This window comes from Ramlibacter sp. P4_H7, assembly GCF_056400765.1.
Window position 1 is genome coordinate 164,334 of record NZ_JBFUKP010000001.1, and the last position, 56,640, is coordinate 220,973.

The 56,640-nt window shown below is 68.5% G+C and carries 48 protein-coding genes and 1 riboswitch (2 of these 49 running past the window's edge); of the genes, 15 read left to right on the forward strand and 33 right to left on the reverse strand.

Annotation, left to right across the window (positions count from 1 at the left end):
* Nucleotides 1-700: the 3' portion of a 23S rRNA (adenine(2030)-N(6))-methyltransferase RlmJ gene (locus AC1DSA_RS00860; RefSeq protein ID WP_477885090.1), read on the forward strand. The gene continues 212 nt to the left of window position 1, outside the view; the window shows 700 of its 912 coding nt (coding positions 213-912); its start codon lies beyond the left edge, outside the window; it ends in the stop codon at nt 698-700.
* 163 nt (nt 701-863) lie between these two features.
* Here AC1DSA_RS00860 and AC1DSA_RS00865 read toward each other — a convergent pair whose 3' ends face one another.
* On the reverse strand, nt 864-1,358 hold the full coding sequence (locus tag AC1DSA_RS00865) for a CAP domain-containing protein (RefSeq protein ID WP_477885092.1): 495 nt from the start codon (nt 1,356-1,358) through the stop codon (nt 864-866).
* Between the two features lie 241 nt (nt 1,359-1,599).
* Between AC1DSA_RS00865 and AC1DSA_RS00870 the strand changes: the two genes are divergently transcribed.
* Nucleotides 1,600-2,484, forward strand: a complete 885-nt coding sequence (locus tag AC1DSA_RS00870) for a fructosamine kinase family protein (protein WP_477885094.1) — start codon at nt 1,600-1,602, stop codon at nt 2,482-2,484.
* Between the two features lie 59 nt (nt 2,485-2,543).
* Nucleotides 2,544-3,137, forward strand: a complete 594-nt coding sequence (locus tag AC1DSA_RS00875) for an ATP-dependent Clp protease proteolytic subunit (RefSeq protein WP_477885944.1) — start codon at nt 2,544-2,546, stop codon at nt 3,135-3,137.
* A 200-nt stretch (nt 3,138-3,337) separates the two neighbouring features.
* On the opposite strand, the gene metF is transcribed toward AC1DSA_RS00875, so the two are convergent.
* The 3 genes from metF to ahcY all read right to left on the reverse strand — a co-directional run bounded on the left by metF (nt 3,338) and on the right by ahcY (nt 6,448).
* Nucleotides 3,338-4,165, reverse strand: a complete 828-nt coding sequence (gene metF, locus AC1DSA_RS00880) for a methylenetetrahydrofolate reductase [NAD(P)H] (protein WP_477885096.1) — start codon at nt 4,163-4,165, stop codon at nt 3,338-3,340.
* On the reverse strand, nt 4,162-4,905 hold the full coding sequence (locus AC1DSA_RS00885; RefSeq protein WP_477885098.1) for a TlyA family RNA methyltransferase: 744 nt from the start codon (nt 4,903-4,905) through the stop codon (nt 4,162-4,164). The genes metF and AC1DSA_RS00885 overlap by 4 nt, the downstream gene beginning before the upstream one ends.
* A 106-nt stretch (nt 4,906-5,011) precedes the next feature.
* On the reverse strand, nt 5,012-6,448 hold the full coding sequence (gene ahcY / locus AC1DSA_RS00890; protein ID WP_477885100.1) for an adenosylhomocysteinase: 1,437 nt from the start codon (nt 6,446-6,448) through the stop codon (nt 5,012-5,014).
* Nucleotides 6,449-6,513: 65 nt separating this feature from the next.
* Nucleotides 6,514-6,582: riboswitch (S-adenosyl-L-homocysteine riboswitch) on the reverse strand.
* 130 nt (nt 6,583-6,712) lie between these two features.
* Between ahcY and hsdR the strand changes: the two genes are divergently transcribed.
* From hsdR to AC1DSA_RS00910, 4 genes are all read left to right on the forward strand, one after another.
* A complete protein-coding gene (gene hsdR / locus AC1DSA_RS00895) occupies nt 6,713-9,154 on the forward strand; it encodes an EcoAI/FtnUII family type I restriction enzme subunit R (RefSeq protein ID WP_477885102.1) in 2,442 nt (813 codons plus the stop codon).
* 18 nt (nt 9,155-9,172) lie between these two features.
* A complete protein-coding gene (locus AC1DSA_RS00900; RefSeq protein ID WP_477885104.1) occupies nt 9,173-10,642 on the forward strand; it encodes a type I restriction-modification system subunit M in 1,470 nt (489 codons plus the stop codon).
* A complete protein-coding gene (locus AC1DSA_RS00905) occupies nt 10,639-12,393 on the forward strand; it encodes a restriction endonuclease subunit S (protein WP_477885106.1) in 1,755 nt (584 codons plus the stop codon). Before AC1DSA_RS00900 ends, AC1DSA_RS00905 begins: the two co-directional genes overlap by 4 nt.
* 331 nt (nt 12,394-12,724) lie before the next feature.
* Entirely contained in the window at nt 12,725-13,798 is a 1,074-nt protein-coding gene (locus tag AC1DSA_RS00910) for an ATP-dependent DNA ligase (protein ID WP_477885108.1), read from the forward strand.
* Here the strand turns inward: AC1DSA_RS00910 and AC1DSA_RS00915 are convergent.
* From AC1DSA_RS00915 to ligD, 12 genes are all read right to left on the reverse strand, one after another.
* Nucleotides 13,795-14,355 (reverse strand): DNA-3-methyladenine glycosylase I, encoded by a 561-nt coding sequence (locus AC1DSA_RS00915; RefSeq protein ID WP_477885110.1) that lies wholly within the window; start codon nt 14,353-14,355, stop codon nt 13,795-13,797. The two genes, AC1DSA_RS00910 and AC1DSA_RS00915, sit on opposite strands and share 4 nt — an antisense overlap.
* Before the next feature lie 85 nt (nt 14,356-14,440).
* On the reverse strand, nt 14,441-15,550 hold the full coding sequence (locus AC1DSA_RS00920) for an enolase C-terminal domain-like protein (protein ID WP_477885112.1): 1,110 nt from the start codon (nt 15,548-15,550) through the stop codon (nt 14,441-14,443).
* On the reverse strand, nt 15,547-16,518 hold the full coding sequence (locus AC1DSA_RS00925) for a tripartite tricarboxylate transporter substrate binding protein (protein WP_477885114.1): 972 nt from the start codon (nt 16,516-16,518) through the stop codon (nt 15,547-15,549). The genes AC1DSA_RS00920 and AC1DSA_RS00925 overlap by 4 nt, the downstream gene beginning before the upstream one ends.
* Nucleotides 16,519-16,541: 23 nt before the next feature.
* The gene (locus AC1DSA_RS00930) at nt 16,542-17,690 is read right to left on the reverse strand and encodes a mandelate racemase/muconate lactonizing enzyme family protein (RefSeq protein WP_477885116.1); all 1,149 of its coding nucleotides are present in this window, start codon (nt 17,688-17,690) and stop codon (nt 16,542-16,544) included.
* 53 nt (nt 17,691-17,743) lie between these two features.
* Complete coding sequence (locus tag AC1DSA_RS00935; RefSeq protein ID WP_477885118.1) at nt 17,744-18,886, reverse strand: mandelate racemase/muconate lactonizing enzyme family protein; 1,143 nt, start codon at nt 18,884-18,886, stop codon at nt 17,744-17,746.
* Between the two features lie 29 nt (nt 18,887-18,915).
* Nucleotides 18,916-19,872, reverse strand: coding sequence for an NAD(P)-dependent oxidoreductase (locus tag AC1DSA_RS00940; protein ID WP_477885120.1), 957 nt, complete (start codon nt 19,870-19,872; stop codon nt 18,916-18,918).
* Complete coding sequence (locus AC1DSA_RS00945; RefSeq protein WP_477885122.1) at nt 19,862-20,755, reverse strand: fumarylacetoacetate hydrolase family protein; 894 nt, start codon at nt 20,753-20,755, stop codon at nt 19,862-19,864. Before AC1DSA_RS00945 ends, AC1DSA_RS00940 begins: the two co-directional genes overlap by 11 nt.
* A 6-nt stretch (nt 20,756-20,761) precedes the next feature.
* On the reverse strand, nt 20,762-21,904 hold the full coding sequence (locus tag AC1DSA_RS00950) for a mandelate racemase/muconate lactonizing enzyme family protein (protein ID WP_477885124.1): 1,143 nt from the start codon (nt 21,902-21,904) through the stop codon (nt 20,762-20,764).
* Nucleotides 21,905-21,920: 16 nt separating this feature from the next.
* A complete protein-coding gene (locus AC1DSA_RS00955) occupies nt 21,921-22,913 on the reverse strand; it encodes a tripartite tricarboxylate transporter substrate binding protein (protein WP_477885126.1) in 993 nt (330 codons plus the stop codon).
* A gap of 117 nt (nt 22,914-23,030) precedes the next feature.
* Nucleotides 23,031-23,732 (reverse strand): GntR family transcriptional regulator, encoded by a 702-nt coding sequence (locus AC1DSA_RS00960; protein WP_477885128.1) that lies wholly within the window; start codon nt 23,730-23,732, stop codon nt 23,031-23,033.
* 110 nt (nt 23,733-23,842) lie between these two features.
* Entirely contained in the window at nt 23,843-24,637 is a 795-nt protein-coding gene (locus AC1DSA_RS00965) for a hypothetical protein (RefSeq protein WP_477885130.1), read from the reverse strand.
* Between the two features lie 114 nt (nt 24,638-24,751).
* Entirely contained in the window at nt 24,752-25,978 is a 1,227-nt protein-coding gene (gene ligD / locus AC1DSA_RS00970; protein ID WP_477885132.1) for a non-homologous end-joining DNA ligase, read from the reverse strand.
* Between the two features lie 120 nt (nt 25,979-26,098).
* Between ligD and AC1DSA_RS00975 the strand changes: the two genes are divergently transcribed.
* The 3 genes from AC1DSA_RS00975 (at nt 26,099) to AC1DSA_RS00985 (ending at nt 29,842) form a co-directional block, all read left to right on the forward strand.
* Nucleotides 26,099-27,739, forward strand: a complete 1,641-nt coding sequence (locus AC1DSA_RS00975; RefSeq protein WP_477885134.1) for a peptide chain release factor 3 — start codon at nt 26,099-26,101, stop codon at nt 27,737-27,739.
* Between the two features lie 61 nt (nt 27,740-27,800).
* The gene (locus AC1DSA_RS00980) at nt 27,801-29,039 is read left to right on the forward strand and encodes a S41 family peptidase (protein WP_477885136.1); all 1,239 of its coding nucleotides are present in this window, start codon (nt 27,801-27,803) and stop codon (nt 29,037-29,039) included.
* Nucleotides 29,040-29,053: 14 nt separating this feature from the next.
* Complete coding sequence (locus AC1DSA_RS00985; RefSeq protein ID WP_477885946.1) at nt 29,054-29,842, forward strand: HAD-IIB family hydrolase; 789 nt, start codon at nt 29,054-29,056, stop codon at nt 29,840-29,842.
* Between the two features lie 37 nt (nt 29,843-29,879).
* Here the strand turns inward: AC1DSA_RS00985 and AC1DSA_RS00990 are convergent, their stop codons facing one another.
* The 3 genes from AC1DSA_RS00990 to AC1DSA_RS01000 all read right to left on the reverse strand — a co-directional run bounded on the left by AC1DSA_RS00990 (nt 29,880) and on the right by AC1DSA_RS01000 (nt 32,317).
* Nucleotides 29,880-30,653, reverse strand: a complete 774-nt coding sequence (locus tag AC1DSA_RS00990; RefSeq protein WP_477885138.1) for a gamma-glutamyl-gamma-aminobutyrate hydrolase family protein — start codon at nt 30,651-30,653, stop codon at nt 29,880-29,882.
* A gap of 89 nt (nt 30,654-30,742) precedes the next feature.
* A complete protein-coding gene (locus AC1DSA_RS00995; protein WP_477885140.1) occupies nt 30,743-31,705 on the reverse strand; it encodes a tripartite tricarboxylate transporter substrate binding protein in 963 nt (320 codons plus the stop codon).
* Nucleotides 31,706-31,807: 102 nt separating this feature from the next.
* Nucleotides 31,808-32,317, reverse strand: a complete 510-nt coding sequence (locus AC1DSA_RS01000) for a hypothetical protein (protein WP_477885142.1) — start codon at nt 32,315-32,317, stop codon at nt 31,808-31,810.
* 333 nt (nt 32,318-32,650) lie between these two features.
* Here AC1DSA_RS01000 and AC1DSA_RS01005 point away from each other — a divergent pair, with 333 nt between their 5' ends.
* Nucleotides 32,651-33,217: a porin family protein gene (locus tag AC1DSA_RS01005; RefSeq protein ID WP_477885144.1), complete on the forward strand. Its 567-nt coding sequence runs from the start codon at nt 32,651-32,653 to the stop codon at nt 33,215-33,217.
* A 48-nt stretch (nt 33,218-33,265) separates the two neighbouring features.
* On the opposite strand, the gene uvrA is transcribed toward AC1DSA_RS01005, so the two are convergent.
* Nucleotides 33,266-39,220 carry an excinuclease ABC subunit UvrA gene (gene uvrA / locus AC1DSA_RS01010; RefSeq protein WP_477885948.1) on the reverse strand — a complete coding sequence of 1,985 codons (5,955 nt, stop codon included), beginning with the start codon at nt 39,218-39,220 and terminating at the stop codon, nt 33,266-33,268.
* A gap of 226 nt (nt 39,221-39,446) precedes the next feature.
* Here uvrA and AC1DSA_RS01015 point away from each other — a divergent pair, with 226 nt between their 5' ends.
* The gene (locus AC1DSA_RS01015) at nt 39,447-40,547 is read left to right on the forward strand and encodes an ABC transporter substrate-binding protein (protein ID WP_477885146.1); all 1,101 of its coding nucleotides are present in this window, start codon (nt 39,447-39,449) and stop codon (nt 40,545-40,547) included.
* A 16-nt stretch (nt 40,548-40,563) separates the two neighbouring features.
* Here AC1DSA_RS01015 and AC1DSA_RS01020 read toward each other — a convergent pair whose 3' ends face one another.
* The 3 genes from AC1DSA_RS01020 to AC1DSA_RS01030 all read right to left on the reverse strand — a co-directional run bounded on the left by AC1DSA_RS01020 (nt 40,564) and on the right by AC1DSA_RS01030 (nt 44,163).
* Entirely contained in the window at nt 40,564-42,186 is a 1,623-nt protein-coding gene (locus AC1DSA_RS01020) for a sensor histidine kinase (RefSeq protein ID WP_477885148.1), read from the reverse strand.
* 64 nt (nt 42,187-42,250) lie between these two features.
* Nucleotides 42,251-42,400, reverse strand: a complete 150-nt coding sequence (locus tag AC1DSA_RS01025) for a hypothetical protein (protein ID WP_477885150.1) — start codon at nt 42,398-42,400, stop codon at nt 42,251-42,253.
* Nucleotides 42,401-42,480: 80 nt separating this feature from the next.
* Entirely contained in the window at nt 42,481-44,163 is a 1,683-nt protein-coding gene (locus tag AC1DSA_RS01030; protein WP_477885152.1) for an MFS transporter, read from the reverse strand.
* A 371-nt stretch (nt 44,164-44,534) separates the two neighbouring features.
* Here AC1DSA_RS01030 and AC1DSA_RS01035 point away from each other — a divergent pair, with 371 nt between their 5' ends.
* Nucleotides 44,535-45,302, forward strand: coding sequence for a hypothetical protein (locus tag AC1DSA_RS01035; RefSeq protein ID WP_477885154.1), 768 nt, complete (start codon nt 44,535-44,537; stop codon nt 45,300-45,302).
* 46 nt (nt 45,303-45,348) lie between these two features.
* Here the strand turns inward: AC1DSA_RS01035 and AC1DSA_RS01040 are convergent, their stop codons facing one another.
* The 5 genes from AC1DSA_RS01040 to AC1DSA_RS01060 are packed head-to-tail and all read right to left on the reverse strand — an operon-like array spanning nt 45,349 to nt 48,648.
* Nucleotides 45,349-45,990, reverse strand: coding sequence for a 2-hydroxychromene-2-carboxylate isomerase (locus AC1DSA_RS01040; protein ID WP_477885156.1), 642 nt, complete (start codon nt 45,988-45,990; stop codon nt 45,349-45,351).
* The gene (locus AC1DSA_RS01045; protein WP_477885158.1) at nt 45,987-46,211 is read right to left on the reverse strand and encodes a DUF1289 domain-containing protein; all 225 of its coding nucleotides are present in this window, start codon (nt 46,209-46,211) and stop codon (nt 45,987-45,989) included. The genes AC1DSA_RS01040 and AC1DSA_RS01045 overlap by 4 nt, the downstream gene beginning before the upstream one ends.
* Nucleotides 46,212-46,269: 58 nt before the next feature.
* The gene (locus AC1DSA_RS01050) at nt 46,270-46,773 is read right to left on the reverse strand and encodes a YbaK/EbsC family protein (RefSeq protein WP_477885160.1); all 504 of its coding nucleotides are present in this window, start codon (nt 46,771-46,773) and stop codon (nt 46,270-46,272) included.
* Nucleotides 46,774-46,775: 2 nt separating this feature from the next.
* The gene (locus AC1DSA_RS01055) at nt 46,776-47,684 is read right to left on the reverse strand and encodes a hydroxymethylglutaryl-CoA lyase (protein ID WP_477885162.1); all 909 of its coding nucleotides are present in this window, start codon (nt 47,682-47,684) and stop codon (nt 46,776-46,778) included.
* Between the two features lie 43 nt (nt 47,685-47,727).
* Nucleotides 47,728-48,648 (reverse strand): 2-hydroxyacid dehydrogenase, encoded by a 921-nt coding sequence (locus AC1DSA_RS01060; protein ID WP_477885164.1) that lies wholly within the window; start codon nt 48,646-48,648, stop codon nt 47,728-47,730.
* A gap of 86 nt (nt 48,649-48,734) precedes the next feature.
* Between AC1DSA_RS01060 and AC1DSA_RS01065 the strand changes: the two genes are divergently transcribed.
* A complete protein-coding gene (locus tag AC1DSA_RS01065; protein ID WP_477885166.1) occupies nt 48,735-49,811 on the forward strand; it encodes an alpha/beta fold hydrolase in 1,077 nt (358 codons plus the stop codon).
* Nucleotides 49,812-49,962: 151 nt separating this feature from the next.
* Here the strand turns inward: AC1DSA_RS01065 and AC1DSA_RS01070 are convergent, their stop codons facing one another.
* Genes AC1DSA_RS01070 through AC1DSA_RS01090 form a run of 5 tightly spaced genes read right to left on the reverse strand, consistent with a single transcriptional unit; the run spans nt 49,963 to nt 56,183 of the window.
* Nucleotides 49,963-51,951: an acetyl/propionyl/methylcrotonyl-CoA carboxylase subunit alpha gene (locus tag AC1DSA_RS01070; RefSeq protein ID WP_477885168.1), complete on the reverse strand. Its 1,989-nt coding sequence runs from the start codon at nt 51,949-51,951 to the stop codon at nt 49,963-49,965.
* A gap of 20 nt (nt 51,952-51,971) precedes the next feature.
* A complete protein-coding gene (locus AC1DSA_RS01075; protein WP_477885170.1) occupies nt 51,972-52,613 on the reverse strand; it encodes a DUF4126 domain-containing protein in 642 nt (213 codons plus the stop codon).
* 1 nt (nt 52,614) lies between these two features.
* On the reverse strand, nt 52,615-53,400 hold the full coding sequence (locus AC1DSA_RS01080) for an enoyl-CoA hydratase/isomerase family protein (protein ID WP_477885172.1): 786 nt from the start codon (nt 53,398-53,400) through the stop codon (nt 52,615-52,617).
* Nucleotides 53,401-53,411: 11 nt separating this feature from the next.
* Complete coding sequence (locus AC1DSA_RS01085; protein ID WP_477885174.1) at nt 53,412-54,551, reverse strand: acyl-CoA dehydrogenase family protein; 1,140 nt, start codon at nt 54,549-54,551, stop codon at nt 53,412-53,414.
* A 9-nt stretch (nt 54,552-54,560) separates the two neighbouring features.
* Nucleotides 54,561-56,183: a carboxyl transferase domain-containing protein gene (locus tag AC1DSA_RS01090; protein ID WP_477885176.1), complete on the reverse strand. Its 1,623-nt coding sequence runs from the start codon at nt 56,181-56,183 to the stop codon at nt 54,561-54,563.
* Between the two features lie 173 nt (nt 56,184-56,356).
* Between AC1DSA_RS01090 and AC1DSA_RS01095 the strand changes: the two genes are divergently transcribed.
* Nucleotides 56,357-56,640, forward strand: the 5' end (the start) of a protein-coding gene (locus AC1DSA_RS01095; protein WP_477885178.1) for an AraC family transcriptional regulator. 742 nt of this gene lie beyond the right edge of the window; only the first 284 of its 1,026 coding nucleotides appear in the window; it begins with the start codon at nt 56,357-56,359; its stop codon lies off the right edge, out of view.

Consider the following 56,640-nt stretch of genomic DNA (forward strand, 5'->3'; position numbering starts at 1 on the left):
CCCCCTGGCCGCCGAACCGCCGCCCCTGGTCGCGGACTACCTGGACCTGGTGGCCAGCTTCAACCCCTCCGGCAAGGGCAAGAGCCGGATCTACCCCGGCTCGCCCTTCGTCACCCAGGCGCTGCTGCGGCAGGAGCCGCGCGACAAGCTGTGGCTGTTCGAGATCCATCCCACCGACAGCAAGTCGCTGGCCGGCCACGTCGAGCAGCTGGAGGACCAGCGCCAGGTGGCGATCAAGCGCGAGGACGGCTTCGAAGGCCTGCGCGCCTTGCTGCCACCGCCGTCGCGCCGCGGGCTGGTGCTGATCGACCCGAGCTACGAGATCAAGACCGACTACGGGCGCGTCGCCTCCACGATCCAGGAGTCGCTGCGGAAATTCTCCACCGGCACCTACATGGTCTGGTACCCGGTGATCCCGCGGCCGGAGGCGCACGAACTGCCGCGGCGCCTGAAGACGCTGGCCAACCAGGCCGGCAAGCCCTGGCTGCATGCCACGCTGAACATCGGCCAGTCGCCGGCGCGCGCCAAGACGCACACGCCGGGCGAGCCCGCGCCCCGACCGGGCCTCACGGCCAGCGGGGTGTTCCTGGTGAATCCGCCGCACACGCTGAAGGCGGCGCTGCAGGAGGCCCTGCCCGCCGTGCTCGAGGTGCTGGGGCGCGGACGCGGCCAGGCGCAGGCGGTCGAGTCCGGCGGCTGAACGCCGGCCGTGCCGCCTCCGCGCCAGTACTGGTACTCGAAGCCCACCTTGAAGGTGTTGTCCTTGGTTTAGCCACGTGCACATGCACGGGCAACCAGGTGCAAAGGCCGTGCCCTGCCGCCGGCGCGCGCCCGCACCATCGCGGCGCACGCGAACAGTGGCGCTACTTGCCGCGGCCCAGGACCATCGTCCAGTAGGTGCCCCACTGGCTGCCCGGCCGGCCCACGCAGGCGACGGCGACTTCGTTGAACTGCGGGTTCATCATGTTCTGGCAGTGCGAAGGACTGTCGACCCAGCCCTGCACCGCGCCCGCCACGTTGCGGTCGCCGCCGGCGAGGTTCTCGCCCACCATCCGGGACTTGTAGCGGCTGGCGGCCGCGCGCTCGCTCACCGTGCGTCCTTCCGGGCTGCGGTGGTCGAAGTAGTTGCGCCGCGCCATGTCGCGCGAATGGCTCGCCGCGGCGGCCTGTAGCGCGCCGTTCCAGCGCAGCGGCGGCGCCGGCGGCATGCTGCGCCAGCCGCAGCGCTGCCCGGCGGCGCGCGCCGCGTTGATTCGGCGCAAAGCCTCGTCCACCGGCACGCTGCACTGGGTGGGCTGGCCGGCGATGACGGCGACGGTCGCGGACAGGCCCAGGAGCAGGAGCAGCGCGCGCTTCACCAGCTCCCCGCTTCCTGCGCCAGGTGGCCGCAAGCGCGCAGTGGGAGGGCCAGTCCCACACAGGTGGATACGTCTCGGTTCATGGCCACCAGCCTGCCATGCTTCACGGCCGGGTTGTGTCCGCCGGAAACGCAGCGACGACGCCCTTCCCCAGCCGCCGGGCTGGCGCATCGCAAGCTGTCACAAAGCTGCGCAGTGGATACAGGCCCCGCGCGGCGCGCGCGCCACACAATCGAGCGTGATGGAACTCCTGGAATCCCCATCCGAGCTGGCGACGGCGTTCGGTCGCAGCTGGGAGCTGCGCGCCCTGGGCCACAGCACCTTCTGCGATACCTGGCAGGCCAGCCAAGGGCGGCTCAAGCTGTTCGTGAAGAGCACCGACCGCGCCGGCGCCGGCATGCTGCGCGCCGAAGCGGATGGCCTGCGCGCGCTCGCCGCCACCGGGACCATCCGCGTGCCCGCGGTGCACGCGCTCGAGGACCTGCCCGGCGGCGGCGCCTCGCTGGCGCTGGAGTGGCTGGACTTCGCCTGCCCTGATGCGAAGTTCGGCGCACGGTTCGGACGCGCGCTCGCCCGCCTGCACATGCAGCGCTGCCCGATGGAACCCGAGAGCTTCGGCTGGCGCAGCGACAACTTCATCGGCGCCACGCCCCAGCGCAACACGCCACTGCAGCCGGCCTGCCAGATGGGATGGCTCATGTTCTTCGAGCGGGCGCGCCTGTGCGCCATGCGCGAGCGGCTGCCGGCGTCGGCCACGGAACTGCGCGAGGCGGTCGATGCCGTGGTCGAGGCGCTGCCCGGCGTGTTCGCCGACGGCTACGTGCCGCAGCCGGCGCTGATCCACGGCGACCTGTGGCAGGGCAACTGGGACATGCTGGAGGACGGCAGCCCGGTGATCTTCGATCCTGCGGTGTCCTGCTCCGACCCGCAAGCCGAGATCGCGATGATGGAATTGTTCGGCAGTCCGCCGCGCGGCTTCCAGCAAGCCTATGTGCACGAGGGCGGCAGCTGGCCGTCGCCGCAGCGCATGCAGCTGTACCAGCTCTACCACCTGCTCAACCACGTGGTGCTGTTCGGCGGCAGCTACGCGCAGCAGGCGCTGCGGGTCGCGCGCGCACTGGGCTGACCCCGGCGCGGAGGAGGCCCTCCGGTTTGGGGCATGATCCTCCCATGCAAGGAGCCAGCATGGAGCACCCCGATCCCGAAACCCCGGCCGCAACGGCCGAACCCCGCAACGCCTTCCTGGAAGAGAAGGCCTTCAAGTCCCGAACGGTGCTGCTGTTCGGCGCGATCACAGACCAGTCCGCCAGCGACATCGCGCGGCGCCTGGTGGCCCTGGACGCGGACTCCGCGGCGCCCATCGACATGCTGGTGAGCTCGCCCGGCGGCCACCTCGAATCGGGCGACGCCATCCACGACATCATCCGGTTCATCACCGCGCCGGTGAACATGATCGGCACCGGATGGGTGGGCAGCGCCGCCACGCACCTGTACCTGTCGGTGCCCAAGGAGCGCCGCTTCTGCACGCCCAACACGCGCTTCCTGATCCACCAGCCGTCCGGTGGCGCCGGCGGCCCCGCCAGCGACATCGCGATTCACGCGCAGGAGATCATCAAGGCGCGCGAACGCATCGCCCGCACGATTTCGCGCGAGACCGGCCGGCCCCTGGACGGCGTGCTGGAAGACATCGAGCGCGACCGCTGGCTGTCGGCCGAGGAAGCGATCGAATACGGCCTGGTCGGCCGCATCATCAACCACAAGACCGACCTCAAGAGGTGATTCACTCAAAAAAGTCGCAAGCGACTTTTTTGAGTGCCCGATCAGTGTGAGAAGGCCCGGCAAAGCCGGATCCTCCTCACAAGCGGGACCGCGCTCCACGCTGTTGCACGCGGTCCACGGACGGCGAGCAGGCTGGCCGGTGAGCGGCGCAGCACCCGTAGGCTGGGGTGAGCGCGAAGCCGAACCCCAGCGTCCCGGGCTCAAGCGCGCAGCGCCTCGCACAGCGCCAGCGTCGCCGGGGCCTGGTTCATCGTGTAGAAGTGGATGCCGGGCGCCCCGCCCTGCACCAGGCGCCGGCACAGGTCGGCCACCACGTCTTGCCCGAACGCCTTGATGGACTTCGTGTCGTCGCCGAAGCTTTGCAGGCGCAGGCGGATCCAGCGCGGCACTTCGGCGCCGGACGCATCCGAAAAACGCAGCAGCTGGCTCGAGTTGGTGATCGGCATGACGCCGGGCACCACGGGCACGGTCACGCCCAGCTTGCGTGCCTCGTCCACGAATCGAAAGTACGAGTCGGCGTTGTAGAAATATTGCGTGATCGCCGAGTTCGCGCCCGCGCGCACCTTGTGCACGAAGGCGTCCAGGTCGGACTGCGGCGATTTCGCCTGCGGGTGCACCTCGGGATAGCAGGCCACCTCGATGTGGAAGGCATCGCCCGTCTCCGCGCGGATGAACTCCACCAGCTCGCTCGCGTACTGGAACTCGCCGCCCATGCCGTAGCCGCTGGGCAGGTCGCCGCGCAGCGCCACCAGGCGCTTGACGCCCATGGTGCGCAACTGCGCGAGCTGGTCGCGCACGCGCGCGCGGGTCGCGCCGATGCAGGAGAAATGGCAGGCCGCCTCCACGCCTTCGGCGAGGATCTCGCCCACGGTCGTGAAGGTGCCCGTGTGGGTGGAGCCGCCGGCCCCGTAGGTGACCGAGCAGAACTCGGGCTTCAGTGCATAGAGCTGCTGGCGCGCGGCGCGCAGCTTTTCGCTGCCTTCCGCCGTCTTGGGCGGGAAGAATTCCAGGCTGATGGGAAGCATCAATGGCCTCGGTGTTGTGCGTGGAGGAAGAATTCGCGGTTGCCGTCGCCGCCCGCGATCGGGCTGTCGAACCAGCCGGTGACGGCCAGTCCCAGGGACGCACAGCACTCGCGCAGCCGCTGCTCCACCAGCAGGTACAGCGCGGGGTCGCGCACGACGCCGCCCTTGCCGACCTGCCCCGGCTGCAGCTCGAACTGCGGCTTGGCGAGCATCAGCAGGTGGCCGCCCGCCTTGAGCAGCGGCGCCAGCGCAGGTAGCACCAGCGTGAGCGAGATGAAGGACAGGTCGCCCGTGACCAGGTCGAAGTCGCCGCCGACCTGGGCGCGCGTGAGCTCGCGCGCGTTGAGTTTCTCGATCGCCGTCACGCGCGGGTCGCTGCGCAGCCGCGGATGCAGCTGGCCATGGCCGACGTCCACGCCGGTCACCCGCGCCGCTCCGTGCTGAAGCAGGCAGTCGGTGAAGCCGCCGGTGGACTGGCCCACGTCGAGGCAGTTCCAGCCGGTCACGTCCAGTGCGGTCGCGCGCAGCGCGCCTTCCAGCTTGAGCCCGCCGCGCGAGACATAGCGCGATTCGGCCGTGTCCAGCAGTTCGAGCTGCGCCGCTTCCGGCAGCTCGTCGCCGTTCTTGGCCACGCGCTTCCAGGTGGCGCCGTCGAACCACTGCACGCCGGATGCAATCAGCCGCTGCGCCTGCGAGCGCGAGGCGGCGAGTCCGCGTTCGACGAGGAGCTGGTCGGCGCGCATGGTGTTTCTTCTCCCTCCCCCTCCGGGGGAGGGCCGGGGTGGGGGCACGACGGCCGTAGCGCCCCTCACCCCAGCCCTCTCCCCGGAGGGGAGAGGGAGGAAGACATCAATACCGGTACGTATCGGGCTTGTACGGCCCGTTCTTGTCCACGCCGATGTAGCCGGCTTGCGCGTCGGTCAGCTCGGTGAGCTGCGCTCCCAGCTTGGACAGCTGCAGGCGCGCGACCTTCTCGTCCAGGTGCTTGGGCAGCACGTACACCTGGCCGACCTCGTAGGCCTTGGGCTTGGTGAACAGCTCGATCTGCGCCAGCGTCTGGTTGGCGAACGAGGAGGACATCACGTAGCTGGGGTGGCCGGTGCCGCAGCCCAGGTTCACCAGGCGTCCCTTGGCCAGCAGGATGATGCGCTTGCCGTCCGCGAAGATCACGTGGTCGACCTGCGGCTTGATCTCTTCCCACTGGCACTTCTGCTCGATGGTGGCGACGTCGATCTCGTTGTCGAAGTGGCCGATGTTGCAGACGATCGCCTGGTCCTTCATCTTCGCCATGTGGGCGTAGGTGATGACGTCGCGGTTGCCGGTGGCGGTCACGAAGATGTCGGCCTTGTCGGCGGCGTAGTCCATCGTCACGACGCGGTAGCCTTCCATGGCGGCCTGCAGGGCGTTGATCGGGTCGATCTCGGTCACCCACACCTGCGCCGACAGCGCGCGCAGCGCCTGGGCGGAGCCCTTGCCCACGTCGCCGTAGCCGGCGACCAGGGCGACCTTGCCGGCGACCATCACGTCGGTGGCGCGCTTGATGCCGTCGACCAGCGACTCGCGGCAGCCGTACAGGTTGTCGAACTTGCTCTTGGTCACCGAGTCGTTGACGTTGATGGCGCGGAACTTCAGCAGCCCCTTGTTGGCCATGTCCTGCAGGCGGTGCACGCCGGTGGTGGTCTCCTCGGTCACGCCGATGATCTGGGCGGCCTTGCGGCTGTACCAGGTCGGGTCTTCCGCCAGCTTCTTGCGGATGGCGGCGTGCAGGATGCGCTCTTCCTCGGAGGAGTGCGTGTCGATCAGCGACAGGTCCTTCTCGCAGCGCTGGCCCAGGTGCATCAGCAGCGTGGCGTCACCGCCGTCGTCCAGGATCATGTTGGGGCCTTCGCCCTCGCTGCCCTTGGGCGCGAAGTCGAAGATGCGGTGCGTGTAGTCCCAGTAGTCTTCCAGCGTCTCGCCCTTGACGGCGAACACCGGCGTGCCGCCCGCGGCGATCGCGGCGGCGGCGTGGTCCTGGGTGGAGAAGATGTTGCAGGAGGCCCAGCGCACGGTGGCGCCCAGCGCCTGCAGCGTCTCGATCAGCACGGCGGTCTGGATCGTCATGTGCAGGCTGCCCGTGATGCGGGCGCCCTTGAGCGGCTGGGCCTTGGCGAATTCCGAGCGAATGGCCATCAGGCCGGGCATCTCGGTTTCGGCGATGCGGATTTCCTTGCGGCCCCAGTCGGCGAGCGACAGGTCGGCGATGGCGCAGTCCTTGGTGGGGACGGGCTTGAGAACGGCGTTCATGGTGGCTCCAGAAGCAGAAGTTTCGGATCAACCACTGCCGGTGAAGCGGGCTCACCACACCGGACAGTGGGTGAGCGTCGTTGCGTAGGTTCCGAGCCTCACGCCTGTGCGGCGCTGCAACGCTCCTCGGATAGGGCCGAATTATAGCGGCGGCCCGAAAATTGGAATGACAGGCTTCGGCGAGCCCGGCTTTTGATGGCACCATCCGTGCCTGCCGAGCAAGCCGCTCGGAGGAGTGGCGACCAACCACCGCCAGGGGACGGCATGAATAAAAAAGGCCTCTCGGAAAGCGACATCTGCGACAAGTTCATCCGGCCGGCCATGGAGGCGGCCGGCTGGGACGGCATGGTGCAGATCTATCGCGAATACCCGTTGCGGGCAGGCCGGGTCGTCGTGCGGGGCCGCCAGGCCCGGCGCGACGCATCGACCGTGCTGCGTGCCGACTATGCCCTCTTCTTCAAGTCCAACATTCCCCTGGCCGTGCTCGAAGCCAAGGACAACAACCACGCGGTAGGCGCCGGCATGGCCCAGGCGGTCCAGTACGCGACGCTGCTCGACGTGCCATTCAGCTTCACGAGCAACGGCGACGGCTTCGTCTTTCGCGACGCCACGCTGGCCGACGGCGTCCTGGAACGCAACCTGACGCTGGAGGAATTTCCGTCCCCCACGGAGCTGTGGGCGCGGTACTGCGCCTGGAAGGGCTGGTCGCCCGAGGTCCGCCAGGTCACCGAGTGGGACTACGCACCGAGCAAGACGCCGCGCTACTACCAGCTCAATGCCATCAACCGCACCGTGGAAGCCATCGCAGCCGGACGCAACCGAGCGTTGCTGGTCATGGCGACCGGCACAGGCAAGACCTACACGGCGTTCCAGATCATCTGGCGCCTGTGGAAGAGCGGCGCGAAGAAACGCATCCTGTTCCTGGCCGATCGCAACATCCTGATCGACCAGACCATGGTCAACGACTTCCGTCCCTTCAAGGGGGCCATGGCCAAACTGAGCCCGCACGCCAAGGGAGTGGAAGTCATCGACGCGCAGGGTCGCAGCACAATTGAAGACGTTCCCCTGGCCGTCAGCAAGTCCAGGCAAGTCAACAAGGCCTATGAGATCTACCTGTCTCTCTACCAGGCGGTTTCCGGCACGGACGAAGAGCGCAACATCTACAAGCAGTTCTCGCCAGATTTCTTCGACCTGGTGGTGGTGGACGAGTGCCACCGCGGCAGCGCCGATGAGAATTCGGCGTGGCGCGAGATCCTGACTTACTTCGGCGCAGCCAGCCAGATCGGCCTGACTGCCACCCCCAAGGAATCCGCCGACGTCTCCAACATCGACTACTTCGGAAAGCCCGTCTACACATACAGCCTGCGCCAGGGGATCGAGGACGGCTATCTCGCTCCGTACAAGGTCATCCGCATCGACCTGGACAAGGACGCATTCGGCTGGCGCCCCACGGAGGGGATGACGGACAAGCTGGGCAATGTGATCGAGGACCGCGTCTACACCGGCGTCGACATGAACCGCAAGCTGGTTCTGGAACGGCGCGACGAACTGGTGGCCGCCAAGATCACGGAGTACCTAAAGGCGACCAACCGCTACGACAAGACCATCGTCTTCTGCGAGGACATCGACCACGCCGCGCGCATGCGGCAGGCCCTCAGCAACGCCAACGCCGACATCTGCCAGACCCAGCCACAGTACGTGGTGCAAATCACGGGCGACAACCAGGAAGGCAAGCGCGCGCTCGACAACTTCATCGACCCGGAGAAGACCTTTCCGGTGATTGCCACGACCTCCAAGCTCATGAGCACCGGCGTGGACGCCCAGACCTGCAAGCTGATCGTGCTGGACCAGAACATCCGATCGATGACGCTCTTCAAGCAGATCATCGGCCGCGGTACGCGCCTGCGCGAGGACCTGGGCAAGAGCTGGTTCACCATCATGGACTTCAAGCGGGCCACCGAGTTGTTCGCCGACCCCGCTTTCGATGGCGATCCCGTGCAGATCTACGAGCCAGCTCCGGACCAGCCGGTGAATCCGCCTGAGGAACCGCAGAACGAGGGCAAGCCGGGGGAGCAGCAACCTCCTCCGCTACCGGGTCCGCACGCCGGCCCGCCTGGCTTCGACGATCAAGCACCGAAGCGTTACATCGTCGGCGGCATGGTCACAGTCACCGTCGCACGCGAGCGTGTGCAGTACCTGAATGCCGAAGGCAAGCTGGTCACCGAAAGCCTGCGCGACTACACGCGCATCCACCTGAAGAAGGCCTACGCCTCCCTCGACCAGTTCCTGCAGGCCTGGAACGCCGCCGAGCGCAAGGCCGTGCTGATCGAGGAACTGGAACGCCAGGGCGTCTTCCTCGATGCGCTCGCCGAAGAAGTGGGCAAGGACCTGGATCCCTTCGACCTGCTGCTGCACGTGGCTTACGACAAGCCGCCACTCACCCGGCGCGAGCGAGCGCGAAGGGTGCGCCAACGCAATGTCTTCGACACCTACGGACCCGAGGCCCGCAAGGTACTGGAAGCACTGCTGGACAAGTATGCAGACGAAGGCATTGCCACCATCGAAAGCAACGAGGTGCTGCGCGTGCAGCCCCTCTCCACGCTGGGCAGCCCGGTCGAACTGATTCGCAGTTTCGGCGGCCGCCCGCAATACCTGCAAGCCCTGGCCACCCTGGAACGCGAGCTCTACTCGCCGGGTCCTGGCTGACGCATCACCGAAGAAGCCATGTCGAATCTCACCCCCGTCATCAAGTCCATCCAGGACGTCATGCGCCAGGACGCCGGCATCAACGGCGACGCCCAGCGCATCGAGCAGATGGTCTGGCTGTTGTTCCTGAAGGTCTTCGACGCCCTGGAAGAAGAGCTCGAAGTCACGCGCGACGACTACAAGAGCCCGATTCCCGAGCACCTGCGTTGGCGCAACTGGGCGGCCAACCCGGAAGGCATCACCGGCGACACCCTGCTGGACTTCGTCAACGGGACACTCTTCCCGAAGCTCAAGAGCCTGCCCGCCGACCCGGTTCGCAACCCGCGTGGCTGGGTGGTTCGCGGCGTGTTCGAGGATGCCAACAACTTCATGAAGAGCGGCCAGCTGCTGCGGCAGGTGATCAACAAGCTGGCCGGCATCGACTTCAACCGCCAGAGCGAGCGGCATCAGTTCAACGACCTCTACGAAAAGATCCTGCGTGATCTTCAAAGCGCTGGGAACGCCGGCGAGTTCTACACGCCTCGCGCCGTCACCCAGTTCATGGTGGACCAGGTGAACCCTCGCCTGGGGGAACGCGTGCTGGACCCCGCCACCGGAACCGGCGGCTTCCTGGTCTGCGCGATCGAGCACCTGCGCAGCCAGGTAAAGAACCACGATCAGGAGACCCTGCTGCAACGCAGTGTCGCGGGCGTCGAGAAGAAGCAGCTGCCGCACCTGCTGTGCGTCACCAACCTGATGCTGCACGGCATCGAAGTTCCGTCCAACGTGCGGCACGACAACACTCTGGCGCGGCCGCTGCGCGACTACACGAACGCGGATCGGGTGGACGTGGTGCTCACCAACCCTCCGTTCGGCGGCATCGAGGAGCCCGGGATTGAGTCGGGCTTTCCCGCTGACGTGCGCACCAAGGAGACGGCCGACTTGTTCCTGGTGCTGATCAAGCACATCCTCAAGCCGGGCGGCCGCGCCGCCTTGGTGCTGCCCGATGGAACGCTGTTCGGCGAAGGCGTGAAGACGCGCATCAAGCAGCAACTGCTGGAGGAGTGCGACCTGCACACCATCGTGCGGCTGCCAAACGGCGTGTTCGCGCCCTACACCGGCATCAAGACCAACCTGCTGTTCTTCACCAAGGGACGGCCGACCCGCGAGGTTTGGTACTACGAGCACCCGTACCCGCAGGGTGCCAAGAGCTACAACAAGACCAAGCCGATCCGGATCGAAGAGTTCGAGGCTGAGAAGGCTTGGTGGGGCAGCGAGGCGGACAGTTTTGCGGCGCGGGTGGAGAACGAGCGGGCTTGGAAGGTCGATATCGACGCCCTACGGGCGGCGAACTGGAACTTGGATCAGAAGAACCCGCACGCGGCGGAGACCGAGAGCCACGATCCGGATGAATTGCTGCGCGAGTACACGAAGCTGCAAGCCGAGGCGCGGGGGCTGCGCGAGCAGCTGAAGGCAGTGCTGGCCGAGTCGCTGGGAACACAGGGGTGAGTGCAGTGCTGAAGGTGCGCGAGGCAGGCACGCGCTATCTCGATGGCCTGCAGCCAACGGTCGTTCAGCAGTTTGAGTTGCTGGCGACGGCGCGGCATGGCGTTTCGAAGCTGCGTGAGTTGATTCTGGCGCTGGCGATCAGCGGCAAGCTCGTTCCGCAGGTAATCAGCAATGAGTCTGCCGATCTACTGCTAGAGAGAATTCGAGGCGAGAAGGAACGGCTGGCCAGCAACGGAGCACGTCGACGGAACATGACCTCCGTACCCGTCGAAGAACAGGAGGGTCCTTACGAGCTTCCCGCAGGCTGGCGTTGGACTTCACTAGCGTCGATCGGGCTGATCAATCCGAGGACAGAAGCGCCGGATGATGCGACGGCGTCCTTCGTGCAAATGAGCTCGATTCCTGTGGGCTACATGGAATCTCACGCTGTTGAGCCTCGGCTGTGGCGCGATATCAAGTCAGGTTTCGTGCAATTCGCCGAAGGAGATGTAGGCGTTGCAAAGATTACGCCGTGCTTCGAGAACGGCAAGTCAACGGTTTTCGCGAACCTGAGCAACGGCATCGGAGCGGGAACGACCGAGCTGCACGTCGTACGGCCTCTCGGCGGTGTAGTTTCCAAGTACGTTCTGGTGTTCCTGAAAAGTCCCGCCTTCTTGGTAGAAGGTGAGGCGCTAATGACCGGCTCGGCCGGTCAGAAGCGGTTGCCTCGCAGCTACTTCGAGAGCCGTCCGTTTCCTCTTCCACCCCTGGCCGAGCAAGCCCGCATCGTCGCCCGCGTCGATGAACTGATGCGTCTGTGCGATGCGCTCGAATCCAAGGGCCGGCTCGAAGCGGAGCAGCACGCCCGCCTGCTTGCCACCCTGCTGGGCACGCTGACCGAAAGCCGCTCGCCGGAAGAACTGGCCGCGAGCTGGCAACGCGTTGCCGCCCACTTCGACCTGCTGCTCGATCGGCGTGAGGCGGTGGACGCGCTGGAACAGGCTGTTCTGCTATTGGCGATGCGCGGGCTACTTGCGGCCCAAAACCCGACCGACGAGCCCGCGGCTGTTTGCCTCCAGCGCATCCAGAATAATCGGAAGAGTGAGAAACGGCCTGCCGTGGCAGGCCAGGCCAAGCCGCGGACCAATGCTGAGGATGGGGGGGCATCGTATGAACTTCCCGCGGGTTGGGAGTGGGCGCGCATAGGCGAGATCTCTCAAAGTCGACTTGGCAAGATGCTCGACAAAGCAAAGAACCGAGGACAGGCGTATCCGTATCTCCGCAACACTAACGTTCAGTGGGGACGGTTCGATATTGACGATATCAAACTGATAAGACTGGAAGATCAGGAGCTTAGGGAGTACAGAGTCCAGCCCGAAGACCTGCTTGTGTGTGAAGGCGGAGAGCCTGGACGATGCGCCGTCTGGGTTGACCAGAGCCGGGAAATGTACTTTCAGAAGGCTCTGCATCGGGTTAGGCCGGAGGGAGGTATATCGTCTCGATTCCTAGCTCTGTGTCTGGAGGCGGATGCCAGATCGGGATGGCTGTCCCAGTTCTTCACAGGAGCGACCATCAAGCACTTTGTTGGGAAGGAACTTGATAGGTACGTTGTGCCGCTACCTCCCGTTGCTGAACAATCGCGCATCGTCGCCCGCGTCGACCAACTCCGCCGCCTCTGCACAGACCTCCGGGAAAAGCTCACCGCCGTCCGAGCAGTGCAATCACGGATTGCTCAGGCCCTCGCACAAGAGGCCGTCCAACCTCGAACCTGATCGATCGCTACTGCGTCGGAAACCAAATCTCCACGCGCCCTGCCGCAGTGGCGCCCGCTGCTGACCCAGCACGCCTTTGATCCGATGCAGCGTGTGCACGAAGTTGTGCGCCACTACCGCTGTCGGCACCTTGCCGACCACCACGAGCAGCTGCACCGTGAAGCGGACCAAGGCGGCCAGCTAGTTCGGTACGCAGCGGATCGGCTGTTGTGGGTGATCGCCACCAGGCCGTTCGTGCCGCAGTGTTTCAGGCCACTGCTCGTCGCTGCCGTCCGGCGGGGCTCCGGCCGATCGTGCCCATGGCCACCGACGCGAAAGGGTACAAACGGGCATGGCCTCCACCGCACTTCCCGTCCCGCCCATCGAGCCGATGCTCGCCAAGATCGCCGAGGCCCTGCCGGACGGACCCGGCTTCCTGTTCGAACCCAAGTGGGACGGCTTTCGCGCCCTGGTGTTCCGCGGCGCCGAGCAGACCTACCTGCAGAGCCGCGACCTGCGGCCGCTCAACCGCTACTTCCCCGAGCTGGAAAAGGCACTGCACGAGGCCCTGCCCAAGGGCTGCGTGCTGGACGGCGAGATCGTGGTCGCCGGTGCCAGGGGCCTGGACTTCGACGCCCTGCAGCAGCGCATCCACCCCGCGCCTTCCCGCGTCGCCCGGCTGGCCAAGGAGACGCCTGCCGGCTTCGTCGCCTTCGACCTGCTCGCGGCCGGCGGCAAGTCCACCATGGAGCTTGCGCAGTCGGAGCGCCGCCTGCGCCTGGAGCGCCTGCTGGGCAAGGTCAAAGCGCCGCTGTACCTGACCCCCGTCACGCGCGACCGCGCGCAAGCACAGGAGTGGCTCGCGAAATTCGAGGGCGCCGGCCTGGACGGCGTGATCGCCAAGCTGGAATCCGCCACCTACCAGCCGGGCAAGCGCGCGATGCTCAAGATCAAGCACGTGCGCAGCGCCGACTGCGTGGTCGCGGGCTTCCGTTGGTACAAGGAGCGCGACGACGCGGTCGGTTCGCTCCTGCTGGGCCTGTACGACGACGCCGGCGTGCTGCACCACGTGGGCGTCACGTCCGCGTTCACGATGGCCGTGCGCGAAGAGCTCGCGAAGGAACTCGCGCCGCTGCGCACCGGGGTCGAGCAGCATCCCTGGCGCGAGTGGGCGGGGGCTGCCGTGGGCGATGCCCAGCGCATGCCGGGCGCGCAAAGTCGCTGGAGCGGCGGCAAGGACCTGAGCTGGGAGCCGCTGCGGCCCGAGCGCGTGTGCGAGGTCAAGTACGACCACCTGCAGGGCGATCGCTTCCGGCACGCCGCGGTGTTCCTGCGCTGGCGGCCGGACAAGCCGGCGCAGGAGTGCCGCTACGACCAGCTGGAGGTGACGACGCCGTTCGAGCTGGCGAAGGTGTTCGGCGCCTAGGCTTGGCGCCGGAAACAATCCGTCGCGTGGTCGTTCACGATGCCCACGGCCTGCATCCAGGCATAGACGATCACCGGGCCGACGAACTTGAAGCCCCGGCGCTTGAGTTCGCGGGAAATCTCCTCCGACTTCGCCGTGCTCGCCGGCACCGTGCGGCCGTCGCCGCGCAAGGTCTTGCCACCGGTGAAGGACCAGCAGAACGCGGCGAAGTCCTCCCCCCGCGCGGCCATGTCGCCGTAAATCTTCGCGGCCGCGATGGTCGCCTCGATCTTGGCGCGCGAACGGATGATGCCGGGATCGGCCAGCAGGCGCTCCACCTCGCGCGGGCCGAACCGTGCGACACGGGCCGGATCGAAGCCGGCGAAGGCCTTGCGGAACGCCTCGCGCTTGTGCAGTACCGTGCGCCAGGACAGCCCCGCCTGGAACCCCTCCAGCACCAGCATCTCCCACAGCATGCGCGCATCGCGCTGCGGCACGCCCCATTCCTCGTCGTGGTACTGCTGCATCAAGGGATCGTCGCCGGCCCAGCCGCAGCGGTGCAGTTCGTGGTGGCTCATGGGGCTATCGTAGGCTGGTGGTGACGCAGGAACCCCAGCGATCCATCAAGGCGCAGCAGCGGGTTCGCGCACGTGCCGCCTCGCACTAGGCGAGCACCGCCACCTTCTTCCGCTCGACCAGCTCGAAGTCGATCTGCGCGCCGAGCCCCGGCCCCGTCGGCGCGTGCACCATGCCGGCGGCATCGATCACGATGTCCTGCGCGAGTCCGTACTTCTGCGATTGCGCGGGCAGCAGCACCTCGAAGAACTCGGTGTTGCGGATCGCCATGATCACGTGCAGGTTGGCCACGTTGTTCAGCGAATTGCCGCCGTGGTGCACCTCGAAGTTGAGGTGGAAGGCTTCGGCCAGGTGCGCGATCTTCATCAGGCCGGTGATGCCGCCCTTCACCGCCACGTCGCCGCGCAGGTAGTCGGTGGCGCGCTCCTTCACCCAGGGCGTGAAGGAGTCGAGCCCGCCCGCCGGGTACTCGGTGGCCATGATCGGGATGTGCAGGTGCTTGCGCAGCTCCAGGTAGTTGTACAGGTCGTTGTCCGACAGCGGATCCTCGTACCAGTAGTAGCCCAGTTCCTGGATCGCCTGCCCCACGCGCAGCGCCGCCGGGTAGTCGTAGCTCCAGGCCGCATCCAGCATCAGCAGGTAGTCGTCGCCCACGGCCTTGCGCACGGCCTCGCAGACGCGGATGTCTTCGCGCCAGGATTGCGGCGGGTGGATCTTGTAGGCCACCAGGTTCTGCGCCTGGTACTGCAGCGCCTCTTCGGCATACGCCTGCGGGCTCGCGAGCACCGCGGAGCTGATGTACGCCGGCACCTGGTGGCGGAAGGTGCCCAGCAGCTGGTGGATCGGCAGGCCCGCGGCCTGGCCCGCGATGTCCCACAGCGCGACGTCCACCGCGCCGATGCTGCGCACCGTGGTGGTCCGCACCCGCTTCCACATCGCCTGGTACAGGCGCTCCCGGTCCAGCGGGTCCTGTCCCACCAGGAGCGGCTTGAGCACGCGGATCAGCGTGCCGCCGTCCGAGTCGGCGGGGAAGAAGGCGGAGCCCAGGAAGGCGTGGCCGGTCACGCCCTGGTCGGTGCGGATCGCCAGCAGGCCCAGCTTGCTGTCCCCGGAGAACTTGCCCGTGTGGGCGCCGTAGCTGGTGGCCGGGATGCCGTCCCAGGCGAACAGCGTCAGCGTGACGTCGGTGATCTTCATTCGATGCGGATGTTGGCGTCCTGGATCAGCTGGGTCCACTTGACCACTTCGCTTTGCACCAGCTTGCTGAATTGCTCCGGCGTGCTCGCGACCACCTCCACCCCCTGGTCGCGGAAGCGTTTGACCACGTCGGGTTCCTTCAGCAGCGTGACGATGTCGCGATTGAGCTTGTCGACGATCGGCCTCGGCGTGGCGGCGGGCACCTGCATGCCGAACCAGACGTTCACCTCGTAGCCGGGCACGCCCGACTCGGCGATGGTCGGCACCTCCGGCAGCAGCACGGCACGCTGCAGGCCGCTCACGCCGATGGCCTTCATCTTGCCGGCCTTGATCTGCTGCAGCACGTTGGGCACGTTGTCGAACAAGGCATCGATCTCCCCGCCCAGCATGGCCGTGACCGCCGGCGCGCTGCCCTTGTACGGGATGTGGGCCAGCTTCACGCCGGTCATCTTCATGAACAGCTCCATCGACAGGTGGTTGGACGAGCCGGAGCCAGTCGATCCGTAGTTGAGCTTGCCCGGGTTCTTGCGCGCGTACTCGATGAATTCCTGCACGTTGTTCACCGGCAGTTCGTTGCGCACCACCAGCGCGTTCATCGTGCTGCCCGCCCACACCACGGGCTGGAAGTCCTTCAACGCGTCGTACGGCAGGTTGGAGCGGTACAGGCCCGGCAGCGCGGAGAACGGCAGCGGCGTGATCAGGATGCTGTAGCCGTCGGCCGGGCCCTTGGCCACGGTCACGTTGCCCACCGTCGTGTTGCCGCCCGGCTTGTTCTCCACCACCACGCTCTGGTTCCACATCTTGCCCAGCTTGTCGGCCGACACGCGCGCCAGCGTGTCGTTGAAGCCCCCGGGCGGATAGGGCACGACGAAGCGGACGGTGTGGTCCGGAAAGTTCTGTGCGGCCGCACCCAGAGCCGCGACGCCGAGGGCCAGGCCGGCGAGCAGCCGGACTAAGAGATTGCGCATGGTGTCTCCTGTGCTTGTTGGAATCAGAACTTCACGACGTAGCCGGGGCCGTCGATCGAGGGGTACTTCCCGAACAGCGATTCGTCCACCTCGACCCCCAGGCCGTACCCTTGCGGCGGCTCGACGCAGCCGTCCGCGCCGATGGCGAAGGTGCTGCCGAACATGTCGCGGAAGGGATTGAACTTCGACACGCAGGCCTCGAAGTAGCCGGCGTTCTCGGTGGCGGCCATGAAGTGCAGGGTGGCCGCGTGGTTGATGCCGGTGGCCGAACTGTGCGGGTTGATCGGGATGCGCCAGGCCGAGGCGATCGCGGCGATGCGCACGCCCTCCGTGATGCCGCCGCACTTGGACAGGTCCGGCTGCCACACCTGCACCGCACCGGCCTCCAGCAGCTGCGCGAACTCGAAGCGGGTGTAGTGGTTCTCGCCCGCGGCCAGCGGCACCAGCGGCGTGATCTTCGCGGCTTCCCGGTAGGAGGCGAAGTCGTTGCAGGCGAATGGCTCCTCCAGCCAGCCGGCGCGGATGTCGGCCAGCACCGGCAGCACGCGGCGCGCATCCGCCATCGTGTAGTTGGTGTTGGCATCGCTCAGCAGGTCCACGCGGTCGCCCAGCGCCTTGCGCACGTGCAGCGAGCGTTCGATGTCGTCACGCGCGTTGTCGCCCAGGCGCAGCTTGAGCGCCTTGTAGCCCTGCTCCACGTACGACTGCGCCTCGTCGGCCAGCGATTCCTTGGGCTGGAAACCCAGCGCGATGCCGCCCGCATAGGCCGGCAGCCGGCGGCGCGTACCGCCCAGCAATGCGTACAGCGGCATCTTCGCGGCCTTGCCGCGGATGTCCCACAGCGCCATGTCGATGCCCGACAGCGCGAGCGATGCGCCTGCACCCAAGCCGTGGCTGGACAGCTGCATGCGATGCACCCGCTGCCAGGCGCCGACGACGTCGGTCGCCTCCATGCCGACCAGCATGGGCGCGATGGTGCTGTGGATCAGGCTGGTGATGGCCCCCGGGCTGCGGCCGGGGTGCGCCTCGCCGTAGCCGGTGATGCCTTCGTCGGTCTGCACGCGCACGACGATCGCGTCGCGCTTGGTGGTGCTACCCACGCCCATGGTGACCGTCTTGCCTTCCGGCAGCTTGAAGGACAGGGGAATCGCCTGGATGGCGGTGATCTTCATGGTGGGTTTCCTTGGCGGAGTGGCCAGCTCCCAGCAGTCTAGCGGGCCCGTCCTCAGACGTAACAGGGGCCTTCGATGAGGGGGTGTTCCGCAATGAAATGCGTGTCGATCTTCAGGCCGATGCCCACCCCCTCGTGCGGACGGACGCAGCCCTGGTCGTCGAGCCGGTAGGGCGCCCTGTCGGCCAGCGCATCGCGGAACGGATTCAGCGAGGTCACGTCGCCCTCGAAATAGCCGGGGTTGTCGACCGCGCAGAGGAACTGGATCGTCGTCGCCATGTTGATCGCCGTGGCGGAGGTGTGCGGGTTCACCGTGAGCTTCTGCGCGCTGGCCATCGCCGCGATGCGCATGGACTCCGTGACCCCACCGGTCTTCGACAGGTCGGGCTGCACGAACTGCACGTGGCCGTCTTCCAGCAGCGTGGCGAATTCGTAGCGCGTGTAGTGGTTCTCGCCGGCGGCCAGTGGCACGCGGCCGAGCGTGGCCGCCACCGCGTAGGCACGCCGGTCCTGCGGCGGAAACGGTTCCTCCAGCCAGCCGACGTTGCACTCCTCGTAGGCCGGCATCACGCGGCGCACGTCGTCCAGCGTGTAGGCTGTGTTGGCGTCGGTGAGGATGTCGATGTCCTCACCCACGGCCTTGCGCACCGCACGCAGCCGGGCGATGTCGCGCTGGGGTGTGTCGCCCATGCGCAGCTTCAGCGCGCGGTAGCCGTCGGCAATGTGGCGCAGCGCTTCCTCCGCAAGCAGCGCCGGCTCCTGCCAGCCCAGCGCGATGCCGCCGGCATAGGCCTTGATCGGCTTGGCCGCGCCGCCCAGCAGTTGGTAAAGCGGAAGCCCGGTGGCCTGGCACTTGATGTCCCACAGCGCGATGTCGAGCCCGCTCAACGCCAGCGCGGCCGCCGCGCCCATGCCATGGCTCGCCAGCTGCATCTTGTAGACGCGCGCCCAGACGCCGGCGACGTCGTGCGCGTCGAAACCCAGCACCAGTTCGCGCAGGGTGGTGTCCACCAGCTTCGCGATCGCGCCCGGGCAGCGGCCGTGGTGGGCTTCGCCCCAACCGACGTGGCCGTCATCGGTCTCGACGCGCACCAGCACGGAATCGCGCTTGACGCTGCGGCCGATGCCGAGGCGCACCGACTTCTCGGCGGGAACGGGAAAGGAGATGGGAACGGCGCGGATGTCGGCGATGCGCATGGTGTGGGTTCTCGAAGAAATCGAATCGGTCAGCGGAAGACTTCCGGGTTGACCACGTTGGGCGGGCGCTCGCCACGCAGCAGGGCGAGGAGCGTATCGATGGTGCCCTGGCTCATGGCGCGCATGCTGGTATCGCTGATGCCCGCCACATGCGGCGTCAGCAAGAGGTTGGGCGCATCGAACTGCGGCTCCTTGCCGGTGAGCGGTTGCCTGTCGTGCACGTCGAGCGCGGCGCCGCCCAGGCGGCCGTCACGCAGCGCACGCAGCACCGCAGCCGTGTCGATCACGGGCCCGCGCGCGACGTTGATCAGGATCGCGTCGCGCTTCATGCCGGCGACGGTGTCCGCGTCGACCAGGCCGCGCGTCTGCTCGGTGAGCGGGCAGCACAGCACCACGACATCCGATTGCGCGAACAGTTCGTTCTTGTCGGCTGCCTGCACGCCCACCGGCAGGCTGCCGGACCGTCGCGTCAGTCCCAGCACGCGCATGCCCAGCGCGGACGCGACCGTGGCGAGGCGGCCGCCGATCGCGCCGACGCCGACGATGCCCAGCGTGCTGCCGCCCAGTTCGGTACCGCGATCCGCGAGGGGACGCGCGACGGCCCAGCCCTCGCTGCGCAGGCGCGCGTCGATCCCGGCGAGATTGCGGCGCAGGTGCAGCATCGCGGCCAGGCAGTACTCCACGACCGTCTGCGTGTTCGAGCCGGGAAGGTTGGCGACGGGAATGCCGCGCGCCGTGGCGGCCTCCACCGGGATCATGTCGAGGCCGACGCCGTGCCGCACGACGGCGCGAAGCTTGCGCGCGTGGTCGAACAGGTCGGGCGGCAGCTGGGCACGCACCACCAGGCCTTCGGCATCGGCGACCAGCCGCTTCAGTGTGGCCGCAGCGGTGTCGGGCGCCAGCACCAGCTCGCAGCTTTCGGCGAGCACCGGCTGCAGTGCCGGGTGCATGGGACTGGTCAGCAGGACGCGGGGTTTAGCGCTCAAGGAATGCCTCTCCTTGCCGCACCGGGTTCACCAGCGGACCGAAGCCCTCGACGTTCACCGTGACGGTGGCGCCGGGAACCAGCCATGCGGGCGGCTGGTGCATGGCGGCCACGCCGGCCGGCGTGCCGGTGGCGATGACGTCGCCCGGCTCCAGCGGCATGCGCTGCGAGACGTAGGAAATCAGTTCGGCGATGCGGAACAACATGGTGGCGGTCGAGCCATCCTGCAGCGGGCGGCCGTCGATGTCGAGACGGATGCGCACCTGGTAGGGATCTGGCATTTCGTCCGGCGTGGCCAGCCACGGCCCGAGCGGTGCCGAGGCGGGCAGGTTCTTGCCGCGCACGAAATTGCCGCCGTCCGTCTTCACCAGGTGGCTGCCGCTTACGTCGTTGTGCGCGGTGTACCCGGCCACGTGGCGCATGGCCTGCTCGCGCGAGACGGCCAGGGCACGTCGGCCGATCACCACCGCCAGCTCCGCTTCGTAGCCGACGTTGCCGACATCGGGCGGAACGAGGATCGCCTGGCCCGGGCCGATCACCGTGCAGCCGGAGCGCACGAACACCACCGGCTCGGCCGGGGGTGGCATGTTGCGCTCCGCCAGCGCGTCGGTGAAATTGAACGCGGCGCCGACGATCTTGCCGGGGCGAAGCGGTGCGAGCAGTTGCACGGAGGACAGCGGGCGCAGCGCTTCGGCATCGAAGCTCCAGTTCGCGAGCCGGTCGGTCCAGCGCTGCAGGCCCTGCTCCACCAACGCCAGCACGGAAGGTGGGGTGTCGCCGAGCAGTGCGCGGCAGCTGGGGTGCGACAGGTCGGCGACCTGCTCTCCCACCAGGACGCCGGCCGAAGGCGCCGCATTCCCGGCGCGGAAGGTGACGAACCGCATGCGCGTTCAGCCCTGCCGGTAGCGCTCGAGGATCGAGCGGTCGATCTCGATGCCGAGTCCGGCGCCTGTCGGGACCTGCACCTTGCCGTTCTTCTGCACGATGGGCTCGCGCGAGAGATGATCGCGGAACGGGTTCTCGCACTGCTCGAACTCCAGCATGGGCGGCATGGGCCGGAAGCTGGGGGGCTGGTCCGGCAAGGCCGCCAGAAAATGCAGGGTCGCGGCCAGGCCGATCGACGAACCCCAGGCGTGCGGCACGCACTCCACGCCATGGGCCGACGCCAGCGTTGCGATCTTGCGGCACTCGCTGATGCCGCCGGCGGCGCACACGTCCGGCTGGACGATGTCCATGGCCTTGCGCACGACCAGGTCGCGGAAGCCCCAGCGGGTGAAGCTGTTCTCGCCACCGGCCACCGCCATGTCGAGGGCGCGCGTGACCTCGACGTAGCCGTCCACGTCCTCGGGCGAGATCGGCTCTTCGAACCACTCGACGTCCAGCTTTTCCAGCTCGCGGCCGAGGCGGATCGCCTGCGGCACGGTGAAGCAATGGTTGGCGTCCACCATCAGGCGCACGCCGTCGCCGATCGCCTCGCGCACGGCGGCGACGCGGCGGATGTCCAGCTTGGGGTCGCCCAGCCCGATCTTCATCTTGACGGCGGTGAAGCCCTGGTCGACGAACTCGCGCGCCTCCTCGACGGCCTCCTCGACCAGCCGGTCCATGTCGATGAAGTACAGGCCGGTCGCATACGCCGTGACCTCGGTGCGGTGCGCCCCGCCGATCAGCTTGTGGATCGGCTGCTTGCAGGCCTTGCCGACGATGTCCCACAGCGCGATGTCGATGCCGGACAGCGCGGAGATCGCCATGCCGGTGGTGCCGTAGTCCTTGATCCGGTTGTAGAGGTCCTCCCAGATCACCTCCACGTCGAAGGCGTCGCGGCCGATGATGCGCGGGCCGAACTGCGTGTCGATGAAGGCCTTGGCGACGGCGGAGGGGCCGTAGCACTCGCCCCAGCCGGTGATGCCGTCGCTGGTTTCGATTTCGACGATGCAGGAGCCGCGCGTCTTGTACAGCCAGCCGCGAGAGGAGGTGAAGGGACGTTCCACGGGCGCGGCGACCACGTGGCAGGTGACTTTCTTGATGGGGGACATGCGTGTTCTCGGGGACTTATTTCTTCTCGGCGACGAACACCTTCTTGCCGACTTCCGTCAGCGACCGGGTGACCGCATCGATCTCGCGACCCAGCGCGGCGCCGGTGAGGTCGTCGACCAGGGCGCCGCCGGCCTCGGAGGACGCCTTGAACTTCGCGCTCTGGATGTACTTGTGGAACATGGCCGTCAGCTTTTCGCGCACAACTGGCGGCGTGCCGGCGGGAGCAACGATGTACGCCATCTGCACCAGCGGGCCATACGGAAACACGTCGTAGCCCTTTTCCTTGAAGGTCGGCACGTCGGGCATGGACTTCAGCCGCTCGTTGGCGAACACCGCGATCGGCTTGACCAGGCCGCCGTCGATCTGCGACTTGCTTTCGGAGGGCTTGAGCACGCCGGCCTGGATCTGCTTGCCCGCCAGGTCCGCGATCACCTTGGAGCCGCCGGTGTAGGGCACGGCCAGGGTTTCGCTGCCGGCGGCCCGGCCCGCCATGACGGCGAAGATGTGGTTCAGGTTGTTGGTGCCCGGGATGCCGATGGACACCTTGCCGGGGTTCTGCTTCACGTGCGCGATGAAGGCTTCCAGCGTCCCGTACGGGCTGCCCGCAGGCACCAGCAGGATCAGCGGGTCAGTGGTCACGCGTGCGATCGGCACGAACTTGTCGTTCTTGAGCGGCGTGAGCCCCTGGGCGACCTGCGCCAGGGTCGAGCTGGTGCCCATCCCAAGCGTGTAGCCGTCGGGTTCCGCGTTGGCCACCTTGGCCATGCCGATCGTGCCGGTGGCGCCGGGCACGTTGTCCACGATGATGCGCACGCCGTCCTCGGCCGCGAGTTGCGATAGCGCACGTGCGGAAATGTCGTTGGAACCGCCCGCATTCCAGGGGACCACGAGGCGGATTTCCTTGCTGGGGAACGGATCGGCTGCGAGGGCAGGCAGCGCCGGCGCGACGAGTGTCACGGCCGCGAGCGTGCGGATGGCGATGGATGCGAGCGTTGACGGGAACGCCATGGATGTCTCCTTGGGGATGGGTGCTGCAGGGGCGAGGCGCAATGTTATAACAAACGAACCGGCGCGCCAAATCCCCTGCCCGCGAAGGGATCTTGGTCTTGTCCGAAGAACGCTTGCTCAGCGGGACAAGGCGCGGCGCTCGCCCTGCTGCTGCAGCAGTGCGCCTATGTCCTCGCGCGCGCTCTCGATGTCCGAGCGGATGGACTCCGCTGCCGCGGCCCCGTCGCCGCGCGCGAGCGCGGCCAGCGTCGCCACGTGATGCTCGTAGCGCTTGAGCCCGGGGATGTACTCGGGCAACCCCAGCCGCAGCGTGGGCGCGCAGCGCAGCCACGCGTTCTCGATGATGTCTTCCACGATCGGCATGCGGCACATGTCGTAGATGCGGAAGTGGAACTGGTAGTGCGCTTCCAGGTACTGCTCGGTGCGCTTCTCCTGCACCGAGCGCTTCATCTCCACCAGCAGGCGCTCCACGGCGTGCAGTCCTTCCGGCGTCGTGTTCGCCGCCGCGGCTTGCGCCGCCATGGGCTCGAGCCTCTCGCGCACCGTCATCAGCTGGCTGAACTGGTCGGCGTCCAGCAGCGGCACGATGGACGCACCGGCGGGCCCGAGGCCGCCGCGGTCCAGCACCTTCTCCGCGATCAGGCGGTTCACCGCATCACGGACCGGGGTCAAGCTGATGCCCAGGTCGTCGGCCACCTGGCGCAGCACGACCTTGTCGCCGGGAGCGAAGCGCCCGGACAGGATCGCGGCCTTGAGCGACAGGTAGGCCCCGTCCCAAAGCGTGCTGCGTTCGATCGGCTTCAGACGATGCGGGCTCATGTCCCGCATTGTGTCCTGCCGCGCGCCGAGCCGACATCGTTGCGCACGCCGCAAGAAAAAGGGCAGCGAGTGCTGCCCTTTCGATCACGCGGGTCGAACCGGCGCCCGCATCACTTCTTGCTGTCGTGGCGCGTGCTGCCGGAAGTGTCGTGCTGCGTGCCGCCAGACAGGCTGGGACTCGCGCCGGAGCTCATGCCGGAACTGGTGCCCGTGTTACCCAGCGTGGAGGTGCTGCCCTGCTTCTTGGCCTGCCCCGGAGGCAGGCAGCCGTTGTCCTTCTTCACCAGGCCCGGAGGGCAGGTGTTCACGCCGTACTGGCCGCCGGAGGCGCTGCCGCTGACCGAACCGGAAGCCGTGCCCGACCCGGAGGTCGTGCCGGTGCCCGCGGTGGTGCCGGTGCCGGAGGTCGTGCCGGTTCCGGAGGTCGTGCCGGTTCCGGTACCCGCGGTCGCGCCCGACCCGGAATGGGTGCCGGTGCCAGCCGTCGTGCCCGTGCCGCCGGTGGTGCCGGTGCCTGCGGTCGTGCCCGACCCGGAATGGGTGCCGGTGCCGGCCGTCGCGCCCGTGCCGCCCGTGGTGCCGGTGCCTGCGGTCGTGCCCGACCCGGCGGTGGTGCCGGTGCCAGCCGTGGTGCCGGCGCCCGAGGTCGTCCCGGTGCCCGTGCCCGAGGCCGCGCCCTGCTGCGGGCGCGCCAGCCGGTTGGAGCCCGGCCCGTACACGTTCACGGTGTTGCTGTTCGTGTTGGTGTTGGTGTTGTCACTGGTCGCGCCGGACGTGCTGCCGGACACGGAGCCCGACAGGGCGCCCGAGGTGCTCGGCGCGGTGGGCGTGGTCGTGGTGGTGGTTTGCGCCATGGCGCCACCCGCCACGAGACCGGCGACCAGGATGCTCAGAAGTTTGCTCATCGTTTCTCCCTTGTGTTGATGACTGCTTCGGGCCCCGAGGTGTACCGAGCCGGCGCAAACCGAAAAGTAGGAAGTCGTCGGCACGGGGCGGGAGGCCGTGTCCTACACGACCCCCTAGCGCGGCCGTTCGTCCCTGGGCCGCAAGCGCGGCGGTACGTGCTCCAGGTTGATGCGCACGCGGTACCACAGCGATGAGCTTCCGCGCATGCGATCGACCAGCACATCCGCCGGCTCCAGGTGCGCCGCGGCCTTCGGATGCTCCGCTTTCCATTGCTCTGCCGCGGCCACGGCCTGCTCCTCGCGCTCCGCCCGCGCAACCTCGATCAGCGGCTTCTTCGCGCGCGCCGTGGACGGCGGAGCCCGGCGTGGCTCATCCGCACCTTTACGATGGTGCGGCGGCCACGGCGCATCTCCCTGGCCCTCGGCCTCCTGCCGTTCAGCCAGGCGCAGCAGCGGCTCCAACGAGCAGGCCAGCTCGTCGATCGCCGCGTGCGGGTCGCCGATCTTGCGAAACCGCTGGGGCATCGTGCGCAGCGTGAAGTCCGCGGGGTCGCATTCCGCAAGCTCCTGCCAGCTCACCGGCGCGGACACGCGGGCATCCGGCTTCGGGCGCACCGAGTAGGCGGACACCACCGTGCGGTCCTTGGCGTTCTGGTTGTAGTCGACGAACACGCCGCGGCGTTCTTCCTTCCACCATTGGCTGGTGGCCAGGCCCGGCGCCCGCCGCTCCACCTCGCGGGCCAGCGCGAGCGCTGCGCGCCGCACCTCGTCGAAGGTCCACTTCGGCTGGATCCGCACCAGCACGTGGATGCCGCGCGACCCGGAGGTCTTGGGCCAGCCCTTCAGGCCCAGTTCGGCGAGCACCTCGTGGACCACGCCGGCGACCTGCCGGATTTGCGGCCATTCCACGCCGGGCACGGGATCCAGGTCCACGCGCAGCTCGTCGGGGTGCGCCAGGTCCTCGGCGCGCACCGGGTGGGGGTGCAGTTCCAGGCAGGCCAGATTGGCCATCCAGGCCAGGTCCGCCGGATGGCGCGGCACCACTTCCTCCGCGCTGCGCCCGGACGGGAAGCGGATCTGCGCCACCTCCAGCCAGTCCGGCCGCTTCGCGGGCGCCCGCTTCTGGAAGAAGAACTCGCCGCCGACGCCGTCGGGATGGCGCACCAGCACGCAGGGGCGGCCGCCCGCGCCGCGCAGGGCGCCCTCCGCCACCGCCAGGTAGTAGTTCACGAGGTCGAGCTTGGTGACGCCCGCCGCCGGGACCAGCAGCTTGCCGGGATGGGTCACCACGACCTCCCGCCCGCCAATCTCCAGAGTCGCCTGGTCCTTTGCCTGTGCCATGGAACACAAGCTACACCGGCATGGGACAATAGAGGGTCAGACACCGCCGTGCGTGCCGGCACGGCGGTCCTGTCAGGGCGGCCATGCTCCAGCATGGCCGCGTGCATTCCGGAGTCCCCCTTGTCCGCATCGCCCCTCAGCGCCGAAGTCCGGCGCCGCCGCACCTTTGCCATCATCTCCCACCCCGACGCGGGCAAGACCACGCTGACGGAGAAGCTGCTGCTGTTCTCCGGCGCGATCCAGATCGCGGGCGCGGTGAAGGGCCGCAAGGCTTCGCGCCACGCCACCTCCGACTGGATGGAGATCGAGAAGCAGCGCGGCATCTCGGTGGCCTCGTCGGTCATGCAGATGCTGTACCGCGACCACGTGATCAACCTGCTGGACACGCCGGGCCACAAGGACTTCTCGGAAGACACCTACCGCGTGCTGACCGCGGTCGATGCGGCGCTGATGGTGATCGACGCGGCCAACGGCGTGGAAGCGCAGACCCGGCGGCTGATCGAGGTCTGCCGGCAGCGCGACACGCCCATCATCACCTTCGTCAACAAGATGGACCGCGAGGTGCGCGAGCCCCTGGACATCCTGGACGAGGTCGAGCGCGAGCTGGGCATGCCCTGCGTGCCCATGACCTGGCCCGTGGGCAAGGGCAAGGTCTTCGGCGGCATCATGAACCTGCGCCGGCAGGAGATGACCGTGTTCGAGTCCGGCAGCGAGCGCCGCCCGCAGGACTTCGACACCGTTCCGCTGTCCGATGCGGCGGAGCTGCGCAGGCGCTTCGACGGCGAATACGACGCCGCCGCGGACAGCATGGAACTGGCGGCCGGCGCGTCGCCGGAGTGGGACCACGCGGCCTTCCTCGCGGCCCGGCAGACGCCGGTGTTCTTCGGCTCGGCGGTCAACAATTTCGGCGTGATGGAAGTGCTGGACGCGCTGGTCGACCTGGCGCCGCATCCGCAATCGCGCAAGAGCACCGCGGTGGTCAACCGGCAGAGCGTCGAACGGATCGTGGAACCAGACGATCCCGCGTTTTCCGGCGTGGTGTTCAAGGTGCAGGCCAACATGGACCCGTCGCACCGCGACCGCATCGCCTTCGTGCGCATGGCCTCGGGCAAGTACACACCGGGCATGAAGCTGAAGGTGCAGCGCACCGCCAAGGAGCTGCGGCCCACCTCCGTCGTCACCTTCCTGTCGCAGCGGCGCGAGGCGGTGGACGAGGCCTTTGCCGGCGACATCATCGGCTTCACCACGCACGGCGGCGTGCAGCTGGGCGATACCATCACCGACGGCAGCGTGAGCCTGCAGTACACCGGCCTGCCCTTCTTCGCGCCCGAGCTGTTCATGGTGGTGGTGCTGAAAAACCCGCTGCGCACGAAACAGCTGCAACAGGGCCTGGCGCAGCTCGGCGAGGAAGGTGCGATCCAGGTGTTCCGTCCGCAGATCGGCGGCCCCATGCTGCTGGGCGCGGTCGGCCAGCTGCAGTTCGAAGTGGTGCAGCACCGCCTGCGGACCGAATACGACTGCGACGTGCGGCTGGAAGGCTGCCCCTACACCGGTGCGCGCTGGATCACCGCGGACACGCCGGCCGAACTGAAGGCGTTCACTGATGCCTATCCGCAACGGTTGGCGCTCGATGCCGCCGATGCCCTGGCTTTCCTGTGCACGTCACCCTACGACGTGCGGCTGGCGCAGGAGCGCTTTCCCAAGATCCACTTCCACCTGCTGCGCGAGCACGCGGGCCTCTCTTTACAAAACGCGGGCTGAGGTTGACCCATCCGCTCGCGGCGCAGGGAATAATGCAGGCGTCGGACGCCCCAACCACTCCATGAAGAAGCCCCTCCTGCTCCGTACCCTGGCCGCGCTGGTCGCCAGCGCCTTGCTGCTTGCGGGCTGCGGTGGCGGCGGCGGTGGTGGTGGCGGCGGCGGCCCCACGCTGTCCGGTTCGCAGCAGTTCGAAGGGGGCATCGCCGGCTGCAGCGTCGACACGCAGAAGAAGTTCATCCGCAGCTACATGGACGAGGTGTACCTCTGGTACCGCGAAATCCCCGAGGTAGACGCGGCGAGGTTCAGCACCGTCGAGGACTACTTCCATGCCCTGCTGGTGAAGACCCCCGACGTCAACGGCCTGCCCAAGGACCGGTTCAGCGCGGTGCTGCCCGTCTCGCTGGCGCAGGCCGTGCCGCAGCCGTCCGCCACGCTCCAGCTTTCGGACCCTACCACGCTGCGGGCGAGCCGCACCAACGCCGTGCCCAAGGTCACCGTGACCACCACCACCGGCGGTCGCGTGACCGGCTACATCCAGTTCAACGACCACGTCGTGGGCGCGCAGGATGACCTGATCGCGGCCTTCCAGCAGGTCAAGGCCGGCGGTGCGCAGGACCTCGTGCTGGACCTGCGCTTCAACTCGGGCGGCTTCCTCTACATCGCGCAGGCCGCGGCGTCGATGGTCACGGGCCCGACCAGCGACGGCCGGGTGTTCGAGCAGCTCCAGTACAACGACAAGCGTCCGCAGGAGACGGCGCAGAGCGCCTTCCTGTTCGGCAGCACCGTGCAGTTTTCCGACGGCCCCGGGACCCAGTTCCCGGTCGGCACGCCCCTGCCCCAGCTGAGCCTCTCGCGGGTGTTCGTGCTCACCACCGACGCCACCTGCTCGGCCAGCGAGTCGATCATCAACAGCCTGCGCGGCATCGACGTGCAGGTGGTCCGCATCGGCACCACCACCTGCGGCAAGCCCTACGGGTTCCGCCAGAAGAACAACTGCGGCCTGGCCTACTTCCCCATCGAGTTCCAGGGCACCAACGCCAAGGGTTTCGGCGACTACACCACCGGCTTCTCGCCCATGTGCGAGGTGAATGACAGCAACCGCACGGTGCCCGCCGGGGACCCGGGGGACCCGCTGCTGGACGCCGCCAAGTTCTTCATCGACAAGGGCACCTGCCCGGTCGGCACCACGCCCAGCATCGCCACCGGCGTGCAGAGCGCGGCGACGCCCATCGTGACCGTGCAGCAGCCGAGCCGCCCGGCCTGGGCAGGCCGCCTGCTGCTCCCGCAACAGCAGCCTTGACCCTCCCGGGCGCCATGCAGCCGCTGGCGGCCTGGCCCGTGCTGGCGCGCGCGGGCATCGCCGGCGTGCTCACCGACATCGACGACACGCTCACCACCGAGGGCGCCGTGACGCCCGACGCCCTGCAGGCGCTGGCCATGCTCGCGCAGGCCGGCCTCCACGTCGTGCCGATCACCGGCCGGCCGGTGGGCTGGAGCGAACCCTTCGCGCTGCAGTGGCCGGTGGATGCGATCGTGGCGGAGAACGGCGCGGTGGCGCTCGTCCGCAACGGGGACGGCACGCTGCGCAAGCTCTACACGCAGGCGGCGGCGGAACGCGCCACCAACTTCGCGCGCATGCAGCAGGTGGCGCAACGCATCGTGCGCGAAGTGCCCGGTGCGACCCTGTCGCGCGACAGCGGCGGGCGCGAGACCGACATCGCCATCGACCACGGCGAGTTCACGCACCTGCCGGAAAGCGCGATCGACCGCGTGGTGGCGCTGATGCAGGCCGAGGGCATGAACGCCACCGTCAGCTCCATCCACGTCAACGGCTGGTATGGCGGGCACAACAAGCTCGCCGGCGCGCGCTGGATCGTGCGCGAACTGTTCGGCCGCGACCTGGAGCAGGAACTGGAGCGCTGGGTCTACGTGGGCGATTCCACCAACGACGTGCTGATGTTCCAGCACTTCCCGCACAGCGTCGGGGTGGCCAACATCCGGCGCTTCGAGGACCAGCTCGCGTTCAAGCCACGCTACGTGACCCAGGGCGAACGCGGGGCCGGTTTCGCCCAGGTGGCGGCAGCCCTCCTCTCGGCCCGCTAGCCAGCACGGCCGACCGGACGCGCCTCCGCGGCCTCGCTCAGGCCTTCGCTTCCATCCGCTGGCGGTGCGCGCGACAGGCGTCGGCGAAGGCCACCAGCATGCGCTGGTAGAACGGATGCTCCTCGTGGCGCCACTCGGGATGCCACTGCACGCCGTAGGCAAAGGCCGGCGCCCCCATCACGCGCACGCCCTCGACCAGCCCGTCGGGCGCGTGCGCTTCCGGCACGAGGCCCTCGCCCAGCCGCTTGATGCCCTGGCCGTGCAGCGAGTTCACGAACACGCGGGTGTCGCCGGCCCAGCGCGCGAAGGCGCTGTCCGGCTGCAGCAGCACTTCGTGCCGCGGCGCGAACTGCACCGCCAGGTCGTCGTCCTCGGGTTCGCGGTGGTCCATCATGCCGGGCTGGTCGTGCAGCGTCTGCCACAGGCTGCCGCCGAGCGCGACATTCATCTCCTGCAGGCCGCGGCACACGCCGAACAGTGGAACGCCCGCCGCCAGCGCCTCGCGCACGAGCTGCATGGTGAGCCGGTCGCGGCGCGGATCGAGCAGGTCGGTGGGCAGCGCGGTCGCGCCGAAGCGCGTGGCCTCCACGTTGGACGGGGAGCCGGTCAGCAGCACGCCGTGCACGAGCGGCAACAGGAACGGCACGTCCTCGGCTTCCGACATGGGAAACAGCACCGGTTGCAGGCCGAGCCGCGTCACCGCCGACGCATAGCGGTCGGCCAGCACCGTGTAGCCACCGGGATCGTCGAGATCCAGGTTGCGGTGGCAGGCGGGCAGCCAGACCAGGGGCTTGGGGGAATGCGTGGGCATGCGGGGGGGCCTCGCCGCCCATGGTGCCAAGGCGCCCGCGGCCGCGCGCGCGGCCGCGTCGCCTTCGTGCGTCAGCCTTTCGCTTACGCTCAGCTGGGCTTGGCCAGGCCCAGCTTCTCCACCAGCGCCTTCTCACGGTTGAAGGTTTCCTGGGCGAACTTGCGGTACTGCGCGGAGTCCATGTAGATCGGCAGCATGTCGTAGCGCGCGAGCGCCTGCACGTAGCTGGGATCCTCCATCGCCTTCTTGAACGCGTCGTGCAGCTTCTTCACCACCTCGGGCGGTGTGTCGCGCGGCGCGCCGATGCCGAAGGGCGAGTTCTGCACGATGTCGATGCCCAGCTCCTTCAGGGTCGGCGCATCGGGGAACTTGTCCAGCCGCTTCTCGCCCCAGGTGTTCAGCACGCGGATCTTGCCCGCCTGCACCAAAGGCGCGAAACCGGTGGAATCCGCCGCGGCCATCAGGTGGCCGCCGCTGATGGCCTGCGCGAGTTCGGCGCTGCCCTTGTACGGAATGTGGTTGAGCTGAAGGCCGAGCTTCTGCGCGATCAGTTCGGTCGTGAGGTGCGGGCTGGTGAGCGTGCCGGTCGAGCCGTAGCTCAGCTTGCCCGGGTTCGCCTTGGCATACGCGACGAAGTCGTTCCAGTTCTTCAGCGGGCTGTCGGCCGGCACCACGATGCCGAAGGCATAGCCGGTGACGTTGATGACGTAGTTGATGTCCTTGACGGGATCCCAGCTGATCTTGGTGGTGTAGGGCAGGCGGAACACGCCCAGCGGAATCTGCGCCAGCGTGTAGCCGTCGGCCGCGGTGGTCTGCAGCTGCTGCGCCGGCAGCGTGCCGCCGGCACCCGGCTTGTTCTCGACGATGACCGGCTGCCCGAGGATCTTGCCGGCGTTGTCCGCCAGCTGGCGCATGGTGATGTCCGTGGGCCCGCCCGCGGGGAAGGCGACCAGCAGCTTGATCGGCTTGGACGGAAAGGCCTGGGCATGGGCACCCAGGCTCGCCGCGGCCAGGCTGGCGGCGGCGATCTGGATGAGGCGGCGACGCAGCATCGAATCTCCTGAGGGTTGCGAAAGGGAACAACCCGCATTGGACCCCGGCGTGCCGCGCGCCGCCATCGGTGTCGACCCGGCGCGGTAACGTGCGGGACAGGCTCAGCAGCCTTCGGGCTTGTTCTCCGCGCGGATCGGCACGCTGCCCGTCAGCGTGATCGTCTGTCCGCTGCCCTGCGTGGAATTGAGCACCGCGCCCGTGAAGGTGACGACGTTGTTGCTGCGGTCGACCGCGGCGCCGGTGGAGTTGTCCATCTTGAATTCGATGGTGTCGATCGAGACGAAGGTGGCGCGCAGCAGGTTCGTGCCGGGTAGGTAGCGGATGTCTCCGTCCATCATGCGGCCGCCGGGCGTCTGCACCAGGCCGCTGAAATGCGTGCGGCAGGTTTCCGGGTCGCCACCGATGGGGTTGAACTTCACGATGTCGTTCAGTTGCACGTCACTGGCCGTGTAGAGCCCGTTGAGCACCGCATTGCCGGCGGCGGACACCGTCAGCGCACCGCTGCGCCCGGAAGGATGAGGCTCGTTCTTGAAGTCGCCGCCGCCACCACCGCATGCGGACAGCAGGGCAACGAGCGACAGGGTCGCGATGGACGGGGACGTGAAGCGCATGAGTACACCTGTTGGCTTAAGAAAGCCTGAAGGGTAGGAAGCCCGAGCAAATCGCTCCGTGGGAAAGACGCTGTCAAGAACGTCGGCACTGCGCCTACACGACGCGTGGATCTCGCGGGCTTGCGCAACATCTCGTGACGTCGCGTTGTAAAGGTGATGCAAGCCGAGTGCTCTTCAATTGATCCAGCGCATGCGCGCCGTCCTGGTGTGGCACGTATCCTACGAATAGGACCATGGTCCGGTTGACGGGCCGCGCGTGCGAGGTCCAGACTGAGAGCGTCTGGAAACACCATCCGGGCCTATTCAAAGATTCACCCCAAAGGAAATCCCCCCATGAAACTTCTTGCCATTGCAGCCGCATCCGCGATCCTCCTGTTCGGCACCGCCGCGCAAGCGCAGCAGGCTCCGGTGAAGTCGCCCTTCTACGGCGAAGTCGGCTACACCTTCCTGAAATTCGACGACGGCCTGGGCGGCAACTCGCGCCCCGGCGCGATCCGCCTGCTGGCCGGCTACGACTTCCATCCCTACTTCGCGGTGGAAGGCCTGGCCGCCTGGGGCGTGTCGAAGGACGACACGACCGTGACCCGTAACGGCACGACCGCGCGCATCGACTACGACTTGAGCCACATCTACGGCATCTACTTCACGCCCAAGTACAAGTACCAGAACTGGGAGTTCTTCGGGCGCCTGGGCTGGGCCGACACCAAGGTCAAGGCGAACGTGATCTCCGGCACGTTCAACGCCTCGGGCAGCGGCTCCGACAGCGACTTCTCCTACGGCGTGGGCGTGAACTACCAGATCAACCCCAAGTGGTACGGCGGCATCGACTACATGATGTACAACGACAAGGGCAACTCCAAGGTCCAGGGCGTCAACCTGGCCGTCGGCTACCGCTTCTGAGCGGCCTCCGCCTCCAGCGAAAAAGCCCGCCATCCGGCGGGCTTTTTTTCATGCGCGCGCGAGCACCGGCGCGAGCACGCGGCCCGTGTGCGTGTCCTGCGCGACCACCTGTTCGGGCGTCGCCGCGGCCACCACCTTGCCGCCGGCGGAGCCGCCGTCGGGTCCCAGGTCGATGATCCAGTCGGCCTCGGCGATCACGTCGAGGTCGTGCTCGATCACCACGACGCTGTGGCCGCCGTCCACCAGCCGGTGCAGCACGCGGATCAACTTCTCCACGTCGGCCATGTGCAGGCCCACCGTGGGTTCGTCCAGCACGTACAGCGTGTGCGGCGCCTTCTGCCCGCGGCGCGTGATGTCGTCGCGCACTTTCGACAGCTCGGTCACCAGCTTGATGCGCTGCGCCTCGCCGCCCGACAGCGTCGGTGACGGCTGCCCCAGGGTCAGGTAGCCCAGACCCACGTCCCGCAGCAGCTGCAGCGGATGGCTGATGTTGGGCATGGCGGCGAAGAACTCCACTGCTTCGTCCACTTCCATCTGCAGCACGTCGCCGATGCTCTTGCCGCGCCAGGTGACGGCCAGCGTCTCCGGGTTGAAGCGCGCGCCGCGGCAGGCCTCGCACGGCACCTTCACGTCCGGCAGGAAGCTCATCGCGATGGTGCGCACGCCCTGGCCTTCGCAGGTCGGGCAGCGGCCCTCGCCGGTGTTGAAGGAGAAGCGGCCCGGGCCGTAGCCGCGCGCGCGCGCCTCCAGCGTGTCCGCGAACAGCTTGCGGATCGTGTCCCAGAAACCGATGTAGGTCGCAGGGCAGGAGCGCGGCGTCTTGCCGATCGGCGTCTGGTCCACTTCCAGCACGCGGTCGATGGAGCGGTAGCCGTCCAGCGACTGGCAACCCACCCACTTCGGCCGCTTGCCGGCGTGGTCGGCATCGCGTCCGGCCTTGGTGGTGCGCTGCTGCACGACCGCTTGCACGTTGTGCAGCAGCACGTCGCGCGCGAGCGTGGACTTGCCCGAGCCGGACACGCCCGTCACCACCACCAGCCGACGCAGCGGCACGTCGACATCCACTGCGTCCAGGTTGTGCAGGTCGGCGCCGCGCAGCCGCAGGAACGAAGTGCCGGGATCCGGCGGCGCCGGCAGCGCACTCGCCATCTGCGCGAGCAGCGAACGCGGCTTCTTGCCCTTGGCCACCGGCATCGGCGTTTCCGCGATCGGCAGGCCGGGCGGCTCGCGGTGCCCCATCGCTTCCACGTCGCGCCGCGGCTGCAGCGGGTGCTTCATCGCGTGCAGCAGGTAGCGGCCCGTGAGGGAGTCCGCCGAACCCGTGATGTCGGCCGCCGAACCCTGCGCGATCACGCGGCCGCCGCGCTTGCCCGCGCCCGGACCGATGTCGATGATGTGATCGGCGCGGCGGATGGTGTCCTCGTCGTGCTCCACGACCACCAGCGTGTTGCCCTTGTCCCCCAGCTTGTGCAGCGCGTCCAGCAGGATCTGGTTGTCGCGCGCATGCAGGCCGATGGTGGGCTCGTCCAGCACGTAGCACACGCCCTGCAGGTTGGAGCCCAGCTGCGCGGCCAGGCGGATGCGCTGCGCCTCGCCGCCCGAAAGCGTGGGCGCGCCGCGGTCCAGCGTGAGGTAGCCCAGGCCCACCTCCTCCAGGAATTCCAGGCGCGAGCGGATCTCGGGGATCAGGTCGCGCGCGATGCCCTGCTCGCGCGTGGTCAGCACGTCGCGCACCTGCAGGCTCTCCACCCAGCGGCGCACGTCGCGCACGGACAGCGCGGCGATGTCGGCGATGCCGGTCTTGTCGAAGCGGACCGCACGCGCCTGCATGTTCAGGCGCGAGCCGTGGCAGCCGGGGCAGGCCTCGTCCGAGACGTCCTCGACCTCCACTTCGGCGAAGGTCTGCTCCCGGCCCTTGTCCTCGGCCGCCAGCAGCGTGTCGTCCAGCGCCTTGCGCTGCTCGCGGGTGAGCTTGACGCCGGTGCCCACGCAATCGGGGCACCAGCCGTGCTTGCTGTTGTACGAGAACAGGCGCGGATCCAGCTCGGGATAGCTGGTCGCGCACACCGGGCAGGCGCGCAGCGTCGAGAACACCTCCACCTTGCCGATGCCCTCGTGCTTGGACGCGCCCTCGCTGAACGCCGCGCGCAGGGCGTCCAGCGGCGCCAGCACGTGCAGCACGCCCTTGCCGTGCTCCAGCGCCAGCGTGATCTTCTCGCGCAGCAGCGTCTCGTTGGCCGGCGTGACGTCCAGGTCGCACACCGGCAGTTCGATCGTGTGCTCCTTGAACCGGTCGATGCGCGGGAAGCCCGTGGTGGGCAGGAAATTGCCGTCCACGCGCAGGTGCGTGTAGCCGCGCGGCCGCGCCCAGTCGGCGAGCTCCGTGTACACGCCCTTGCGGTTGACCACCAGCGGCGCCAGCAGCCCGATGTGCTTGCCGCGGTAGCGCTTCATGATCTGCGCGACGATGCTGTCGGGCGTCTGCGGGCGCACTTCCGCGCCGTCGTTGACGCAGTGCTGCACGCCCAGCTTGACGTACAGCAGGCGCAGGAAGTGCCACACCTCGGTGGTGGTGCCCACCGTGGACTTGCGGCCGCCGCGCGACAGGCGCTGCTCGATCGCCACCGTCGGCGGGATGCCGTACACCGCATCCACCTCGGGCCGGCCCGCCGGCTGCACGATGGAGCGCGCATAGGCATTGAGCGACTCCAGGTAGCGCCGCTGCCCTTCGTTGAACAGGATGTCGAAGGCCAGCGTCGACTTGCCCGAACCCGACACGCCGGTGATCACGCTGAACTTGCCGTGCGGGATGTCGACGCTGAGGTTCTTGAGGTTGTGTTCCTTGGCGTTGACGATCTGGATCGCGTTCGGCCGCGTTGCCAGGTAGGCGCCGGCGTCCGCTTCGCGCACCGACAGCGGCACCGCCGCCATCACGCCCAGCGTGCCGTCGTAGTCGCGCAGGGCCTTGGCCGTGTGCGACGTGGCATGCAGCTTCACTTCCTCCGGCGGCCCCTCGGCCACCAGCAGGCCGCCGCCGTCGCCGCCTTCCGGTCCCAGGTCCACCAGCCAGTCGGCGGCGCGGATCACGTCCAGGTTGTGCTCGATCACGACCAGCGAGTGGCCGGCCTCCAGCAGCTTGCGCAGCGCGCGCATCAGCTTGGCGATGTCGTCGAAGTGCAGGCCCGTGGTCGGCTCGTCGAACAGGAACAGCGTGCCCTTTTTCGCCACGCCCTGGCGGCTGTGCGTCGAGGAGCGCGCCGCCTCGGCCAGGAAGCCCGCGAGCTTCAGCCGCTGCGATTCGCCGCCGGACAGCGTCGGCACGGGCTGGCCGAGCTTCACGTATTCCAGGCCCACGTCGACGATGGGCTGCAGCGCGCGGATCACGTCGCGGTCCTGCGCGAACATCGCCGCCGCCTCGCTCACGGTCAGGTCCAGCGCGTCGGCGACGTTCAGCACGCGCGGCTCCAGCGCGCCGACCGCCTGCCGCTCGATCGTGACTTCCAGGATCTCGGGTCGGTAGCGCTTGCCGTCGCAGTCGGGGCAGCGCAGGTACACGTCGGAGAGGAACTGCATCTCCACGTGCTCGTAGCCGGAGCCGCCGCAGGTGGGGCAGCGGCCGTCGCCGGAGTTGAAGCTGAACTTCGAGCCGGTGTAGCCACGCTGCCGGGCCAGCGGCGAGGTCGCGAAGATCTCGCGGATGCTGTCCCACGCGCCGACGTAGCTCACGGGGTTGGAGCGCGCCGTCTTGCCGATCGGCGACTGGTTGACGAACACCACGTCGGAGAGGTGGTCGGTGCCGAGCAGGCGGTCGTGCGTTCCCGGCGTTTCCGTCGCGCGGCCGAAGTGGCGCAGCAGCGCCGGCGCCAGGATGTCCTGCACCAGGCTGGACTTGCCCGAGCCCGACACGCCGGTGACGACCACCATGCGCTGCAGCGGGAATTCGACCGACAGGTTGCGCAGGTTGTGCTCGCGCGCGCCTTCCAGCACCAGGCGGGGGGTCGAGTCCGTCACGGCCCGCTTGAACCCCATGCCGACATGCTTGCGCGCGCCCAGGTAGGCGCCGGTCAGCGTGTCGGCGTCGCGCAGTTCGTTGGTCGTGCCGTCGAACACGATCTGGCCGCCCTTCTCGCCGGGACCCGGGCCCATGTCGATGATGCGGTCGGCGGCCACCATCACGGCCGGGTCGTGCTCCACCACCACCAGCGTGTTGCCGGCGTCGCGCAGCCGGTGCATCGCCTGCGTGATGCGGCCGATGTCGCGCGGGTGCAGGCCGATGCTGGGCTCGTCCAGCACGAACAGCGTGTTCACCAGCGAGGTGCCCAGCGCGGTCGTCAGGTTGATCCGCTGCACCTCGCCCCCGGACAGCGTGCGGCTCTGCCGGTCCAGCGTGAGGTAGCCGATGCCCACGTCCACCAGGTACTTCAGGCGCGTGTTGATTTCCTCGAACAGCAGCTTGAGCGCCTGCAGCTCGCCGCCGCCGGCATGCGCCTCCGCCTCGGGCTCGACCTGGTCGAAGAAGCGCCGCAGCCGCTCGATCGGCAGCATCATCAGGTCGTGCAGCGACAGCCCCGGCAGCGCCTCCAGCTGCGCGCGCGTCCACTGCGCGCCGACCGGCAGGAAGCGCCTGGCGGGCTCCAGCACCGCGTCGGCGTCGGCCTTGCTGCCCAGGCGCCACAGCAGCGACTCGGTCTTCAGGCGGGCACCGCCGCAGGACTCGCAGGGCGTGTAGCTGCGGTACTTGGACAAGAGCACGCGTATGTGCATCTTGTAGGCCTTGCTCTCCAGGTACTGGAAGAAGCGCTTGACGCCGTACCACTGCCGGCTCCAGTTGCCCTCGCGGTAGTTGGGCGCGCCCTCGATCACCCACTGCTTCTGCTCGGGCGTGAGCTTGTACCAGGGCGTGTCGCGCGGGATGCCCGCCGACTCGGCGTGCCGCATCATGTCGTCCTGCGACTCGGACCAGGCCGGCGTCTGGAAGGTCTTGATCGCGCCGGCGCGCAGCGTGAGCTTGTCGTTCGGCACCACCAGGCCGTAGTCGACGCCGATCACGCGGCCGAAGCCGCGGCAGGTCTCGCACGCGCCCACCGGCGAATTGAACGAGAACATCGACGGCACCGGGTCGGCATAGCGGATGTCGCTGTCGGGGCAGTGCAGGCCGGTGGAGAACTTCCAGACCTCCCCCTCACCCCCACCCTCTGCCGCCAGCGGGCGAGGGAGCCTCTCCTCCTCACCGCCCCCTTCGGCAAGGGCCGGGAGTCTCTCTTTCTCCCTCTCCCCCTGCGAGAGGGCCGGGGTGAGGGCAGCGGCGTACACGGACATGCGTCCCGCCCCGCGCTTGAGCGCCACCTCGATCGCCTCGATCGCTCGCGCCTTCTCGACGCCCTGGATGCGGAAACGGTCCGCCACCACGTCGAGGATCTTGCGCGGACCGGTGGGGGTCGCCACCTCGCGCTCGGCCTGCACGCGCGTGAAGCCGCTGGCGGCCAGCCATTGCTCGACTTCCTCCGGCGTGGTGCCGCCAGGAAGTTCCACCGGGAAGGTCACCACCAGCCGCGGATCGCCCAGTCGGGTGCGCGCCATCAACTGCTCGTAGATGGTCTCGGGCGTGTCGTGCCGCACCTGCAGCGCGGTCTGCCGGTCGAACAGCTGCGCCGCCCGCGCGAACAGCAGCTTCAGGTGGTCGTTCAACTCGGTCATCGTGCCGACCGTGGAGCGCGAGGACCGGACCGGGTTGGTCTGGTCGATCGCGATGGCCGGCGGCACGCCTTCGACGCGGTCCACCGCCGGCTTGTCCATGCGCTCGAGGAACTGGCGCGCGTAGGCGGAGAAGGTCTCCACGTAGCGCCGCTGCCCCTCGGCGTAGAGCGTGTCGAACACGAGGCTGGATTTGCCGGAGCCGCTGGGACCCGTCACCACCGTCAGTTCACCGGTGCGCAGGTCGAGGTCGAGGTTCTTGAGGTTGTGTTGTCTGGCGCCGCGGATGCGGATCGATCCCTGGGACATGAAGGGGCCTTCCGGAAGCAAGGCCCAACATTCTAGGGAGGGGGTCCCCCGCGTGCCGGGTGCAGGCTCGAAGACCCTGCGACCCGCTACCGTAGGCACGGGCCTACAAGGTGTCACAGAAATTCCTAATTCCTTCGACTGCGAGGGGTTGCGAGCATAGGGGAACGGCTGAGCTCCTCTTACAATTTCTTGACGTTGGGACCGACCGGCGGCAAGAGGAGCAGGGATGAAAAAATACATCGTCGCGGCGATCGCCGCACTGGCGCCGGCTTTCGCGCTGTCGCAGATTCTCATCGGCCAGACCGCCGGGTTCAGCGGCCCCGTCGCCGCCGGCGTCAAGGAAACCACCGAGGGCGCCAAGCTGTGGATCGACAGCGTCAACGCCAAGGGCGGCGTCAACGGGCAGAAGATCGAACTGGTCCAGATGGACGACAAGTTCGAACCGCCGCTGGCCAAGGCCAACGCGAAGGTGCTGATCGAGGACAAGAACGTCCTCGCCCTGTTCCTGAACCGCGGCACCCCCCACTCGGAAGGCATCCTGCCGCTGCTGGAACAGCACGGCGTCGCGCTGATCGCGCCGTCGACGGGCGCGATGGTGCTGCACCAGCCGGTGCGCAAGTACGTGTTCAACGTGCGCGCCACCTACCAGCGCGAGGCCGAGAAGGCGGTGACCCACCTGCAGACCATGGGCATCACCCGGATCGCTGTCGTGCACGCGGACGACTCCTTCGGGCTCGATGGCCTGGAAGGGGCGAACAAGGGCTTCGCCAAGGCGAACTTCAAGCCGGTCGCCATCATCAAGGCCGACCGCGGCAAGCCGGACTTCAAGACCATCATCCCGGCCATCACGTCCAAGGATTCGCAGGCCGTGGTCTGGATCGCGTCGGGCAACGCCGTCGCCGACGGCGTCAAGGCGCTGCGCGAAGCCAGGTCGGCGGCGCAGGTGGTGACCCTGTCCAACAACGCCTCCGCCGGCTTCATCAAGAGCCTGGGCGAGCAGGCGCGCGGCGTCGTGGTCACGCAGGTCTTCCCCTACGAGCGCTCCTATGCCTATGGCTTCATCAAGGAAGCCATGGTGCTGGCCAAGGAAAAGAAGATGGAGCTGAGCCCCGCCATGCTGGAGGGCTACGCGGCCGCCAAGGTGCTGGTGGAGGGCCTGCGCCGCGCCGGCCCCAACCCGACGCGGGCCAAGCTGGTGACGGCACTGGACTCGATCAAGAAGTTCGACATCGGCGGGCTGGAAGTGAGCTACGCGGCCGATGACCACACCGGCCTGGACTTCGCCGACCTGTCCATCATCGGCTCCGACGGCAAGTTCAAGCGCTGAGCGCTGGGCGCGGCGCTCAGGCGCCGGGCTCGCACGCCAGGTGCAGCCGCACCGTGGCGCCCTGCACCGACACGCGGCCGCCCATGCCTTCCATGCGCAGCCGCGCCGACTCCAGGCGGGGATCGCCCACGGGGAACAGGCAGCTGTCGCCGGAACCGGGACATTCGCCGCGGATCTGCAGCGCGACTTCCGGCCCCACCGCCTGCGTTTCCACCACCAGCCCCACGTCCGGCCGCGCGCAGCCCTCGCAGCCCTGCTCGAAGGCCTGCAGCAGGCCCATCAGCACCTCGGCCAGGTGATCGGGGATGCCCCGGCAGGCGGGCAGGCCCTCGGCCAGCCGCAGCGCGATCGGCGTGCCGTGGAAGCGGCGATCGAACTTGAGGAAATCGCAGACGGAGTGCACCAGCTCGTTGATGTCCAGCAACTGCGGCGTGTCGCGGCCGGCGGTGGCGAAGTCGTTGATCCGCCGCGTCATGTTGGCGATGCGCCCGGTCTGCTCCACGATCATGCGCGGGAATTCGGGGTTCACGTCCTCGGGCCGGCGCCAGTTGCCCATCTCCTCGGCCAGCCCGGAGATGATCGCCAGCGGGTTGCCGACCTCGTGCGAGATGTTGGCCGCCATGGCGCCCATGGTGGCCATCTTGTCGCGGTGCCATTCCTGCTCGCGCAGCGCCGCCTGCTCGCGCGCGCGGGCATCGCGGTCGATCAGGCGCTGGCCGCGCCGCACGAAGAACAGCAGCGCGGCGTAGGTGAGCACCAGCAGGGCGAAGATGGTGAAGAGGAAGCGGTTGGACGCGCGTTCCACTTCGCGCTGCCTCGCGTCGGAGCCCTGCTGCAGCCGGCCCTGGTTGCGCGCGGTGATCGCCTCGCTGCGGGCGCTTGCGGCGTCCAGCTGCTTCAGCAGCGGCGTCACGTCCGAATAGATCTCGAAGACCCCGCCAATGCCGCCGCCGGGCGCCGCCACCGGGATGTAGCTCTGGATCAGGTCGCGGTCCTTGACCACGCCTTCGAAGGCGCTGAACTGGTTGCGGTGCACCAGCTCGCTCGCCGGCTTGCCGACGACGGCGGACTGCCAGCCGGCGTTGTCCACCTTGTCCTCGCCCACCTGCGCCTGCTCGGAGGAATACACCGTCAGCCCGCGCAGGTCGTAGACCTTGATCTTGAACACGGTGGTGCCGCCCATGAGGGCCCGCACCGGCGCGTCCACGCCGGCGAAGGCGGGCAGCGCCAGCACCTGGGCGCGCACCCGCGCGATGCAGTCCGCCTGCGTCGCCGGCACCGGCGTGCCGCCCGCCGCACGGGCCTCGGCCGGGGGTCGGCAGGCCTCGATCGGGATGGCTTTCGCCTGCGCCACCAGCGGCGCGAAATGCGAGGACCACAGCGCGTTGGCGAACACCCGGGTCAGTGCGATGTGCCCGGCCTCGTGCACCGCGACCAGGTTGGCGCGCGCGGAGTCCCGCTGCTCCTGCAGCAGGTCGGCCTGCACCTTGGCGAAGAAAGCGACCTGGTCGCGCTGCGCGTCGTCGAAGTACTTCTCCTCGCCGCGCTGCAGAAAGAAGAGCGCGGCGCCGAGCACGCCGAAGGCCATCAGGCTGGTGATGGTGAAGTGGCGGGTGAGATGGAAGCGGCGCGAGGGCACGATTCCAGTCTAGCCCGCGGCCGGGCAGCGGGCAACGCGCGGCGCCGTTCCGGCTTGCGCTAGATCAGTGCTTGGCGGCGGAAGCGCCCGAGGCGGGCGTGACCGCCTCGGTCCCGTGCTTTTCCCCGCCCATGTCCACCTTGTCCCCGGCCCGGAAGATCACGAACAGGGCGATGGCGGCGAAGACGGCAAAGCCGACGGCGATTTTCCACATGGTTGTTGTCTCCTCGGATCTCGGTAGCTTGCTTGGCAAAGGGCCCTGCGGGCAAGGCCTTTCACCCAGCAGGCGGGGTCTCAGTCGCGGGCGTAGATGTCCACGTCCTTGGTTTCGCGGATGAACAGCGTGCCGATCACGCAGGTCGCGCCGGCGATGATGATCGGGTACCAGAGGCCGTTGTACATGTTGCCGGTCTGGGCCACGATGGCGAAGGCGGTGGTGGGCAGCAGGCCGCCGAACCAGCCGTTGCCGATGTGGTACGGCAGGCTCATCGAGGTGTAGCGGATGCGCGTGGGGAACAGCTCCACCAGCATCGCCGCGATCGGGCCGTAGACCATGGTCACCAGGATCACCAGGTAGACCAGGATCGCGATCACCATGCCCTTGTTCATCTTGGCGGGGTCGGCCTTGGCGGGGTAGCCGGCGGCCTTGAGCGCGTCGTTCACTTCCTTCTTGAAGGCGGCGATCTTCTTCGTGCTGTCGTCGTCGAACTTGCTGTTGGCCACGACCGCGTTCGGCGCCACGATCGCCTTGTCGCCGATGGTGATGGTGGCCGGCTTGCCCGCCTCGCCACCGACGTTGTCGTAGCTCACCGAGTTCTGCGCCAGGTAGCGCTTGGCGATGTCGCAGGAACTGGAGAAGTCGATCTCGCGCGCCACCGGGCTGCCCTGGAAGGAGCACTGCGCGGCATCGGCGTGCACCACCACCTTGGCGCTGGCCTGGGCCGCGGCGAGGTCCGGGTTGGCGGCCTTGGTCAGCGCGCCGAACACCGGGAAGTAGGTCAGCGCGGCCAGCAGGCAGCCGGCCATGATGATGGGCTTGCGGCCGATCTTGTCCGACAGCGCGCCGAACACGATGAAGAAGGGCGTGCCGATGACCAGCGCCGCGGCCACCATCAGGTTGGCGGTGGCGTTGTCCACGCGCAGGGACTGCGTGAGGAAGAACAGCGCGTAGAACTGGCCCGAGTACCACACCACGGCCTGGCCCGCGGTCAGGCCGACCAGCGCCAGGATCACGATCTTCAGGTTCTTCCACTGGCCGAAGGACTCGGTCAGCGGCGCCTTGGAGGTCTTGCCCTCGGCCTTCATCTTCTGGAAGGCGGGCGACTCGTTCATCGACAGCCGGATCCACACCGACACGGCCAGCAGCAGCACGGACACCACGAAGGGAATGCGCCAGCCCCAGTCGGCGAAGGCCGCTTCGCCGATGGCGGTGCGGGTGCCCAGGATCACGATCAGCGACAGGAACAGCCCCAGCGTCGCGGTGGTCTGGATCCACGCCGTGTAGGCGCCGCGCTTGCCGTGCGGCGCGTGCTCGGCGACGTAGGTCGCGGCACCGCCGTACTCGCCGCCCAGGGCCAGGCCCTGCAGCATGCGCAGCGCGATCAGGATCACCGGCGCGGCCACGCCGATGCTGCCGTAGCTGGGCAGCAGGCCGACGATGAAGGTCGACAGGCCCATGATCAGGATGGTGACCAGGAAGGTGTACTTGCGGCCGATCATGTCGCCGAGCCGGCCGAACACGATGGCGCCGAAGGGGCGCACCAGGAAGCCGGCGGCGAAGGCGAGCAGCGCGAAGATGAAGGCGGAGCTCGGGTCAAGGCCGGAGAAGAACTGCTTGGCGATGATCGCGGCGAGCGAACCGTACAGGTAGAAGTCGTACCACTCGAACACGGTGCCGAGCGACGAGGCGAAGATCACCTTCTTCTCCTCGGCCGTCATCGGGCGGTTGGCGGCGGCTGCGGGAAGGACTGCGGCCATGGCTTGTCTCCAGTTTTTTGAAAGCGAGGCGGCGATTCTTGGGGGCCGCTCTGACCCTGCTCTGACGCGAATCCAACGGCTGCTTGCGCGAAACTGAATCGCCTCTGACCAATTCAGGTCAAACCCGCACGGTCGCTTTCACGATGCGGAGGGGCTCAGGGTTTGCACGGAGGCGCGAGGGTGCACGCGCCTGCGTGCTGCTGCTGCCGCGGGGCACCTCGGAGCGCGGCCGTACAGGCTCGTTCGAGCTATCGGCAGCGCGCGGGGCGGTCCGGCTCTTGCCTGCAGAATTCGCTGTCCGCGCCTTCGCGTGCATAGTGGAGCTGCCGCCGCCGGGTGCGGCCGTCCTCCCACCCCTCAAAGGTTCAGCAGTGCCCTCCAGCCCGTTCCTCGATTACTTCGGCTGCGTGGAAATCATCCACCTGCCCGCGCGCACGGACCGCTATGCGTCGCTGGCGCGCGAGCTGGCCCGCATCGGCATCGCCGTCGACGACCCGCGCGTGCGCTTTCCCGACCCGCCGATGCCGCCGGACGCCAACGGCTTTCCCAGCCGCGGCGTGTATGGCAACCACCTGAGCCACCTCGACATCCTGCGCCGGGCGCGCGACGCGCGGCTCCCCGCCGTCTGGGTGCTGGAGGACGACGCGATCTTTCGCACCTCGCTGTCGCGGCCGGAGGAACAGCAGCGGATTGTCACGCTGCTGCAGCAGCAGCCGTGGGACATGTGCTTCTTCGGGCACGCGCTGCCCAGCACCGAATTCAAGGCCGCGCCGAAAGGCCTGGTGCCGCTGTCGCGGAGCTCGAAATGGGCGCACTGCTATGCGGTGCACCAGCGGGCGCTGCCCCGCCTGGTCGCCTACCTGGAAGACGTCGAGCGGCGGCCGGAGGGACACCCCGCGGGCGGCAAGATGTACATCGACGGCTCGTTCAGCCTGTACCGCGAACACAACCCGGATTTCATCGCGCTGTTCGCCAACCCAGTGCTGTCGGTGCAGCGCGGCTCCACCAGCAGCCTGGCCTCGACCCAGTGGCGCGAGAGGCTGTCGCCGAAGCAGCGCATCGTCGAGCTGGGTCGCGCCTGCCGCGACGAGATGTGGCGGCGCACGGGCATCTACGTCTGGAACGCGCCCACGGGCTGAGCCGGCGCGCGTTCGCCCGCGGCGGGTTTCCGGGCCGCGACAGTCCTCAGGAGCCTCGGGCCTTCGCCACCGGCAAGGCGGCCGCCTGCTCCCACGCACCGCCCGTGAACCAGGGATCGCCTTCGCACCAGGCCCGCAGCATCGGCAGCCCGTCGAAGCCCCAGAACAGCTTGCCGTCCACTTCGCAGGTCGGGACGCCGAACAGGCCGTGCGCGATGGCGGCGTCGGTGTTCGCCTTCAGTTCCGCCTTCACCGCGCTGCCGTTCGGGTCGCGCGCCGGCTGCAGGTCGGCCGCCAGTGCCGCGAGGCGCTGCGCATCCGCCGCGTCGCCGCCGCCGCGCCAGACCTGGCGGAACACCGTCTCGGCGACGTGCCGGTTGACCAGCCCGTCCTCGCCGCACGCCAGCGCGAGCCGCAGGACGCCCAGGGGATTGAAGGGATGCCCTGCCGGCAGGTCCATCGGGATGCCGTGCGCGTGCGCCAGCCACAGCACCTGGCGGTAGGTCCAGTCGCGCTTGGGCGGGATCTCCGCGGGACCGAGCTGGCCGTGGTGCTTCAGCAACCCGGCGAACAGCACCGGCCGGTAGTCGACGCGGTAGCTCAGGCCCTTCAAAGCTTCCGGCAGTTTCTCGAACGCGAGGTAGGCGTAGGGCGAAAGGAAATCGAACCAGAAGGTGATGTGCTTCATGCCTGCCCTGCCCTCTTGACCAGTTCCTGCCACACGCCGCGCTTGTCCGCATCCGACGCCGAGCCCCAGGCCGCGATCTCGTCGAGCGTGCGCAAGCAGCCTTCGCACCAGCCGGTCGCCGCATCCATGCGGCACACCGAGATGCAGGGCGAAGGCACGGAGCCTTCGGCGTCCATCCCGGCGGCCGTCTCCAGCAGCAGTTCGCGCGCGGAGGCGATCATGGAAGCTTCATCCACCGCAAGAAAACGCACGGCGCCCGCTCGATCGACCGTCGGGCGCTCATGCCGCCGGCGCCTGCACCACGTCCGCCACCGGCGCGCCGGTGAGCTTCTCCAGGTCCTGCGGCCGCAGCTTGAACACGCCGTGCGGATGGCCCGCCGCGGCCCAGATCTCCTCGAAGCGGAACAGCTCGCGGTCGATCAGCGTCACCGGGGGTTCGGCATGCGCGATCGGCGAGACGCCGCCGATGGAAAAACCGGTCTTGCCCTTCACGAACTCCGCGTCCGCCCGGCCGGTCTTGCCGATGAGGGCATCGACCTTCTTCTCGTCCACCCGCCGGTCGCCCGAGGCGATCACCAGCACCGCCGCATCGTCGCTCTTGCGGCGGAAGATGATGCTCTTGGCGATCTGGCCGACCTGGATGCCCAGCGCGTCGGCCGCCTGCTGCGCCGTGCGCGCGGCGTCGTCCAGCATCACCGGCGCATGGGGATGGCCGGCGTCCAGCAGCGCGCGCGCCACCCGCTGCACGCCCTCGGGCAGGCTGCCCAGTTCCGCTCCGCACATCGTCAGCCGGCCCTCTTGTTCAGGATCGCGGTCGCCGCGCGCGAGTTGGGCTTGCGGCCCAGGTGGTCGCTGATGAACTTGCCGGCGTCGATCAGCTTGTCCAGGTCGATGCCGGTGTCGATCTCCATGCCGCGCAGCAGGTACACCACGTCTTCGCTCGCCACGTTGCCGGTGGCGCCCTTGGCATAAGGGCAGCCGCCCAGTCCGGCGACGGAGGTGTCGTACTGCCAGACACCCATCTCCAGGCAGGCCAGGGTGTTCGCCAGCGCCTGCCCGTAGGTGTCGTGGAAGTGGCCGGACACGTCGTCGATCGCGTAGTGCTTCAGCGCGGCTTCCATCGCCGCCTGCACCTTGCGCGGCGTGCCGACGCCGATGGTGTCGGCCACGCCCACGTGCTGCACGCCGATCTCCTTCATCAGCCGCGCGACCAGCTCCACGCCCTTGGGTTGTACCTCGCCCTGGTAGGGACAGCCCACGGCGACGGAGATGGCGCCGCGCACGTGGATGCCGCGCTCGCGGGCCGCCTTCACCACCGGCGCGAAGCGTTCGATGCTCTCGGCGATCGAGCAGTTGATGTTGCGCTGGCTGAAGGCCTCGCTGGCCGCGCCGAACACCACGATCTCGTCCGGCCTCGACGCGAGCGCCGCCTCGAAGCCCTTCATGTTGGGCGTGAGCACCGAATAGCGCACGCCCGGCTTGCGGCGGATGCCCGCCATCACCTCGGCGTTGTCGGCCATCTGCGGCACCCACTTGGGCGACACGAAGCTGGTGACCTCGATCTCGGTCAGCCCGGCGTCCTGCAGCCGGTGGACCAGTTCGATCTTCACCGCGGCGGGCACCGGCTCCTTCTCGTTCTGCAGGCCGTCGCGCGGGCCCACGTCGACGAGCTTGACCTTGCTGGGGGTGTTCATCACTTCATTCTCCTACGCACCGCGGCACGTGCCCGGGCGCGACTCAATATCCCTTGTACCGGTCGACCACGCCGGCGATGGGTTCTCCGCGCTCGAAGGCGCGGATCTTGTGCGCGATCTGGGCGATGCTCTCGTCGCGCAGCGTCCGCGCCGAGGTATGCGGCGTCACCGTGATCTTCGGGTGGCGCCAGAAGGGATGCTGGGCGGGCAGCGGCTCGGTGCGGAACACGTCCAGCGCCGCACCCGCGAGATGGCCGCTGTCCAGCAGGGCGATCAGGTCGGCATCGACCAGGTGCGCCCCGCGCGCGACGTTGATGACGTAGCCGCCGGGCAGCAGGCGCGACAGGGTCGCGCGGTCCAGGAGGTTCTCGGTCTCCGGCGTCAGCGGCAGCAGGTTCACCAGCACGCGGGTGCCTGCCAGGAACGCGTCGAACTGCGCCTCGCCGGCGAAGCAATCCACGCCCGCCAGGGTCCGGGCGCTGCGGCTCCAGCCGCGCACCGGGAACTCGAAGGCCGCGACGGACTGCGCCACCCGCTGGCCCAGCACGCCCAGGCCCAGCACGCCCACCGGGAAGTCGGCGCGCACCCGCGGCTTGCGGAAGCCCCACTTGCCGGCGGCCGCATCGCGCTCGTAGCCGTCGAGCTCGCGGAAGTGCCGGACCAGCGCATGGCAGACGAACTCCGCCATCTGCACCGACATGCCGGCGTCATCGAGCCGAACCAGCACCGCCTCGGGTGGAAGCCGCAGCTTCATCAAGGCGTCCACGCCGGCGCCGATGTTGAAGATGCCCTTCAGCCCCGCCTGCTCGTCCAGGAACTGCTGGGGCGGCGCCCAGACCACGGCGTGGTCGGCCTGGGGCGCGCCGGGGCGCCAGTCTTCCACCTCGGCGCCAGGCAGCGCGGCGCGCAAGCCCTCCAGCCAGGGCGCGATCTTGGTGTCGGTGCAGCAGACGGTGATGCGCATGGCGGCTATTGTGGCGGAGGCTTGACGCTGACCCATCCGCGGTGCGAAGCTGCCGCGGCCGTTGTTCCAACAAACCAGGAGACACGATGAAGCGCCACTTCCTGCGCGGCTTCGGGCTGGCATTCGCCGCCCTGCTGCTTGCCGCCTTCCAGGCGATCGCCGCCGACTATCCCGCGCCGAAGCAAGGCGTCTGGACCGTCAAGGACTTCAAGTTCCACAGCGGCCAGGTGCTGCCGGAGCTGAAGCTCGCGTACAGCACGGTGGGCGAGCCCACGGGCCAGCCGGTGCTGGTGCTGCACGGCACCACGGGCTCGGCGGCCAGCATGCTGAACCCCAACTTCGCGGGCGAACTGTTCGGGCCGGGCCAGCCGCTGGACGCCAGCAAGTACTTCATCATCCTCACGGACGCGGTCGGCACCGGCCGCTCCAGCAAGCCCTCGGACGGCCTGCGCATGAACTTCCCCAAGTACAACTACGACGACATGGTCGATGCGCAGTACCGGCTCGTCACCGAGCACCTGGGCATCAAGCACCTGCGGCTGGTGATCGGCAATTCCATGGGCGGCATGCAGACCTGGATCTGGGCGCAGAAGTACCCCGCCATGATGGACGTCGCCGTGCCGATGGCCTCGCTGCCCACGGCCATGTCCGGGCGCAACTGGATGCTGCGCCGCCTGCTGACCGAATCGATCCGCCGCGACCCGGCCTGGAACAACGGCAACTACACGTCGCAGCCGCCCGGCTTCCAGCTCGCCTCGGTGTTCTTCGCCACCGCCACCAACGGCGGCAACCATTCGTACATGAAGGCCGGCCCGACGCGTGAAAAGGCCGACGCGGCGCTGGAGGCGCGGCTGAAGCCCGGGGCCATGGTCGCCGACGCCAACGACCACTTGCTGCAGTGGGAATCCTCGGCCGACTACAACCCGTCGCCCGGCCTGGAGAAGATCACCGCGACGCTGCTGGCCATCAACTCGGCCGACGACGAGCGCAACCCGGTGGAGCTGGGCATCCTGGACCGCGAGATCAAGCGCGTGAAGAACGGCCGCGCCTACGTGATCCCGGCCAGCGACCAGACGCTCGGTCATGGCACCACGGGGAGCGCGCGCTTCTGGAAGCAGGAACTCGATGCCGTGCTGAAAAGCGCGCCGCGATCGGGGATGTGATCGGGATCGCTGGGGTTCGCCTTCGGGCTCACCCCAGCCTACGTCCTGCTTGAGCCCCGCGCCGTAGGCTGGCGGTGAGCGCGAAGCCGAACCCCAGCTCACTTGAGCCCCGCGCCGTAGGCTGGCGGTGAGCGCGAAGCCGAACCCCAGCTCACGCGCCCAGCTTCAGCAGCTCCGCCCCCTCGGCCACCTGGTCCCCCGGCGCATAGAGCACCTCGGCAACGGTGCCGTCGGCCGGTGCGGCGATGGTGTGCTCCATCTTCATCGCCTCCATCACCGCCAGCGCCTGGCCCTTGCGCACCTTGTCGCCGGCCTTCACCGAGAACGACACCACCTTGCCCGGCATCGGCGCCGTCAGCCGGCCGCTATCGGCGGCGCTGTCGCCCGCGTGCGCGAGCAGGTCGATGGACACGATCTGCGTCGCGCCTTCCGCCGTGAACACGTGATCGGACTCGCCCAGGGTGTAGACCACCGCGCGCGTGTGCTGGCCGGCGTAACGCACCTCCAGCGTGTCGCCGGCCGCGGTGAATGACAGCGGCGCCGCCTGGCCATTGACCGCCAGCACCAGCGCGCCATCGTGCAGCGTGTCCAGTTCCGCCTTGGTGTGCTGGCCGCCGAAGTCGAACTCCAGCCGGCGCGTCGCGGCGCCGTGCGAACGCCAGCCGTCGCGGCGGCTGAACGGGTCGTCCCCGGCCAGCACCTGCTCGTCCAGCAGCGTCTTGGCCACCGCGCAGGCGGCGGCCAGCTCCAGCCCCACCGGCTGCTGCTGGAACAGCACCGCGGCCTCGCGCTGGATCAGCGCGGTGTCCAGGTCGGCCTGCGCGAACGAGCGGCTCTTCACCACGTGGCGCAGGAACTGCACGTTGGTGGCCAGCCCGACGATGTGGGTCGCGGCCAGCGCATCGTCCAGCCGCGCGAGCGCCTCGGCGCGCGTGGCACCATGCACGATCAGCTTGGCGATCATCGAGTCGTAGAAGGGCGAGATCGCATCGCCTTCGCGCACGCCGTCGTCCACGCGCACGCTGCCGCGCTGGAACGCGGTGTGCGGCGGCTTGCGGTACACGTGCAGCGTGCCGGTCGCCGGCAGGAAGTTGTTGTCCGGGTTCTCGGCGCAGATGCGCGCCTCGATCGCATGCCCGTGGATGCGCAGTTCGGCCTGCTGCAGCGGCAGCGGCTCGCCGGCGGCCACGCGCAGCTGCCACTCCACCAGGTCCAGGCCCGTGATCGCCTCGGTGACCGGATGCTCCACCTGCAGGCGCGTGTTCATCTCCATGAAGAAGAAGTGCATCTCCCCATGGCGCTGTTCGACGATGAATTCGACGGTACCGGCGCCGACGTACTTCACCGCGCGCGCCGCGGCCACGGCGGCCTCGCCCATCTGGCGACGCAGCGCTTCGGTCATGCCGGGCGCGGGCGCCTCTTCCAGCACCTTCTGGTGGCGCCGCTGCACCGAGCAGTCGCGCTCGAACAGGTAGACGTAGTTGCCCAGCGTGTCGCCGAACACCTGGATCTCGATGTGGCGCGGCCGGGTGACGTACTTCTCCACCAGCACCGCATCGTCACCGAAGCTGCTGCGCGCCTCGCGCTGGCAGGACGCGAGCGCGGCGGCGAAATCGGCGGCCTTGTCCACCGCCCGCATGCCCTTGCCGCCGCCGCCCGCGCTGGCCTTGATCAGCACCGGATAGCCGATGCGGTCCGCTTCACGCTGCAGCAGCGCCGGATCCTGGTCGGCGCCGTGGTAGCCCGGCACCAGCGGGACGCCCGCCTTTTCCATCAGCTGCTTGGACTCCGCCTTCAGGCCCATCGCCTGGATGGCCGAGGCGGGCGGGCCGATGAAGACCAGGCCCGCTTCGGCGCAGGCGGCGGCGAAGGCCTCGTTCTCGCTCAGGAAGCCGTAACCGGGGTGGATCGCTTCCGCGCCGGTGGCACGGGCGGCTTCGATGATGCGTTCCCAGCGCAGGTAGCTGTCCTTGGGCGCGCTGCCGCCGATGTGCACCGCCTCGTCGCAGGCCTGCACGTGCTTGGCATTCGCATCGGCATCGGAGTACACGGCCACGGTCTTGATCGCCATGCGACGTGCCGTTGCAGCCACCCGGCAGGCGATTTCGCCGCGGTTCGCGATCAGGATTTTTCGGAACATGTCGTTTGCTTTCGGGGCGATCAGCCCAGTTCGCGCGGCATCGGCCGCCCCTTGAAGAATCCGCCCACCCCTTGCGCCACCGCGCGCAGGAACTTGACCAGCACCACCAGCAGGATCACGGCGAGCACGATGCTCACCAGCAGCACCACCGCGAAGAGTGCCGGATGCGTGGCCGACAGCCACAGCATGAACACCACCAGCCCGTCTTCCGCCAGCGACACCGCCACGTTGGAGAAGGGCTCGGGCGAGGTGTTGACCGCCGCCCGCGTCGTCATCTTGGTCGCATGGCTGGTCGCGGCCAGGCTGCCGCCCAGCAGCGCCGCGATCCAGGTCATCGCCTGGCTGTCGGCGCCGAGCGCGCCGGCCGCCAGCGCCGCTCCCGCCGGGATGCGGATCACCGTGTGCACCGCATCCCACATCGAATCCACGAAGGGAATCTTGTCGGCGAAGAACTCCACGAACAGCATGAAGCCGCTGGCCACCAGCACGGCCGGGTGCTGCAGCACGTGCAGCCCCGCGGGCAGCTGCACCCAACCCATCCAGCCGGCCATCCCCGTGAGGAACACGGCGGCATAGAGCCGGAACCCGCTCGCCCAGCCCAGCGCCGCCGCCAGCGCGACGAGCTGCGGGGTATCGACCAGGTGGGACAGCGCGTCCGGCATGTCAGGCCCCGGGCAACCAGTTCGGTTTGCGCTTGCCGAGGAAGGACTGGATGCCTTCGCGGCCTTCGTCGCTGGCGCGGATTTCGGCGATGCCTTCCACCGTGCGGCGCACCAGGCCCGCGGTGATCTCTTGGCCCGCCACGTCGTGCAGCAGCTTCTTGCAGGCCTTCACCGCCTCGGGCCCGGCGTTCACCAGCGCCTGCGCGATCTCGGCCGTCTTCGCATCCAGCGCTTCGGCCTTCACCACCTCGTGCACGAAGCCGATGCGCAGCGCCTCGGCGGCATCGAAGCGTTCGGCCGTGAGGAACCAGCGGTGCGCGGCGCGCGCGCCCATCGCGCGGATCACGTACGGACTGATGGTGGCGGGGATGAGCCCCAGGCGCACTTCGCTCAGGCAGTACTGCGCCGTGTCCACCGACACCGCGATGTCGCAGGCCGCCACCAGCCCGGTGCCGCCGGCGTACACGTCGCCCTGCACCTTGGCGATGGTGGGCTTGGGGCAGTGGAAGAGTACCTCCAGCATGCGCGCGAGCTGGGAGGCGTCCGCCAGGTTTTCCTCGCGCGTGTAGGTGGCCATGCGCTTCATCCAGTTGAGGTCGGCGCCGGCGCAGAAGGCGGGGCCGTTGCCGGCCAGCACGATGCAGCGGACCTCGTCGCGCTTGGCGAGTTCGCCGAACACCGCCGTCAGTTCGGCGATCACCTCGTCGTTGAAGGCGTTGCGGACTTCGGGTCGGTTGAGCGTGACGGTCTCGACACCACGGTCGAAGCTGAGGGTCAGGTGTTTCATCGCAGGGTCCTTCAATACCGCTTGGCCACTTCTTCCAGCATCACCTCGGTGGCGCCGCCGCCGATGGCCAGCACGCGCGCATCGCGCCACAGCCGCTCCACCGCCGTCTCGCGGATGTAGCCCATGCCGCCGTGGAACTGCTGGCAGGCCTGCACCACCTCGTTGACCAGCTCGCCGGTGAGCGCCTTGAGCATGGAGACGTCCTGCACGATGTCGTGGCCCTGCGTGACGCGCCAGGCGCAGTGGTACATGAACTGCCGCGCCGCGCGCGTCTTCGCATCGAGCATGGACAGGCGCTGGCGGATCACCTGCTGGTCCCACAGCAGTCCGCCGAAGGCCTGGCGTTGCCGCACGTAGTCCAGCGTGAGCTTCAGCGCCTGCTGGCAGTGGCCGACCGCCATCGCGGCCAGCGCGATGCGCTCGGTCTGGAAGTTCTTCATCACCGAGTAGAAGCCCTTGCCCTCCTCGCCCAGCAGGTTGGCTGCGGGGATGCGCACGTTGTCGAACACCAGTTCGGCCGTGTCGGAGGACAGCCAGCCGGTCTTCTTGAGCGCGCGGCCGACGCTGAAGCCGGGCGTGCCCTTCTCGACGATGAACATCGACACCTCGCGCTTGCCCGGGCCTGACTTCGCCGCGACGAAGTACAGGTCGGCATGCACACCGTTGGTGATGAACATCTTGGTGCCGTTGAGCACCCAATGGTCGCCGTCGCGCCGCGCGCTGGTGCGGATGCCGGCGACGTCGGAGCCCGCGCCCGGCTCGGTGATCGCGACGGCGCAGACCTTCTCGCCGGCAGCGAGTGCACGCAGGTACTTGTCCTTCTGCGCCGGGCTGCCCGCATGGTGCAGGTGCGGCCCGGCCATGTCGGTGTGGACCAGCACGGTGATGATGAAGCCGGCGAAGGTGGACTGCGACAGCGCCTCGGCGAACACCAGGTTGGTCATCGCGTCGGCGCCGCCGCCGCCGTACTGCGGTTCCCACATCAGGCCCAGCATGCCGGCCGCGCCCATGCGGCGCATCACCTCGCGCGGCACGAAACCCTGCTCCTCCCACTGCTGGCCGTGCGGCTCGACCTCTTTCGCGATGAAGCGCGCGAGCTGGTCGCGCAGCAGTTCGTGCTCGGGCGTGTCGTAGATGGAGATGTTGCTCATCGCGCGCCCTTACATGCGGAAGACGCCGAATTTCGGCTCGCCGATCGGCGCGTTCAGCGAAGCGGACAGTCCCAGCGCCAGCACGCGGCGCGTGTCCGCCGGATCGATCACGCCGTCGTCCCACAGCCGTGCGCTGGAGTAGTAGGGATGCGACTGGCGGCCGAACTGGTCCAGGATCGGCTGCTTGAAGGCGGCCTCTTCCTCGCTGCTCCAGCTGCCGCCGCGCCCCTCGATGCCGTCGCGCTTGACGGTGGCCAGCACGCTGGCGGCCTGCTCGGCGCCCATCACGCAGATGCGCGCGCTGGGCCACATCCACAGGAAGCGCGGCGAGTACGCGCGGCCGCACATGCCGTAATTGCCGGCGCCGTAGCTGCCGCCGATGATGATGGTGAACTTGGGCACGGTGGCGGTGGCCACGGCCGTCACCATCTTGGCGCCGTGGCGGGCGATGCCCTCGCTCTCGTACTTGCGGCCCACCATGAAGCCGGTGATGTTCTGCAGGAACAGCAGCGGCACCTTGCGCTGGCAGCACAGCTCGATGAAGTGCGCGCCCTTCTGCGCCGACTCGGAGAACAGGATGCCGTTGTTAGCGACGATGCCCACCGGCATGCCCTCCACGTGCGCGAAGCCGCACACCAGGGTCGTGCCGTAGCGCGCCTTGAACTCGTGGAACTCGGAGCCGTCGACGATGCGGGCGATGATCTCGCGCACGTCGAAGGGCTTGCGGGCATCGGTCGGGATCACGCCGTACAGCTCGCGCCCGTCGTACTTCGGCGGCAGCGGCTTGCGCAGCTGTACCGGCGGCTCCTTCGGCCGGTTGAGCGTCGCCACCGCCTGGCGCGCGATCGCCAGCGCGTGCTCGTCGTTCATCGCCAGGTGGTCGGCCACGCCGGACAGCCGCGTGTGCACGTCGCCGCCACCCAGGTCCTCGGCGCTCACGATCTCGCCGATGGCGGCCTTCACCAGCGGCGGGCCGCCCAGGAAGATGGTGCCCTGCTCCTTGACGATGATGGTCTCGTCGCTCATCGCCGGTACGTACGCGCCGCCGGCGGTGCAGGAGCCCATCACCACGGCGATCTGGGCGATGCCCTGCGCGGAGAGGTTGGCCTGGTTGTAGAAGATGCGGCCGAAGTGCTCGCGGTCCGGGAACACCTCGTCCTGGTTGGGCAGGTTGGCGCCGCCCGAGTCCACCAGGTAGATGCAGGGCAGCCGGTTCTGCGCGGCGATCTCCTGCGCCCGCAGGTGCTTCTTCACCGTCATCGGGTAGTAGGTGCCGCCCTTCACGGTGGCGTCGTTGCACACCACCATGCAGTCGATGCCGCTCACCCGGCCGATGCCGGCGATCATGCCGGCGCAGGGCGCGGCCATGCCGCCGTCCTTTTCCAGGTACATGCCGTGCGCCGCCAGCGGTCCGATTTCCAGGAAGGGCGTGCCCGGGTCCAGCAGCATCTGCACGCGCTCGCGCGGCGGCAGCTTGCCGCGCGACTCGTGCTTCTTGCGCGCCGCCTCGCCGCCGCCGGCTGCGTGCACGGCCACCTGCGCGTTGAGGTCGTCCACCAGCGCCTGCATCGCGGCGGCGTTGGCCTGGAAGTCCGCGGACCGGGAATTGAGCTGCGTTGCGAGAACCGGCACTGTGTCTCCTGGCTTCTTGTCCCCTCCCCCGCGGGGGGAGGGCTAGGGTGGGGGCGCTCCCCTGCAATCCGACTGCGTTCAGGGGAAGGCGTTCCCCGGAGCTTAGTCCCATCCCCGCGCGCAGGGCTTGCCCCGCTGGGTGCAAATCCTGCCACGGCGCTAGACTCCGGGCCATGCCCGCCGCCGCCCGCCAGCGCAGCCCTGCCGCCGTCACGCCCATGGCCTTCGCCCGAGCCATCGCGGCGGCCTACCGGCGCCACGGCAGCGACCCGGACGGGGCCTTGCGCCTGGCACAGATCACGCCAGCGCAGCTGAGGCAGCCGGACGGCCGGATGACCTCGCGCCAGATGGAGATCCTGTCCGGCGCGGCCATGCAGGAGCTGGACGACGAGGGCCTGGGCGCCTTCGGCCGGCGGCTGCCCTGGGGCAGCTACGGCATGCTGGCGCGCGCGTCGCT

What these genes read in the sequence shown, in the direction of transcription:
- AC1DSA_RS01070 (WP_477885168.1), bottom strand. Translation starts at nt 51,951, where the DNA reads ATGTTCCGAAAAATCCTGATCGCGAACCGCGGCGAAATCGCCTGCCGG.
- AC1DSA_RS01000 (WP_477885142.1), bottom strand. Translation starts at nt 32,317, where the DNA reads ATGCGCTTCACGTCCCCGTCCATCGCGACCCTGTCGCTCGTTGCCCTG.
- AC1DSA_RS00995 (WP_477885140.1), bottom strand. Translation starts at nt 31,705, where the DNA reads ATGCTGCGTCGCCGCCTCATCCAGATCGCCGCCGCCAGCCTGGCCGCG.
- AC1DSA_RS00945 (WP_477885122.1), bottom strand. Translation starts at nt 20,755, where the DNA reads ATGCGGTTCGTCACCTTCCGCGCCGGGAATGCGGCGCCTTCGGCCGGC.
- AC1DSA_RS00915 (WP_477885110.1), bottom strand. Translation starts at nt 14,355, where the DNA reads ATGAGCCACCACGAACTGCACCGCTGCGGCTGGGCCGGCGACGATCCC.
- AC1DSA_RS01075 (WP_477885170.1), bottom strand. Translation starts at nt 52,613, where the DNA reads ATGCCGGACGCGCTGTCCCACCTGGTCGATACCCCGCAGCTCGTCGCG.
- AC1DSA_RS01055 (WP_477885162.1), bottom strand. Translation starts at nt 47,684, where the DNA reads ATGAACACCCCCAGCAAGGTCAAGCTCGTCGACGTGGGCCCGCGCGAC.
- AC1DSA_RS00950 (WP_477885124.1), bottom strand. Translation starts at nt 21,904, where the DNA reads ATGTCCCCCATCAAGAAAGTCACCTGCCACGTGGTCGCCGCGCCCGTG.
- AC1DSA_RS00920 (WP_477885112.1), bottom strand. Translation starts at nt 15,550, where the DNA reads ATGAAGATCACCGACGTCACGCTGACGCTGTTCGCCTGGGACGGCATC.
- AC1DSA_RS00990 (WP_477885138.1), bottom strand. Translation starts at nt 30,653, where the DNA reads ATGCCCACGCATTCCCCCAAGCCCCTGGTCTGGCTGCCCGCCTGCCAC.
- AC1DSA_RS01050 (WP_477885160.1), bottom strand. Translation starts at nt 46,773, where the DNA reads ATGTGCGGAGCGGAACTGGGCAGCCTGCCCGAGGGCGTGCAGCGGGTG.
- AC1DSA_RS00980 (WP_477885136.1), top strand. Translation starts at nt 27,801, where the DNA reads ATGAAGAAGCCCCTCCTGCTCCGTACCCTGGCCGCGCTGGTCGCCAGC.
- AC1DSA_RS01040 (WP_477885156.1), bottom strand. Translation starts at nt 45,990, where the DNA reads ATGAAGCACATCACCTTCTGGTTCGATTTCCTTTCGCCCTACGCCTAC.
- AC1DSA_RS00875 (WP_477885944.1), top strand. Translation starts at nt 2,544, where the DNA reads ATGGAGCACCCCGATCCCGAAACCCCGGCCGCAACGGCCGAACCCCGC.
- ligD (WP_477885132.1), bottom strand. Translation starts at nt 25,978, where the DNA reads ATGGCACAGGCAAAGGACCAGGCGACTCTGGAGATTGGCGGGCGGGAG.
- AC1DSA_RS01065 (WP_477885166.1), top strand. Translation starts at nt 48,735, where the DNA reads ATGAAGCGCCACTTCCTGCGCGGCTTCGGGCTGGCATTCGCCGCCCTG.
- AC1DSA_RS01085 (WP_477885174.1), bottom strand. Translation starts at nt 54,551, where the DNA reads ATGAGCAACATCTCCATCTACGACACGCCCGAGCACGAACTGCTGCGC.
- AC1DSA_RS00870 (WP_477885094.1), top strand. Translation starts at nt 1,600, where the DNA reads ATGGAACTCCTGGAATCCCCATCCGAGCTGGCGACGGCGTTCGGTCGC.
- AC1DSA_RS00910 (WP_477885108.1), top strand. Translation starts at nt 12,725, where the DNA reads ATGGCCTCCACCGCACTTCCCGTCCCGCCCATCGAGCCGATGCTCGCC.
- AC1DSA_RS01030 (WP_477885152.1), bottom strand. Translation starts at nt 44,163, where the DNA reads ATGGCCGCAGTCCTTCCCGCAGCCGCCGCCAACCGCCCGATGACGGCC.
- AC1DSA_RS00965 (WP_477885130.1), bottom strand. Translation starts at nt 24,637, where the DNA reads ATGAGCAAACTTCTGAGCATCCTGGTCGCCGGTCTCGTGGCGGGTGGC.
- AC1DSA_RS00900 (WP_477885104.1), top strand. Translation starts at nt 9,173, where the DNA reads ATGTCGAATCTCACCCCCGTCATCAAGTCCATCCAGGACGTCATGCGC.
- AC1DSA_RS00935 (WP_477885118.1), bottom strand. Translation starts at nt 18,886, where the DNA reads ATGCGCATCGCCGACATCCGCGCCGTTCCCATCTCCTTTCCCGTTCCC.
- uvrA (WP_477885948.1), bottom strand. Translation starts at nt 39,220, where the DNA reads ATGTCCCAGGGATCGATCCGCATCCGCGGCGCCAGACAACACAACCTC.
- AC1DSA_RS00925 (WP_477885114.1), bottom strand. Translation starts at nt 16,518, where the DNA reads ATGCGCAATCTCTTAGTCCGGCTGCTCGCCGGCCTGGCCCTCGGCGTC.
- AC1DSA_RS01080 (WP_477885172.1), bottom strand. Translation starts at nt 53,400, where the DNA reads ATGAAACACCTGACCCTCAGCTTCGACCGTGGTGTCGAGACCGTCACG.
- AC1DSA_RS01045 (WP_477885158.1), bottom strand. Translation starts at nt 46,211, where the DNA reads ATGATCGCCTCCGCGCGCGAACTGCTGCTGGAGACGGCCGCCGGGATG.
- AC1DSA_RS00930 (WP_477885116.1), bottom strand. Translation starts at nt 17,690, where the DNA reads ATGAAGATCACCGCCATCCAGGCGATTCCCCTGTCCTTCAAGCTGCCG.
- AC1DSA_RS01015 (WP_477885146.1), top strand. Translation starts at nt 39,447, where the DNA reads ATGAAAAAATACATCGTCGCGGCGATCGCCGCACTGGCGCCGGCTTTC.
- AC1DSA_RS00960 (WP_477885128.1), bottom strand. Translation starts at nt 23,732, where the DNA reads ATGAGCCCGCATCGTCTGAAGCCGATCGAACGCAGCACGCTTTGGGAC.
- ahcY (WP_477885100.1), bottom strand. Translation starts at nt 6,448, where the DNA reads ATGAACGCCGTTCTCAAGCCCGTCCCCACCAAGGACTGCGCCATCGCC.
- AC1DSA_RS01060 (WP_477885164.1), bottom strand. Translation starts at nt 48,648, where the DNA reads ATGCGCATCACCGTCTGCTGCACCGACACCAAGATCGCGCCCTGGCTG.
- AC1DSA_RS00885 (WP_477885098.1), bottom strand. Translation starts at nt 4,905, where the DNA reads ATGCGCGCCGACCAGCTCCTCGTCGAACGCGGACTCGCCGCCTCGCGC.
- AC1DSA_RS00955 (WP_477885126.1), bottom strand. Translation starts at nt 22,913, where the DNA reads ATGGCGTTCCCGTCAACGCTCGCATCCATCGCCATCCGCACGCTCGCG.
- AC1DSA_RS00985 (WP_477885946.1), top strand. Translation starts at nt 29,054, where the DNA reads ATGCAGCCGCTGGCGGCCTGGCCCGTGCTGGCGCGCGCGGGCATCGCC.
- hsdR (WP_477885102.1), top strand. Translation starts at nt 6,713, where the DNA reads ATGAATAAAAAAGGCCTCTCGGAAAGCGACATCTGCGACAAGTTCATC.
- AC1DSA_RS01025 (WP_477885150.1), bottom strand. Translation starts at nt 42,400, where the DNA reads ATGTGGAAAATCGCCGTCGGCTTTGCCGTCTTCGCCGCCATCGCCCTG.
- AC1DSA_RS01005 (WP_477885144.1), top strand. Translation starts at nt 32,651, where the DNA reads ATGAAACTTCTTGCCATTGCAGCCGCATCCGCGATCCTCCTGTTCGGC.